Below are 56161 nucleotides of genomic sequence, written 5' to 3' on the forward strand. Positions count from 1 at the left end.
CCACGCCCTCACTGGTCGTGAGTGGGCCGTGCGCGCAGTCGCTCAGCCACTTCTCGCCCTGTCCGGCTTCCCCTCCCCGGAACTCGGGCAGTTCGGTGATCCGGCGGGCCGCGGCACGGTTGACGGCGATCCGGTCGGGGCCTCGTGTCAGCGTCTTGACGAGGAGGTACGAGCTGTCGGTCGTGTAGCGGAGCGCACCCCAGGGCGGGCCGCCTTTCCTCCCGGGCGCCGGGGCCTGCGCGAGGGCACTGGGGGGCTGCACCCCATAGTCGCCGTAGCCGAGGAGCGGGGTGTAGGCCCTGCCCGTCGCGCGCACCTCGTGCCACATGCTCCACTCCGCCCGTGATGCCTCGCACGGCCCCTCCTCCAGCATGTCGGCGGTGACCCGCGGAAAACCGCCTCCGAGCAGGGCGGCGCTCCGCCAGACCGCCAAGGGCACCAGCGCGTCGAGGGCGCGCAGCGCCTCCTTGCCCGCGTCGGGCCGGTCGTCGAGGACCGCGCCCATGTCGAGCAGCAGATCCAGGGGCACTTCCGGACCGGTGCGGTCCAGCAGGTCCCGGACATCCCCACCGAGACGACCGTCCCACTCCGCGGTGACGCGCACCCGCACGCCCAAGCCGCGCAGGCAACGGCGGGCCGTCTCCACGGCCGCCGCCTGCTGCTCCACGGTCCTCTCCGGCCCAGTGACCGGCCTCAGCCGTCCCAACTCGCAGTACACCGCCAGCGCTTCGGAGAGGGCGGCGGTCTGGGCGTTCTCACCGAAGGGAGCGTCGATCCATCCGCCGTAACGGCTCACGGCGCTCACCGGATCGACGTACGTGCCGACCATCGTGCCCAACGACTCCGGGGCCACCCCGGGCAACGGCGGCAGGTTCCACAGCGGTCTGATCGAGGCCCGGACATCCGGCCACAGCAGCCGGAAGGCCCCGGCCGCGTGCGGCTTCGTCGGCAGAACGGGAACATAGAGCGGTCCGGACATCGTGGCTCCCCCTCGGCACCGTCCGTGCGCATCCCTTCCCGCCAGGGTCCGTTCGTCTCGGAGCAGTTGAAAAGAGGGCGATTTCGGCCCACGTGGCCGATGTGGGCAGTATCTGGTCGTTATCGAGCTTGAAGGGTCGTCGGCCATGACCAGCGGGGGTACCGGGACTTCCGCCCGCATCAACAGGTACGAGCGTGAAGCAACCGAAAGCCCATTCGCGCGGATCAGCGTCCCATCACCGGCCATCGCCGCAGGTCATGGCGCTGGCCGGTCCCTCCCGGGTCATCTGAACCGCGCCCCAGACTCCCTTGTCATATACGGCCGTCCTGCGGGCCGTCCTTCCTGTGCCGGTTGCCGCGCCCGTCGGTGGGCGTGGCGGGCGGTCGTGTGGTGCACCGGTCACTCGGAAGGGAGAACGATGAGAGTGCGCAGCGTGATCAGGGGGCTGGCGGTCGTGGGGGCGGTGGGGGCCGCTGTGGTCGCCGGGCCCGGGGCCGGGGTGTCCGCCGCTCAGGGCGGCGGGCAGGGGGCAGTTGCTCGGGCGGCCGCCTTCGCGGAGGTCCGGGTGTGGGCTTCGGGCGTCAACGTCCGTAACGGGGAGTCGGGTTCGGCGCAGTTCCGGATCTGCCAGAACCTCCCGTCCCGCGCGAACTGCCCGGTCGTGGCGACGGTGTCCGAGACCACCGTGCCCGCCTACTGCCAGAAGCAGGGTGAGGAGATCGTCGACTCCGGCTACCGCAGCCGGTGGTGGACGTACGTGGAGTCGCCCAGCGGTCCCTGGGGCTGGGTCAACAACGTGTACCTGGTGGGCGACGAGCATCTGGCCCACGTCAGCGACTGCACGTTCTGAGCAGCGGGACGAACGCGACCGTGAGCCACCGCGCGCGGCGGTGGCTCACGGTCGTCGCGTCCGGCTCACCAGGAGCAGTCGGGCACGCCGGCGATCTTCTCGCCGCCCTGGATGTAGATGTTGTTGACCCAGCCGACCCTGCCGTCGGCCAGTTCGACCAGGGTCCACCAGCGGTTGCTGTAGCCGCTGTCGCGGATGGTCTCGCCCTCGCGCTGGCAGTGGGCCTGTGCCGTGGTGCGCGAGACGGTGGCGACGACGGTCGGGCAGGTCCCCCGCGACGGGTAGAAGACGCAGTCCGCGTCGGCCCCGTCATGGCGGACGTTGACGCCGGTGGCCCAGATGTAGACGGAGGTCAGGGCCGCTCGGGCGGGGGCGGTTCGCGGCGCCGCGGGGGCCGCGGAGGCCGCGGTCGGCGACGCGATCAGGACGGTGGCGGCCAGGGCGGCGGCCGTGGCCGCCACCCTGGTCAGGCTTCTCGTGTTCATGGGCCTCCGTGGTCCGGGGTGCGCGACGGGTGTGGGGAGCGTGGTCTGCCGGAACGGCTAGATGTACTCGCAGTCGATGGTGGGGTCGGAGGGGCTGTCGACCGGGGCGCCGGGCACCGGGGAGTTGTTGGAGCCGCCGCTGACGTAGACCGCCGAGATCCAGCCCAGCGTCCGGCCCGGCGTGATGACCTGCACCCAGTAGGTGTTGGTGTACGGGCCGTCCGTCACGCGGCCGGCCGTGCCGTTGTCGATCTGGCAGTACGCCTGGACCCTGACCCTGGTGAGCACCTCGTCGGTCGCGAGGGAGCAGGAGGTGCTCTGGCACGAGCGCACCCGTACGTCGCTGGCCCACACGTACACGGACCCGGTGGGCGGGTGCGCGGCGGCCGGCTGCGCGCCGACGACGAGGAGCGACGCGACGACCGCCAGCAGGCCGGCGAGCGTCCGAAGCGCCCTGCCGGCGAGGCCTCCCCTGCGGCGGTCGCGTGCCCGGCCGCCGTCCTCCGCGCGGCCCTCGTGTCCGCGTCGTGCGTGCTCGCTCGTCGCCGGTGACGTGTGCGTCATCGTCATCGTGGGTTCCTTCCCCGAAGTGGCAGCGGCGGCGGGCGCCGCCCTGTCCGTGTGAGGACGGGCGGTGGGCGGAGCCCGTATGACTGCCGCCGCGCGCCGCCGGCGGGGGCTCAACCGGCCGGGGCGTCCTCGGTCGCCTCGCGGCTGCCGAGTTCGAGGAAGACGCGCCGGGCTTCCTCCCTCAGTTCCTGTGCCGGCCCGGTGTCTCCCCGGCCTCGCGCGGCGGAGGCGAGGTCGCGCAGGGTGCGGGCGCGCCACAGGGGGAGGTCCAGCTTCTCCCAGAGCCCGAGGGCCCGGCGCAGGTCATCGGTCGCGGACGACCAGTCGGACGCCGCGAGGTGCCATTCGCCGAGCGTCCGCAGGACGAGGGCCTCACCGAACATGTCCTGGCGCTCACGGGTGAGGTCCAGGCACCGGTCCAGGCGTTCGCGGGACTCGGCCATCCGGCCCTGCCGGAACTCGACCTTGGCGAGGGACTGGCTCGCGTACATCACCCCGTAGGCGTCGCCCGTCTCCTCGAAGAGGGCGAGCGACCTGCGCAGCAGTTGCTCCGCCGCGCGCAGCTCGCCCCGCGCCCGGTGCCACAGGCCCTGTGCGCGCAGGGTGAGTGCTTCCCCGTGCCGGTCGCGGGCCGCCGTGTACAGCTGGTGGGAGCGGGACAGGGCGTCCCACGACTCCTCGTAGCGCCCCTGGTCGCGGTGCACGCAGCCCATGCCGTACAGCACATGGGCCGTGAAGGCGTCGTCCTCCGGTTCCCGGTTCTGTGCGAGGGCCGCCGTCAGCAGGGTCAACGCCTCGTCGAAACGGGCCTGTTCGCGGCGGGCCGCGCCCATGCCGGCCAGTGTCTGCGCGCGCCCGCGGGGTACGTCCCTGTCCTCGAAGAGCCGCAGCGCCGCGGCGAACAGGGCGTACGCGTCGTCGAAGCGGTCCTGTTCCAGGCGGAGTTGCCCGAGGCCCTGCAACAGCCAGGCCTCGCCCTCGACGTCGCCGCCGCGGCGTGCCGCGACCAGGGCGACGTCGTGGGAGCGGGACCAGGCGTCGAAGCCGTTGTAGAGCGCGGCGGAGGCCGCCATGAGGGCGGTGGCCAGTTCCCGCGCCGCGTCGAGCATGCCGTGCTCCGCGCAGTGCGTCACCGCCGCGAGCAGACATCGTTGTTCGGCGGCGAACCAGGCGGTGGGCTCGGCGGCCGGGTGGGAGCCCTGGTCCTGCCGGCCGGGTGCGAAGGGTGACGCCGAGCGGGAGGCCAGGTTCAGCGTCTCGTACAGCGCGTCGTGTGCGGCTCCGGTCGCGAGCGGGAAGAGGCGCGACGCCCCGCCGGGGCCGCGGGCCGCCGCGCTGCGGGCCATGTCCAGCCAGCGGTCCACGAGCCGGCGGACCGCCGCCTCCCGCTCGCCGCGGTCCTCGTCGGCCAGGCAGCGTTCCCGGGCGTGCTCGCGCGCGAGGTCGTGGATGCGGTAGCGGGTCCTGCCGGTCTCGTCGGTGCGGACTACCTCCACGAAGTAGCAGTCGACGAGCCGCTCCACCGCTTCCTCCGCCTCGTCGGCGGTGACGTCGAGGAGCGGGCCCGCGACCCAGGCCGCGAAGTCCGGCAGATCCATCAAGGCCAGCCTGCGCAGGGCGCGTTGCTCCTGCGCGCCGAGGTCCGCGTAGCCGAGTCCGAGGCTCGCGCGCACCTCCAGATCGCCGGCCTGGAGTTCGTCCAGCCGGCGGCGCTCGTCGCGCAGCCGTGCGGCGAGCCGGTCCGGCGTCCAGTGCGGGCGGGCGGCGAGGCGGGCGCCGGCGACGCGGACGGCGAGCGGGAGCCGTCCGCACAGGGCGACGATCTCGGCGGCCCGCGCGGGCTCCACGCCGGCCCGCGCCGGTCCCGCCACGCGGGCCAGCAGGTCGAGGGCCTCCGCTTCGGAGGGCACGTCGAGATCGAGGTGGGCGGCGCCCTCGATCGCGACCAGCCGGCGCCGGCTGGTGACCAGCACGGCTGAGCCGCCGCCCGGGGGCAGCAGAGGGCGCAGCAGCGCCTCGTTGACAGCGTTATCGAGGATCAGCAGCACCCGGCGTCGTGCGATGTGGGTGCGGTAGAGCCCGAGGAGGTCCTCCTCGTCCCGGGCGGGGGTGTCGGGGTCGACGCCGAGGGCGCGCAGCAGCCGGGCGAGGGCGTCGGCGGTCCGTACCGGCTCCAGGTCGGAGGCGCGCAGGTCCACGAAGAGCCGGCCGTCGGGGAAGAGCGCGGCGGTGCGGTGGCCCACATGCACGGCGAGCGCGGTCTTGCCGGTGCCCGAGCGGCCGGAGACGACGCCGATGGGCGGCGCGGTGCGCTCGGGGTCCCGGACCCGTTCCAGTACAGCGGTCGCCCAGGCGATCTGCTCGGAGCGTCCCGCGAAGTCGGCCACGTCCGGGGGGAGTTGGGAGGGCGCGGGGCGTCGGTCCGTGGTGTCGCGGGGTGGTTCGGCGTCCTCGTGGGGCGGTTCGGCGCCGTCGCGCGGGTGCGGGAACGGAGGGGCGTCGCCTGGGGCGTGCGGCGGGCCGACGCTCTGGGCCCGCACGGGGGCCGTGCGGGTGGCGGGCGTGGCGGGCCGTCGGGCCGGGGCGCCGAGCACGTCGGTGTCGGCACGGAGCAACGCCTGATGCAGGGCGCGCAGTTCCTGCCCCGGATCGATGCCGAGTTCGGTGCGCAGGAGGCGGCGGCCCTCGTCGTAGGAGCGCAGCGCGTCGGCCACCCGGCCGGCGCGGAACAGCGCGGTCATCAACTGGCCGCGGGGCCGCTCACGCAGGGGGTTGGCCGCGACATGGGCGACGAGTTCGGCGACGAGGTCGGTGCGGCGGTTCAGGTCCAGTTCGGCGGCGAAGCGGAACTCCTGTGCCTCCAGCCGCAGTTCACGCAGGCGCATGGCCTCGACGCGGGCGAAGGACTGGTTCAGGCCTTCGAGGGCGTCCTGGCCGCGCCACAGCCGCAGGCCCTCCTCCAGGGTGTCGACGGCGTCCTCGGGCCGGCCGTCGAGCGCCGCCCGGCGTCCGGCGGCGCAGGCCTGTTCGAAGCGCCGGGCGTCGACGGCGGCGGGCGGCAGGTCGGCGACGTATCCCGGCGACCGGGTGCCGATCACGCCGTCGCCCTCGGTGCCGGCGAGGGCGCGGCGCAGGCCTGAGACATGGGTGGCGACGAGCGCCCGTGCGGTGGCGGGCGGCTCCTCCTCCCACACCAGGTCCACCAGGCGCCCGGCGGAGAGAACTTCACCCGGATGAATGACGAGAGCGGCCAGTATGGCCGTCGGTTTACCGCCGTTGAGCGGAATCCGCTTTCCTTCGCTCCATACCTCGACAGGGCCCAGAAGGCGAACGTCCACCGTGATCCCCCGATTTCGCGTTCCCGCACTCGGGGACAAGATACCGGCGGCCGACGGCGGGCATGCCTCATGCCGGACCGCCCTTTTTCACACGGCGGACCGGCGTGAACGTCACTTGGCCGGAATTCGACGGGCGCCCGGTGGGATTACCTCCTCATCCGAAGTGGCGACTGTCCGATGTCGAACGGGAGACGCTGCCGGCGGGGCGCCCGTATGAGGGACCGGCCGCATTACGCGCATACCGTCACGGCGGATTCCCAAGCCGTCCGCAGGGGTTCTACAGGATTTCTGCAGGGATTCTGAAGACGGCGTACAGGTGCGCTGCAGGTGTTCTGCAGGGGCCCTTCAGACGCTGTGTGCGTGACAGAACTCATCCTGCTCTCGGACCGGCGCGTGGCCGAGACCCCCGTCGTCGAGAACGGCGAACGACTGGTCGACGCCCGCGACTCGGCCGTACTGCGCGTCGACGCCCGCAAGGCCGACGCCGACGGTTCGTACGCGCACGTCCGGGCCGACGTCCTGCGCCGGCTGCTGCTCGCCCAGGGCGCCCTGCCCGCGGGCGTGCGCCTGCTGCTGGTCGAGGGGTTCCGCCCGCCGGCGTTGCAGCGCAGCTACTTCGACGCCTACTCGGACACACTGCGCCGCGCCCGCCCCGACGCCTCGCCGGTCCGCATCCGTGAGCTGGCCAGCGCCTACATCTCGCCCCCGGAGGTCGCGCCGCACGTCAGCGGCGGCGCGGTGGATCTGACCCTGTGCACCGAGGACGGCGAGGAACTCCCCCTCGGCACCGAGGTCAACGCCACCCCTGAGGAGAGCGAGGGCGGCTGCCGCACCGCCGCGACCAACATCGACGCCGAGGCACGGGCCAACCGGCTGCTGCTGCACCGGGCGATGACGACGGCGGGCTTCGTCAACTACCCGACCGAGTGGTGGCACTGGTCGTACGGCGACCGGTACTGGGCGCTGCTGACCGCCGCGCCCGCCGCCGAGTACGGGCCCGCCGACCGGTAGCGAACGTCACGCACACGACCGCAACGCCTCACCGCAGCTCGCACCACCGCACCGCATCGTGAGACAGACCCGGGGGAACACCGTGCAGACCATCTCCGTCCCGCCGCCGACGACGACCACGACCGACACGCTCACCGCCAGAGCCGCGGCCGCCTCACCTCCCGCGGTGGAGGCGGGCCGCGCCGACCACATGACCGCGGCCGAGTTCGACGAGGCGTTCACGGCGGTGATGCCGAGACTGCGGCGCCGGCTGCTGGCGCTGACGGGCGACCCGCACGACGCCGACGACCTGCTCCAGGAGACGTACGTCCGGCTCTCCCACCGGGCCCGCGCCCGCACCCTGGCGCGTCAGCAGCAGCCGTACGCCTACACCTGTGCGGCGGCGCTGAACCTGCTGCGCGACTCCTGGCGGCATCCCGCACGCCGTGAACACTGCACCGACCGGCTGCCCGAACGGGGCTGGGACGGCGGCTTCGCGACGAGGGAGGCGGAGTCGGCGGCCGCGTCCCTGCTGAGCGGGCTGTCCCCCAAGGAGGCGGCCGCGGTGATCCTCGTCGACATCGAGGGGCTGACCCACGACATGGCGGGCGAGCGGCTCGGCGCGCACCGCGGCACCGTCCAGCGCAACCGCATGCGCGGGCTCGCCAAAATGCGCGCCGCGCTCGACGCATACGAAACCGGCGCCACAACCGTCCCCATGACGAAAGCCATGAAAGCCACGAAGCCCATGAAAGCTCCGAGAGGCGCGAAAGCCACGTCGGCGGCATGCGCCTGAGGCGGACCGACCAGCCGTCTCACCCGTCCGCGGGCCTCACCATCCACCCACCTCGTCCGTTGACCCGGTGATCCGGTCGTCTTGCCGATCACCCGCCACAGCGCCACCTGAACCAGGGGGAACCCCACCATGCGCCGTGCACACCGCGCTCAGCGAACCCACCGAACCCACCGCGTCCACCGCACCGTCGCCTCCGCCGGCGGGCTGCTCCTCGCCACCGCACTGGCCTGCACCGGCACGGCGTACGCCGCCCCGGCCGGCGTGCCCGCGGCGTCCACCGCCTCCGCGGCCGCCGCCGACTGCCGTGCGCTGACCGGCGCGCCGGCCCAGGCGCAGGCGATCGTCAACGCCGCGTGCTCCCAGATCGGGGTGCCGTACTCCTGGGGCGGCGGCTCCATCCACGGGCCGACGTACGGCCAGGACTACCCGGGCGGCGGCCCCGGCGCCCACGACAGCCAGGTGAGGGGCTTCGACTGCTCGCACCTCGTGCAGTACGCCGCATGGCAGGGCGCCGGGATCAGCCTGCCCGAGGGGTCCTGGAACCAGGCCCAGTGGAGCGGCGCCACGGCACGGTTCTCGCGGGCCGACGGCCTCGCCCCGCTGCAGCCGGGCGACCTGCTGCTGTGGGGAACGAACCCGGCGAACCTCAACAGCGTGCACCACATCGCCGTCTACCTCGGCAACGGCAAGATGGTCGAGGCACGGGAGTCCGGCACGCTGGTGATGGTCAGCGACGTGCGGATGAACGCCCAGTACGCGGGCGCCCTGCGCATCGTGGGGGCCGGCGAGCAACCGCCGGCGAACACGAAGCGGTTCATGACCTGGGGCACCGACGTGAGCCTGCGCCCGGACCCCGGCACCGCCAGGCCCCCGGTCGGCACGCTGCCCCGGCCCACCGCGGTCGACGTCCTGTGCCAGACGCACGGGGAGCTGGTCAGGGCCGAGGGATACGTCAACGACGCCTGGTCCTACCTGCCGAAGTACAACGCCTGGATCTCGAACATCTACATCGACGACCCCGCGGCCTGGCTGCCCGGCGTCCCGAACTGCTGAACCCGGCCCGCCCGGTGGCCCGTCGCCGGCCGATCACCCACGTCCCGATCACCCACGTACGGAGAAGAACCGCCATGCGCGTACTCACTCGCACCAACCGCACCAAGGCCGTAGGCCTGTTCGCCGCCGCGCTCGCCGCGGCCGGGCTGGTCCCGCTCACGGCGGGCGCGGCCGACGCCGCCCCGCCCGCCAGGCCCGCCGAGGCCGGCTCCTGTCCGGCCGCCGGCACCGTGACCCAGTGGTGGCACTCCGGCCACGACGGCGTCGACATCGCCAACAACCGCGGCACGCCCATCCATTCGACCGGTTCCGGCACGGTCATCGCCTCCGGTCCCGCGAGCGGCTACGGCCAGTGGATCCGCATTCGGCACGACGACGGCACCGTCACCGAGTACGGCCACATGTACGAGCGCCTGGTCTCCGTGAACCAGCGTGTGAGCAGCGGTCAGTTGATCGCCCGGATGGGATCCGAGGGCGACTCCTCCGGCAACCACCTGCACTTCGAGGCGCACGCGTCCACGTCCAGCACCCGCGGCATGGACCCGGTGCCGTACCTGGCGGCGCGGGGTGTGAACCTGCCGTGCACCCCGGGTGGCGGCGGGGGTCAGCCGGGGACCAACTTCACCACCTGGGGCACCTCCGTGCGGGTGCGGCAGGACGCGCGGCTGAACGCGGCGGTCGTGCGCACCCTGACCGGGCCGACGCCGGTGTACGTGGAGTGCCAGAAGCACGGCGACCTGGTCAACGCCGAGGGGTACAGCAACGACGCCTGGTCCTACATCCCGGCGCTCGGCGGCTACATCACCAACATCTACATCGACGACCCGGCCGCCTGGCTGCCCGGTGTGAGGGAGTGCTGACCGCACCCCCCGGGCACCGCACCGCGTGCCCGTGAACTGCGCGGGGGGCGTCGCGACGGTCCGTCGGGCCGGCGCGGCGCCCCCGCGCGTGGTCGCTCGTTCAGCGCTGGACCAGCGTGACGTCCTGCTGCTGGGTCGCGTGGAACTCGGGCAGGGGCAGCAGGCCCTGGGGGCGCAGTTCCAGGACCGTCGCCTCGACCCGGGCGGTGCCGGCCTTGAGGGAGCCCGGCATGGGCTTGCCGGTGTTCACCCAGCGGTGCTCGAGGCCGTCGCACACGGCGCGGCTGCCGCCGATGCCGTAGCGCACGGTCGAGGAGTCCTGGCCGATGGAGGAGGCGACGAACACCGGGCCGGTGCTGTTCACGCAGCGGTAGGTGCCGGAGAGGGTGACGGTGCCGTCCGCCGCGATGCCGCCGGCCGGGTCGACGGTGACGGCCTCCGCGGCCGGGGCCGGGGCCGGGTCGGCGGCGGACGCGGCCGGGACGGCCAGCAGGAGCAGGGCGGCGCCGACGGCCGCGGTGAGGGCGGGACGCAACGACATGGATGACCTCCGGGGGTGGGGAACCTCAGACGGTTTCCACTGGTACCGGGCGGCCGCCCTCCCGCCGGTGACCGTCACCCCTTCGGTGGCGAGTCCGCACCGGGCGTCGGCATACGGTCGTGGAGTCGTCCCGGTGCTGTCACATTCGGCGGCGGCGTCTGGCGGCGGCCGTCCGGCAGGCGCATCGTCGGAGCACGGGGCCCGCCGAACGGCCGGTCCCCCGACGTGGAGGTGCGCCATGTGTTCCCACCAGTCTCCGAGCGTCCCGGCCGGCGTCCGCCCCGCGCACGTCGTCGCCGCCCACCCCGAGCAGGGCTGGAGCCTGCTGTGCGACGGCACGATCGTCTTCGACGACTCCGGTGAACTGCTCCCCGACGGCCGCATCGTGGCCCCGCACCGCGCGACGGCCGACCGACTGACCGTCGCCGCCTGATTCAGGGCCGTTCGTCGAGGACCGCGAACCCGTCGATTTCGACGAGGGCGTCCTCGTCCCACAGCCGCACGATCCCGACGACCGCCATCGCCGGGTAGTGCCGACCCGCCAACCTCCGCCAGACTCGGCCGAGTTCGGCGGCCCGGGAGCGGTAGTCGGCCACGTCGGTGACGTGGACCGTGACCCGCGCCAGGTCCGAGGGGGCGCCGCCCGCCGCGGCGAGCGCGGCCAGCAGATTGGCGAGGGCCCGCTCGAACTGCTCCGTCAGCGTCCCGCCGACCACCTTCCCGGCCTGGTCCAGCGCGGTCTGGCCGGCCAGGAACACCACGCGGGAGCCGGTGGCGACGACGGCGTGGGAGAAGCCCGCGGGCGGGGACAGCTCGGGCGGGTTGACGCGCTCGACGCTCACCGGCTCTCCCCCGCCCGGACGATCGCGCCCTCGCCCGAGCCCGCCCCGGCGCCCCGGCCTTCACGCAGCTCCCTGTACAACTCCCGCGCGATGATGCCTCGTTGCACTTCGCTCGCCCCCTCGTAGATGCGTGGCGCCCGTACCTCGCGGTACAGGTGCTCCAGCAGGTGCCCTCGGCGCAGCGCCCGCGCTCCGTGCAACTGGACGGCTGTGTCGACGACGTACTGCGCCGTCTCGGTGGCGAGCAGCTTGGCCATGGCGGCGCGACGCGGGACGTCCGGGGCGCCGGCGTCGTACGCGGCCGCCGCCGCGTGGACCATGAGGCGGGCGGCCTCGGTGCGCAGGGCCATCTCGGCGACCTGGTGGGACACGGTCTGAAGGTCACTCAGTGTGCCGCCGAAAGCGGTGCGTCGGGCGGTGTGCGCGAGGGTGGCGTCCAGGGCGGCCTGTGCCATGCCCACGGCGAAGGCGCCGACGCTGGGGCGGAAGAGGTCGAGGGTGGACATGGCCACGCGGAAGCCGTGCCCGGGTTCGCCGAGCACGTCGGCCGCCGTGACCGGGACGGCGTCGAAGCGCAGCGTGCCGATCGGGTGCGGGGAGAGCATGTCGAGGGCGGAGCCGGTCAGGCCGGGGCGGTCGGCGGGGAGCAGGAACGCGGTGACGCCGCGCGCGCCCGCGGCCTCAGCGGTGCGGGCGAAGACGGTGTAGACGTCGGCCTCGGGGGCGTTGGAGATCCAGCACTTCTCGCCGGTCAGGCGCCAGCCGTCCGGGCCGTCGGGCTCGGCCGCCAGGGCGAGGGCCGCCGCGTCGGAACCGGCGCCGGGCTCGCTCAGCGCGAAGGCGGCGACCGCGCTGCCGTCGGCGACGCGGGGCAGCCAGCGCTCCCGTTGGGCGGCGGCGCCATGGGCGTGCACGGGGTGTGCGCCGAGGCCCTGGAGGGCGAGGGCGGTCTCCGCCTCGGTGCAGGCGTGCGCGAGGGACTCGCGCATCAGGCAGAGGTCGACGGCTCCGGAGGTGAACAGACGGGAGAGCAGGCCCAGTCGGCCGAGTTCGGCGAGAAGCGGGCGGTTGACGCGGCCCGGCTCGCCCTTGTCCGCGAGCGGGCGCAGTCGGTCGGCGGCCAGTGCGCGCAGTTCGGCGCACCAGGCGGTCTGTTCCGGTTCGAGTGAGAATGCGGACATCGTCGGCCCTTCTCTGCGACGGCTCCCTCGGACTCTCCGCGCGCCTGCCCCGCGCGCCCGCCCCGGCCCCTTTCCTTCGCGCGCCTCAACGGTATCGCGAACCGTTGACTGTCGTCACGGACACGATACGCTCGGTGGGCGAGCCCACCACGACGCCCACCACGGCGCTCCAGGCGCCCATCACGGCGCTTCCCGGCGCCCACCACGGCGCTCCCGGGCGCCCACCCAAGGCAAGGGGGCGACCCGCCATGAACGTCCCGCGACCCGCCGGGCATCGCTCGGCCCACGTCGACACCTTCGCGCGCGACCACCTCCCGCCGCCCGAGCAGTGGCCCGACCTGCGCTTCGACCTGCCGGAGCTGCGCTACCCCGAACGGCTGAACTGCGCCGCCGAGCTCCTCGCCGGCCCCGACGCCGGCCGTCCCGCGTTCCGCACCCCCGCCGGGCCGGTGTGGACGTACGGCGAGCTGCGCGCCCGCGTAGACCGGCTGGCGCATGTCCTCACCGGCGCCCTCGGGGTCGTCCCCGGCAACCGGGTGCTGCTGCGCGGGCCCACCACGCCGTGGCTGGCGGCGTGCTGGCTGGCGGTGCTGAAGGCGGGCGCGATCGCGGTCACCGTGCTGGCCCGGCAGCGCCCGCACGAGCTGCGCACGATGTGCGAGATGGCCCGGGTGCGGCACGCCCTGTGCGACGTCCGGGCGGTCGAGGACCTCGCCAAGGCGGAGATCCCCCGGCTGCGGATCACCACGTACGGCGGTGACGCCCCCGACGACCTGCTGCGCCGGCCGGCGCCGGACGTGCCGTACGGGGCCGTGGACACCGCAGCCGACGACGTGGCGCTGATCGCCTTCACCTCCGGCACCACCGGTCGCCCGAAGGGCTGTATGCACCTCCACCGGGATGTGCTCGCGGCAGCCGACACCTTTTCCAGGCATGTGCTCAGACCCCAGGCCGACGATGTGTTCGCCGGCAGCCCTCCGCTCGGTTTCACCTTCGGCCTCGGCGGGCTGCTCGTCTTCCCGCTGCGGGCCGGCGCGAGCACCCTGCTGCTCGAACAGGCGGGCCCGAAGCAGCTGTTGGGGGCGATCGCAGCCCACCGGGTGTCCGTCCTGTTCACCGCGCCGACCGCGTACCGCGCGATGCTGGCGGAACTCGACGGAGGCGACGCACCCGCCGTGCGGGGCGCCTCCCCTGCGCACGACCTGTCCTCGCTGCGGCGCTGCGTCTCGGCCGGGGAGAACCTGCCCGCCGCCACCTGGCGGGCCTGGCACGAGCGGACCGGGCTGCGGCTGATCAACGGCATCGGCGCCACCGAGCTGCTGCACATCTTCACTCCGCCGCCGACGAGCACATCCGGCCCGGCACCACGGGCGTGCCCGTCCCCGGCTGGCAGGCGCGCGTGCAGGACGAGCGGGGCGTCCCCGTCCCCGACGGGCGGCCCGGGCTCCTCGCCGTGCGCGGCCCGGTCGGCTGCCGCTATCTGGCCGACGCCCGGCAGCGGGAGTACGTGCGGGACGGGTGGAACGTCACCGGCGACACCTACGTCCGGGAGAGCGACGGCTACTTCCGTTACGTCGCCCGTGCGGACGACATGATCGTCTCCGCCGGGTACAACATCGCGGGCCCGGAGGTCGAGGAGGCGCTGATGCGGCACCCGGACGTCGTCGAGGCGGCCGTGATCGGGCGGCCGGACGAGGCGAGGGGGCACGTCGTCGTGGCGTTCGCGGTCCTGCGGGCCGGCGCGCGGTCGGACACCGAGGCGCTGCGGGCCTTCGTCAAGACGGAGCTGGCGCCGTACAAGTGCCCCCGCGAGATCGTTCTGCTGGACTCGCTGCCGCGCACCGCGACCGGCAAGCTCCAGCGGTTCCTCCTGCGCACAGGCTCGGAGACCGGCACCGACGCCACCGCGGACACCCACGATGACCAGCGGTGATACCGACGACCTAAGATGATCAACGTGTCCGACCAGCCTGCCCCCCGGTCTCTCATCGTCACGCTCTACGGCGCGTACGGCCGCTTCGCGGCGGGTCCCGTGCCCGTCGCCGAGCTGATCCGGCTGCTCGCCGCGGTCGGCGTGGACTCGCCCTCCGTGCGCTCGTCGGTGTCCAGACTGAAGCGCCGCGGGCTGCTGGTGCCGGCCCGTACGGCGCGGGGCGCGGCCGGGTACGAACTGTCCCCGGAAGCCCGGCAGATGCTCGACGACGGCGACCGGCGGATCTACGCCGCCGCGCCGCCCGAGGACGAGGGCTGGGTGCTGGCGGTGTTCTCCGTGCCGGAGTCGGAACGGCAGAAGCGGCACGTCCTGCGCTCCCGGCTGGCGGGGCTGGGCTTCGGCACGGCCGCGCCCGGCGTGTGGATCGCCCCCGCCCGGCTCTACGAGGAGACCCGGCACACGCTGGAGCGGCTGCGCCTGGAGGTCTACGTCGACTTCTTCCGCGGCGAGCACCTGGGTTTCACGCCGACCGTCGACGCCGTCGCCCGCTGGTGGGACCTGACCGCCCTCGCCGAGCGGCACGAGGCGTTCCTCGACCGGCACGCCGGTGTGCTGCGCGCCTGGGAGCAGCGTGCGGACACCCCGCCGGAGGAGGCCTACCACGACTATCTCCTCGCCCTGGACTCCTGGCGCCATCTCCCCTACGCCGACCCCGGCCTGCCCGCCCACCTGCTCCCCTCGAACTGGCCGGGCACGCGTTCGGCGGCGGTCTTCCGGGGCCTGCACGAGCGACTGCGGGACGCGGGGGCGGAGTTCGCCGCGGCGGGGCCGCCCGGGTGACGGGCGGGCGGCCCCTCGCGTGCTTCAACTCCGCAGTGTGAGGCGGGGCTTCGGCGCGTCGGTACGGCCGGTGCGCGGCGGGCGACTGCCCGCGCGGTACGGCGCCGGCCACAGGACGCCGGGGCCGTCGTAGCCCTGCTCGGCGGCGGCGTGCAGCGTCCAGTGCGGGTCGTAGAGGTGGGGGCGGCCCAGGGCGCAGAGGTCGGCTCGGCCCGCGAGGATCAGCGAGTTGACGTCGTCCCAGGAGGAGATCGCGCCGACCGCGATCACCGGCAGGCCCACCGTGCTGCGGATACGCTCCGCGAAGGGCGTCTGGTACGACCGGCCGAACTCCGGTTCCTCCTCGGCGACGACCTGGCCGGTCGACACGTCGATCGCGTCGGCGCCGTGCGCGGCGAAGGCACGGGCGATCTCGACGGCGTCCTCCGCCGTGGTGCCGCCCTCGGCCCAGTCGGTGGCGGAGATCCGGACCGTCATCGGCTTCTCCTGCGGCCATACGGCCCGTACGGCGTCGAAGACCTCCAACGGGAAGCGGAGCCGCCGGGCGAGCGAGCCGCCGTAGGCGTCGGTGCGGCGGTTGGTGAGCGGGGAGAGGAAGCCGGACAGCAAGTAGCCGTGCGCGCAGTGCAGTTCGAGCAGGTCGAAGCCGGCGCGGGCGGCCCGTCCGGCCGCCGAGGTGAACTGCTCGCGCAGATCGGTGAGTTGCGCTCGGCTCAGCTCGCGGGGCAGTTGGCTTCCCGGCTTGTACGGCAGCGCGGAGGCGGCCACCAGCGGCCAGTTGCCGTCGGGCAGCGGCTCGTCCATGCCCTCCCACATCAGCCGGGTCGAGCCCTTGCGGCCACAGTGGCCCAGCTGGACGCCGATCGCGGCGCCCGGCGCCCGGGTGTGGACGAAGTCGGTGATCCGCCGCCACGCCTCCGTCTGCCTGCCGGTGTAGAGGCCGGTGCAGCCGGGGGTGATCCGGCCCTGCTCGCTGACGCACACCATCTCCGTCATCACCAGCGCGGCCCCGCCGAGGGCGCGGGCGCCGAGGTGGACGAGGTGGAAGTCGCCGGGGAGGCCGTCGGCCGCCGAGTACATGTCCATCGGGGAGACGACGACCCGGTTGCGCAAGGTCAGGCCGCGCAGCCGGAACGGGGTGAACATCGGGGGCGTGCCGGGCGGGCAGCCGAACTCCCGCTCGACGCCGTCGGTGAAGCGGGGGTCACGCAGGCGGAGGTTTTCGTGGGTGACGCGGCGGCTGCGGGTGAGCAGGTTGAAGGCGAACCGGCGGGGCGGCTGGTCGACATGACGGGCGAGGTCCTCGAACCAGTCCAGGCTGGCGCGGGCGGCGCGCTGGGTGGAGGCGACGACGGGGCGGCGCTCGGTCTCGTAGGCCGCCAACGCCTCCGGCAGGGAGGGCTGTTCCTCCAGACACGCCGCGAGTGCGAGGGCGTCCTCCACGGCGAGCTTGGTGCCGGAGCCGATGGAGAAGTGGGCGGTGTGGGCGGCGTCGCCCAGCAGGACCGTATTGCCGTGCGACCAGCGCTCGTTGACGACCGTGCGGAAGGTCGACCACGTCGAGTGGTTGGACCTGAGCGGCCGGCCGCCCAGTGCGTCCGCGAAGATCTTCGCGCAGCGTGCCACGGACTCCTCCTCCGCCAGCTCCCCGAAGCCGGCCGACCGCCACACCTCCTCGCGCATCTCGACGATCACGGTGGAGGCGTCGGACGCGTAGGGGTAGCCGTGCAGTTGCATCACGCCGTGCTCGGTCTCGGCGATCTCGAAGCGGAAGGCGTCGAAGGCGAAGTCCGCGGCGAGCCAGATGTAGCGGCAGCGGTGGTTCACGATGGTCGGGCGGAAGAGGTGGGCGTGGGTGTCGCGGGTGGTGCTGTGGACTCCGTCGGCGGCGATGACGAGGTCGTGCGTCTCGGCGAGGCGCTCCGCCGGTGGGGCGGGGGTGTTGAAGCGGAGGTCCACTCCGAGGGTGTGGCAGCGGGCGTGCAGGATCTGGAGGAGCTTTTTTCGGCCGAGGGCCGCGAAGCCGTGGCCTCCGGCGGTTTGGCGGGTGCCCCGGTGGACGATGTGGATGTCGTCCCAGCGGGTGAACTCCCGTTCCAGGGCTGCGTGGACGACCGGGTCCGCGTTCTCTATGCCGCCGAGGGTCTCGTCGGAGAGGACGACGCCGAAGCCGAAGGTGTCGTCGGGGGCGTTGCGCTCCCAGAGGGTCACCTCGCGGTGGGCGTTCAGGTTCTTCAGCAGGGCTGCGGCGTAGAGGCCGGCGGGGCCGCCTCCGATGACTGCTATGCGGTGGGGGTGGGTGGGGGTGGGGTTGTGGGGTGGGTGCGGGTGCGTCCACGTGGGCGGGTGCGGGTGCGTCGGGGCTTGTCGCGCAGTTCGCCGCGCCCCTGAGGTGGGGGTCCTCACGTCGGGATTCTGAGGTACCGGCTGGGCACCTGAGGTCGGCGGGTGCGGGTTTGTCGGGGCTTGTCGCGCAGTTTCCCGCGCCCCTGAGGTGGGTTGCCTCGCGTCGGGATTCGCTCGCATCAGCGGCCCTGCCATTTCGGGGGGCGTTTGGCTGTGAAGGCCGCGTGGAATTCCGCGTAGTCCTCGCCGTTCATCAGGAGCGCCTGGGTGGCGGCGTCCAGTTCGATCGCTGCCGCCAGCGGCATGTCGAGTTCGGCGGTCAGGAGGGCCTTCGTCTGGGCGTATGCCAGGGCGGGGCCGCCGGCCAGGCGGTGGGCGAGGCGCTGGGCGGCCTGGTCGGCGCCGCCGTCCTCGGCGAGTTCGCTGATCAGGCCGATCCGCTCGGCCTCGGGCGCCCGCACGGGTTCGCCGAGCATGAGCAGCCGGGTGGCGTGACCGAGGCCGACGACCCGGGGCAGCAGATAGGCGGCGCCCATGTCGCCGCCGGAGAGCCCGACGCGGGTGAAGAGGAACGCGAAGCGGGCGGTGGGGTCGGCGACCCGGAAGTCCGCGGCGAGGGCGAGGACCGCGCCGGCGCCCGCGGCCACCCCGTGCACCGCCGCGATCACCGGGAACGGACACTCCCGTACGGCCCGTACGACCTGCCCGGTCATCCGATTGAAATCGAGCAGCTGGGCGGTGTCCAGGGCGAGGGTCGCGCCGATGATCTCGTCGACGTCCCCGCCGGAACAGAAGCCCCGCCCCTCGCCCGCCAGGACCAACGCGCGCACGGCCCGCTCCCGGGACAGTTCGGCGAGCAGGTCGCGCAGGTCGGCGTAGGCGCCGAAGGTGAGGGCGTTGAGCTTCTCGGGGCGGGCGAGGGTGACGGTGGCGATGCCGTCGGCCCGGGTGACCCGGAGGTGGCGCCAGTCGGAGGTGCGGGCGGCGGAGCCGGTGAAGGGACTCATGAGGGCGGCCTCCTCGACGAGTGGTCTCCTCGAAATTATCACCCTTGTGTGACTGCCGTCAGGAGTGCGCGATAACGGGAGGGGGTATGCCACGGACGTGTCACTGCGTGACCGGGCCACGTCACATGCGTCACCGCTCGTCAATAGGGCGGTAACAAGGGGAGCAGGGGTGCGAGGGAAGGCGTTGTGCCGGGTAGGCCGCCGACGACGGGGTCGACGGCCCCGGGCGGCGACCCTCGTGCGACTGAGCCGGAGGCCGCCGTACCATTCCTGGAAGTTGAGAGCAGGACTGCCTGATGTCGAGCACGGGAACCTGCGCCATGAACGGAATCGCCTTGCACGAACGTCCTGCTTCGCCCGCCTCGTGGCGCATCGCGCTGCCGCACTCCGCCGCGGCCGTGCCGGTGGCCCGCGCTCTGATCCGCACGGCGCTGGCCGAGCTGGCGCACGGGGCGGACAGCGACACGGCGGAACTGCTGACCGCCGAGCTGGTGGCGAACGCCGTGGAGCACACCTCCGGGGACGCCCCGATAGAGCTGGTCGTGGAGTTGCAGCCGACCGGCTGCCAGGTGGAGGTGCACGACCCCGACCCCACCCCGCCGGGCGACCTGACCCGCCCGCCGGTCGTCGAGCCCGACCCGTGGCAGGAGCACGGGCGCGGGCTGCTGCTGATCCGCGCCCTCAGCTCGTCCTGCGGGCACCGGCCGACGGAGACCGGCAAGGCGGTGTGGTTCAGGCTGGCTGCCGTTCCCCGGCAGTGGCGTCCTCACCCCTCGTGACAGCCTCGGCCTCGTCGGCGGCCGCCAGCCGGGAGTTGCGGCGGCCGTACACCCCGTACAGCACGAGTCCGGCGGCGAGGAACACGGCGAACTGGAGCCAGGTCGCCCACCCGGTCTCGTACATCAGGTAGAGGCAGAAGGCGACGCCGAGCAGCGGAACGGCGGGGTAGAGCGGGACGCGGAAGGTGCGGGCCAGTGACGGCTCGCGGCGGCGCAGGGCGATCACCGCGATGTTGACGACGGCCATGATCGCGAGGGTGCCGATGGTGCACAGGTTCATCACGGCGTCCAGGGAGGCGAAGGCCGCCGGGAGGGCGAAGACGACCGCCACGATCAGGGTGCCCGCGACGGGCGTGGCGGTGCGGGGCGAGACCTTCTCGAAGACGCGCGGGACGAGTCCGTCGCGGGCCATCGACATCAGGATGCGGGTCTGCCCGTACATCACCGCGAGGACGACCGACGCGATCGCGACGACCGCGCCGAAGGCGACGATCCCACCGCCGACCGAGGAGCCGGTGACCTGGTTGACGACGTGGGACAGGGCGGCGGGGCGGCCCGCGACCTCGTCGCCGCCGACGGCGCCGATCGCGGCGAGCGCGACCGCGCAGTACAGCAGGGTGACCAGGCCCATGCAGACGAGGATCGCGACGGGCACGTCCCGGCGCGGGTTGCGGGCCTCCTCGCCGGCCGTGGTGATCGCGTCGAAGCCGATGTAGGAGAAGAAGGCGGCGGTGGTTCCGGCGCCGATGCCGCCGAGGCCGGCCGGGGTGAACGGGGTGAGGTTGCCGTCCTTGAAGGCGCTGAAGCCGATCGCGCAGAACGCGACGAGGATGGCGAGCTTGAGGACGGCCATGGCGGCGGTGGCCCGGGCGCTCTCGCGGATGCCGCGGACCAGCAGCACGGCGGCCATGGCGATGACGAGCACGGCCGGGAGGTTGACCACCCCGCCCTCGCCGGGCCCCGCGGACAACGCGGCGGGCAGGTGCAGACCGGTGAGGCTGTCGAGGAGTTCGTTGACGTACTGGCTCCAGCCGACGGCGACGGCGCTCACCGACACGCCGTACTCCAGGAGCAGGCACCAGCCGACGAGGAAGGCGGTGCGCTCGCCGAGGCTCGCGTAGGCGAAGGAGTAGGAGGAGCCGGAGACGGGGATCGCCCCGGCCAGCTCGGCGAACGCGAACGCGGTGAACACGCAGGTGATCGCGGCGAGGACGAAGGAGACGACGACGGCCGGGCCGGCCTGGGCGACCGAGTCGGAGAGTCCGACGAAGATGCCGGTGCCGACGATCGCGCCGAGGCCGAAGCAGACCAGCTGGAAGAGGCCCATGGTGCGGCGCAGGCCGTGGCCCTCGCGGTCGGCGCCTGACTCGGCCACCAGGCTGGCGGGGGACTTGATGCGGTGAGCGGGCATGCGGGTGGTGCTCGTTTCTGGTGGTGCGGGGCGACGGGGTGTCGTCGCGGGACGGTCACGGAAGGGGTGGTTCCGGACCGCCCGACAGCATAAGCGCAGGTCGGTCAGGCGAGTGTGGCGACGAGCACAGCCTTGATGGTGTGCAGCCGGTTCTCCGCCTCGTCGAAGACGACGGAGTGGGCCGACTCGAACACCTCGTCGGTCACTTCGAGGGAGTCCAGGCCGTACGTCTCGTGGATCTCGCGGCCCACCTTGGTCCCGAGGTCGTGGAAGGCCGGCAGGCAGTGCAGGAACTTCACGTCCGGGTCGCCGGTGGCGCGCAGGACGTCCATGGTCACGGCGTACGGGGCGAGGGCGGCGATGCGCTCCTCCCAGACCTCCTTGGGCTCGCCCATGGAGACCCACACGTCGGTGGCGACGAAGCCGGCGCCGCGCACGCCGTCGGCCACGGACTCGGTGAGGGTGATACGCGCCCCGCTGGTCTCGGCGAGCTCGCGGGCCCGGTCGACGACCTCCTGGGCGGGCCAGTAGCTCTTGGGGGCGACGATGCGCACGTCCATGCCGAGCAGGGCGCCGGTGACCAGGTAGGAGTTGCCCATGTTGAAGCGGGCGTCGCCGAGGTAGGCGAAGGCGATCTCGTGCAGCGGCCGGTCGGAGTGCTCCGTCATGGTGAGCACGTCGGCGAGCATCTGGGTGGGGTGCCAGTCGTCGGTGAGTCCGTTGTAGACGGGCACGCCGGCGTACGCGGCGAGCTCCTCCACCTTCTGCTGGCTGTCGCCGCGGTACTCGATCGCGTCGTACATCCGGCCCAGCACGCGCGCGGTGTCCTTGACGGACTCCTTGTGCCCGATCTGGGAGCCGGAGGGGTCGAGGTACGTGGTGGAGGCGCCCTGGTCGGCGGCGGCGACCTCGAACGCGCAGCGGGTGCGGGTGGAGGTCTTCTCGAAGATCAGCGCGATGTTCCTGCCCTGGAGCCGCCTGTCCTCGGTCCCGGCCTTCTTCGCCGCCTTCAGCTCGGCGGCCAGCTCGATCAGGCCGCGGAACTCCTCGGCCGTGAAGTCGAGCTCCTTGAGGAAGTGGCGGCCGGCGAGGGCGCTCAGGGACGTCGCCATGGGGGCGCTCCATAGGTACGAGAACAGGACTCTGGAACTCTATACGATGAATGGAATTTCTATACAGCCCCCGGGTCCCGTTCCGTTCGACCCCGCACCCTCTTCTACACAGCCCCGCGTTCGACCGGGCAGCTCATGCAGCGCGGCCCGCCCCTCCCCCGGCCCAGCTCGCTGCCCGGGATCTCTATCACCTCGATGCCCTGCTTGCGCAGGTGCGTGTTGGTGGTGGCGTTGCGCTCGTAGGCGATGACGACACCGGGCTCGACGGCGAGGACGTTGCAGCCGTCGTCCCACTGCTCCCGCTCGGCGGCGTGCACGTCCTGGGTCGCGGTGAGCACCCGGATCTCGCTCAGCCCGAGGGCGGCGGCGATCGCACGGTGCATGTGCTCCGGCGGATGGTCGGTGACCTTGAGCTCCTTCTCGCCGACGCCCGGCTCGATGGTGTACGAGCGGAGCATGCCGAGGCCCGCGTACTGGGTGAAGGTGTCGCCGTCGACCATGGTCATCACGGTGTCGAGGTGCATGAGGGCGCGGCGCTTGGGCAGGTCGAGGGCCACGATGGTCTGCGCCGAGCCGGCGTCGAAGAGTTTGTGGGCGAGCATCTCGACGGCCTGGGGTGTGGTGCGTTCGCTCATGCCGATCAGGACCGCGCCGTTGCCGATGACGAGGACGTCCCCGCCCTCGATGGTGGAGGGATAGTCGGCCTGCCCCTCCGACCAGAGGTGGAAGGTCTCGGCGCGGAAGAGCGGGTGGTGCCGGTAGATCGCCTCGAAGTGCACGGTCTCTCGCTGCCGGGCCGGCCAGCGCATCGCGTTGATGGAGACGCCGTCGTAGATCCAGGCGGAGGTGTCGCGGGTGAAGAGGTGGTTGGGCAGGGGGCGCAGGAGGAAGTCGTCGAGTTCCATGACGTGGAAGCGCACGGACGTCGGCTCCGCGTGCTCCTCCAGGAACTCCCGTTTGGTCATGCCGCCGACGAGGGCCTCGGCGAGTTCGGGGGCGGGCAGGGTCTCGAAGGCGGCGCGGAGGTGGTCGGTGGCGAGCACTCCGTACTCCTTCTCGTCGAAGACCCGGTCCAGGACGAGCCTTCTGGCCGCCGGGATGTCCAGGGCCTCGGTGAGCAGGTCGCCGAAGAGGTGGACGGCGACGCCTCTGTCCCGCAGGACGTCCGCGAAGCCGTCGTGCTCGGCGCGCGCCCGGCGCACCCACAGCACGTCGTCGAAGAGGAGGGCGTCCTTGTTGCTGGGGGTGAGCCTTTTGAGCTCGAGATCCGGCCGGTGCAGGATGACGCGGCGCAGTGGCCCGGCTTCGGAGTCGACATGGAATCCCATGCCTCCATCCTGGCCGCCGGGGACCGCCTTCACCCGCTTGTGGACCGATTCCGGCCGAGCTTGTTCTCGTCTGCTTGACGACAAGCGGACCGACCGGTTATCGTCGCACTGACGAAAAATCGGGTCGCGTGAGTTCGAACGAGGGGGACTTCCATGGCCGACATCACCCGGCGCCTGGGCTGGCGCCATCTGCGGGGCGCGCCCACGGCGCACATCCGTCACCACCGCTCCGGCAAGCTGGCGCACGACGGGCCCGGACTCAGCTTCTGGTTCCGCCCGCTGAGCGCCGCGCTCTCCGAAGTGCCGGTCGACGACCGCGAGTTGGCCATGACCTTCCGGGCCCGTACGGCCGACTTCCAGGACGTGGCGGTGCAGGCGACGGTCACCTACCGCGTCAGCGACCCGGCCGTGGCGGCCGCCCGTCTCGACTTCTCCATCGACCCGGACACGGGCGTCTGGCGGGGCGCGCCCCTGGAGCAGCTCGGCACACTGCTCACCGAGACGGCGCAGCAGCACGCGCTGGACGTCCTGGCGCGTACGCCGCTGTCGGCGGCGCTGGTGGACGGGGTGAGCTCGGTGCGCGAGCGGGTCGCGGCCGGGCTGGCGGCGGAGCCGCGGCTGCCCGCCACCGGCATCGAGATCGTGGCCGTGCGTGTCGTCGCGCTGCGCCCGGAGCCGGAGGTGGAGCGGGCGCTGCGCACGCCGGCCCGGGAACAGATCCAGCAGGAGGCCGACCGGGCGACGTACGAGCGGCGGGCGGTCGCGGTCGAGCGGGAGCGCACGATCGCCGAGAACGAACTCGCCAGCAAAATCGAACTGGCGCGTCGCGAGGAGCAGTTGGTGGAGCAGCGCGGCACCAACGCCCGACGGGAGGCGGAGGAGAGCGCGGCAGCGGACAAGGTGCGGGCCGAGGCGGAGGCGACGCGCACGGTGCGGCTCGCGGAGGCGGAGGCGGCGCGGGCGGTGAAACTGTCCGAGGCGGAGGCGACGCGGTCGGTCAAGCTCGCCGAGGCGGAGGCCGAGCGGGCGGTGAAGCTGTCGGAGGCGGAGGCGGCCAAGCAGCTCCGGCTCGCCGACGCCGAGGCGCAGAGCACGCAGCGCCTGTCCCAGGCGGAAGCGGCCCGCACGGTTGCCCTCGCCGACGCGGAGGCGGCCCGTTCCGTACGGCTCGCCCGCGCGGAGGCGGAGGCGGCGCGCGAGGTGGGCGAGGCGCGGGCGCAGGCCCAGGCGGCCTGGCTGCGGGTGCACGCGGACGCCGGGATCGACGGCGTGGACACCCTGCACGCCCACGCGGCCACACGTCTCGCGGAGAACCTGCCGCAGATCGACAGCGTGACCATCTCGCCGGACGTGCTGACCGGCCTGCTGGCCAGGCTCGGCGGCGGGGACCGGGCGTGAGCCTCGCCCCGCGTGCCGTCCTGGTCCACCGGAGAACGGAGTACGAGGAGCTGGTGGCCCGGCACGGCACCCACGGCCAGGCCGCCTTCTTCCTCGCCTCGCGGGGCCGGGACATCGAGGAGGTCGCCGAACGCCACCGGCGCACCCGCCGGGCGCTGGCCGAGGTGACGGCGGCGGTTCCCCTGACCTGGCGTCAGATGCTGCTGGAGCGGGCCGATCTGGACCGTTTCCTCTTCGCGCCCGAGGACGTGGTCGTGGTCGTCGGCCAGGACGGTCTGGTGGCGAACGTCGCCAAGTACCTCGCTGGGCAGCCGGTGTTGGGCATCGACACCGACCCCGGACGCAACCCGGGCGTCCTGGTCCGGCACCGCCCGCAGGACGCCGGCACCCTACTGGCGTCGGTTCACGCGGCCGGCACGGGGGTGTCGGAGCTGACCATGGTCGAGGCGGTCGCCGACGACACCCAGCGGCTGGTGGCCCTCAACGAGATCTATCTCGGCGCGGCCGGTCACCAGACCGCCCGCTACCGCCTGGGCCTCGACGACGACGGGGGTGTCGTCGAGGCCCAGGCCTCCTCCGGGGTGCTGGTCGGCACCGGCACCGGGGCGACCGGCTGGATCCGCTCGGTCTGGCAGGAACGGGGCGGCGACGGCCCGGCCCTGCCGCAGCCCTCGGAGCAGCGCCTGCTGTGGTTCGTCCGCGAGGCCTGGCCCTCCCCGGCGACGGGAACGTCCCTGGTCGCGGGCGAGTTGTCGGCCGAGCGGCGACTGACCCTCACCGTCGAGTCGGAACGGCTGATCGCCTTCGGCGACGGCATGGAGACCGACGCGCTGGAACTGACCTGGGGACAGCGCGTACGGGTGGGGGTGTGCGAGGAGAGGCTGCGCCTGGTGGGGTGACGCCGCCCGGGGGTGCCCTGTGGGGGCGTCTCCGCCGCGGGGCGGAGCGTGGGACGCCCCGGAGGTGCCTCGGGACGGCGATTCCGCATCGGTGGCGGAGCCGGGAACGCCCGGGAGAGGTGCCTCCGGGTGGCGTCTCTGCTTCGGATCAGATCCCGGAACGCCCGGGAGACGCACCTCCGGGCGGCGTCTCCCCCGGAGGGTGTCCCCGGGCGGCAATCCCGCCTCGGCTCGAAGTCGGGAACGCCCCGGAGAAGCGCCTCCGGGCACCGTCCCCGCGTCGGGACGGAGGCCAGTAGCTCCCGGGAGGTGCCCCCGGCTCGGCTCGGAGCCGGGGACGCCTTGGCGGGTGCGGTGCCGATGGGGGGCACCGCCGCCCTCGGGTCGAAGCCGTGAACCCCCGGGAGGTGCCCCCGGCGGCACCCCCGCCCAGGGGCCGAAACCGTGAACCCCCGAAGGGGGTCCCAGGGTGACGCCTCCGCCTCGTGTCAGAGTCGGGGGTCGACCGGTTCCGACTCCAGGGCCAGGACTCCGAAGACCGCCTCGTGGACGCGCCACAGGGGTTCGCCCTCCCCCAGTCGGTCCAGCGCCTCCAGGCCGAGGGCGTACTCCCGGATCGCGAGGGAGCGCTTGTGGTTGAGGAAGCGCCGGCGCAGCCGGTCGAGGTTGTCGGGCCGGGTGTACTCCGGGCCGTAGATGATCCGCAGGTACTCCCGGCCCCGGCACTTGACGCCCGGCTGGACGAGACGCCCCTCTCCGTCGCGGACCACCGCGCCGACCGGCTTGACGACCATGCCCTCGCCGCCCCGGCCGGTCATCTCCAGCCACCAGTCGACGCCGGCCCGCACCGACTCGGGGTCGGCCGTGTCGACGTACAGACGTCGGGTGGTCTGGAGCAGTCCCGTCGCGTCGTGCTCCACCAGCCGGTCCAGCAGGGCCAGTTGCTGGTCGTGGGGTATGCCGGCGAGGCTGCGTCCCTGGACCGCGAGGATCTGGAACGGCGCCAGACGGACGCCGTCCAGGCCGTCCGTGGTCCAGCAGTAACGCCGGTAGGCCTGGGTGAACGCGGCGGCGTCAGCGGCGCGTTCACGCTGCCGGGCCAGCAGGTCCGACACGTCGACGCCGCGCGCTGCGGCGCCCTCCAGGGCGTTCAGTGCGGCCGGGAGGACCGCTCCGGACGCGGCGCCGACCGCCGCGTACTGCGAGCGCAGCAGACCGGACGCCTTCAGCGACCACGGCATCAACTCGGCGTCCAGCAGCAGCCAGTCCGTGTCCAGCTCGGTCCACAGGCCCGCCTCCCCGACGGCCGCGCGCAGCCGACCGAGGATCTCCTCGGTCATCGACGCGTCGTCGAAGAACGGACGGCCGGTGCGCGTGTAGAGGGAGCCCGTCACGCCGTCCACACCGAACCGCCGGCGCGCCGCCTCCGCGTCCCTGCACACCAGGGCGACGGCTCGCGAGCCCATGTGCTTCTCCTCGCACACGACCCGCGCGACGCCGTCCCGCGCGTACTGCGCGAAGGCCTCCGCCGGGTGCTCGAGGTAGCCGTCCACGTCGCTGGTCGGCGTGGGCGCCATGGTCGGCGGGAGGTACGGCAGCAGCCGGGGGTCGACGGCGAACCGGCTCATGACCTCGAGCGCGGCGGCCGCGTTCTCCTCCCGGATCGAGATCCGGCCCTGGTGGCGGGTCTCGACGACCCGCCGGCCGTGCACGTCCGCGAGGTCCAGCGGCCGCCCGTCCCGTCCGCCGGGCGCCTCTGCCCGCAGCGGCTTCACCGGCTCGTACCAGACCCGCTCCGCCGGTACGTCGACCAGCTCCCGCTCGGGCCAGCGCAGCGCCGTCAGCTTGCCGCCGAACACGGCGCCCGTGTCCAGGCAGATGGTGTTGTTGAGCCAGGTCGCCTCCGGGACGGGCGTGTGACCGTAGACGACGGCCGCCCGGCCCCGGTAGTCCTCCGCCCACGGGTAGCGCACCGGCAGCCCGAACTCGTCGGTCTCACCGGTGGTTTCGCCGTACAGCGCGTGCGAGCGGACCCGGCCGGAGGTGCGGCCGTGGTACTTCTCCGGCAGACCGGCGTGGCAGACGACCAGCCTGCCGCCGTCCAGCACGTAGTGGCTGACCAGTCCGTCGAGGAACTCCCGCACCTCGGCGATGAACTCCTCGCTCTCGCCCTCCATCTGCGCGATCGTCTCGGCGAGCCCGTGTGTGTGCTGCACCTTGCGCCCGCGCAGGTGACGGCCGTACTTGTTCTCGTGGTTGCCGGGCACGCACAGCGCGTTGCCCGACTTCACCATCGACATCACGCGGCGCAGCACCCCCGGGCTGTCCGGGCCGCGGTCGACGAGGTCACCGACGAAGACGGCGGTGCGCCCCTCGGGATGGACGCCGTCGACGTAGCCCAACTTGCCCAGCAGCGAATCCAGTTCGGCTGCGCAGCCGTGGATGTCGCCGACGATGTCGAAGGGACCGGTGAGGTGCGTCAGGTCGTTGAAGCGCTTCTCGGTGACGACGGTGGCGTGCTCGACCTCCTCGACGCCGCGCAGCACGTGCACCTTGCGGAAGCCCTCGCGCTCCAAGTGCCTAAGAGAGCGCCGCAGTTCACGGGTGTGCCGCTGGACGACCCGCCGGGGCAGGTCGGCGCGGTCGGCACGGCCCGCGTTGCGCTCCGCGCACACCGACTCCGGCACGTCCAGGACGATCGCGATGGGCAGGACGTCGTACTGCTTGGCCAGCTCGATCAGCTGCCGTCGGGACTCCTGCTGCACGCTGGTCGCGTCGACGACCGTGCGCCGGCCCGCCGCGAGCCGCTTGCCGGCGATGTAGTGCAGGACGTCGAAGGCGTCCCGCGTGGCGCTCTGGTCGTTCTCGTCGTCGGAGACCAGCCCGCGGCAGAAGTCGGACGAGATGACCTCGGTCGGCTTGAAGTGCCGCCGCGCGAAGGTGGACTTTCCCGAGCCGGACGCGCCGACCAGCACGACGAGGGAGAGGTCGGTGACGGGCAGGACACGGCCCTGCTTCACGGGAACCGCGACGTCGGTGTCGGTCATGCCGCCTTCGCCTCCTTCTCGCTGCCGGCGCTCAGGGTGAACACGGCCATCTGGGTTGGGGGTCCGACCTCGGGGTCGTCGGGTCCGACCGGCACGAACTCGGTCTCGTAGCCGTGCCGTTCGGCCACGGAGCGCGCCCAGGCGCGGAACTCCTCGCGGGTCCACTCGAAACGGTGGTCGCCGTGCCGGACGTGCCCTGCCGGGAGGGACTCCCAGCGGACGTTGTACTCGACGTTCGGGGTGGTCACCAGGACCGTGCGCGGGCGGGCCGCGCCGAACACCGCGTACTCCAGGGCGGGCAGCCTGGGCAGGTCGAGGTGCTCGATCACCTCGCTGAGCACGGCCGCGTCGTAGCCCTTGAGCCGGTTGTCGGTGTAGGCCAGGGAGCCCTGCATCAGCTTGACGCGGGATGCCTGCCGCTCGCCCATGCGGTCCAGCTTCAGCCGGCGCGAGGCGATGGTCAGCGCGCGCATCGACACGTCGACGCCGACGATCTCGGTGAACTTCGGGTCCTTGAGCAGTGCCTGCACCAACTGCCCCTGCCCGCAGCCGAGGTCGAGCACCCGGGCGGCGCCGGACGCGCCGAGCGCGGCGAGGATCGCCTCCCGGCGCTGCACGGCGAGCGGCGTCGGCTTCTCCTCCGCCTCGGTCTCCGCCGCGACCGCGTTGTCGATGTCCTCGACCTCGCTGTCGTCGGCCTCGGCGAGCCGCACCAGCTCAAGCCGCTCCATCGCCTGGCGGGTCAGCGACCAACGGCGCGAGAGGTAGCGGCTGGTGATCAGCTTCTGCTCGGGGTGCTCGGGAAGCCAGCCCTCACCTGCCCGCAGCAGCTTGTCGACCTCGTCGGAGGCGACCCAGTAGTGCTTGGCGTCGTCGAGGACCGGCAGCAGCACGTACAGGTGCCGCAGGGATTCGGCGAGGGTCAGCGTCTGCGACTCCAGGACGAGGCGGACGTACCGCGAGTCGCCCCACTCGGGGAACTCGACGTCCAGGGCGACCGGTTCGACGTCCACCGCCCAGCCGAGCGGCTCGAACAGGCGCCGTACGAGCACGGGGCCGCCGCGCGCGGGCAGCACCGGCACCTCGATCCGCAAGGGTCTCGGCTGCGAGGGCAGTTCGGGCTTGGCGTTGCACACGCCCCGCATGGCGCTGGAGAACACCGCGCTCAGCGCGACCGCGAGCAGTGAAGAGGCCGCGTACGGACGGTCGTTGACGTACTGCGCGAGCGCGGCGTCGGGGGCGCCACCGCGTCCCTTGCCCTTGCCGCGCCTGACCAGCGCCACGGCGTCCACCTCCAGCAACAGCGCCGCCGTGCAGCGCCGGTCGTCCGCCTCGGGGTAGAGGACGGACGCCCGGCCGTAGGAGGTGGAGAACGCCTGCGAGTTGTCGGGATGCTTGTGCAGCAGGAAGCCGAGATCGGTGGCGGGGCGTTCGGGGGTGCCGGTGGTGCTGATCGTCAGGAACACGTGAGTCGCCTCGAAAGGGTTCGGAAAGGAGCGAAAGCGCTGGTAGTGCGCTTGTGCGCGGCACCAACGTATCGAGAAAGGGCACGACGGCACCCCGTATTTTCCGGGGCCGCTAGCCGGGCCGCTGCCAGGGCGTGACGCCGAGCTTGCCGGTCGTCCCGAGGTCGAGGCGGGGCGTCACCGTCACGGGTGTGCCGCCGGCCTTGGCGCGGACCCGGACGTACGGGACGTTCACGGGGGTGCCGAGCCCGGTGGTGTTGCGCCACACCAGGCGAGCGAACGCTGTCTCGCCGGACTTCAGGGTGACCGGCCGGGGCGCCTCGTCGTCTCCGAGGCCCGTGGTGATCTCCTTGCTGCCCTTGAGGATCTTCACGCCGTCCACCGGTTCGCGGTCGTCGTCCAGCAGCTCCAGCAGCGGGTAGCCCTCGACGGTGTACTCGCCCTTCCCGCAGTACTCCACATGCAGTCCGACGACACGCAGGCCCATGGCGGCGTCGCCCTCGTCGGCCCACAGGCGGGTCCCGGAGGCGGGACAGTCGCCGGTCCCGCCGGGCGCCTCGGCCGCGGGGACCTTGGTGACACCGGTGACCTTCACCCGGGTCACGAGGGACGCCCCGGGCGCGAGGTCGCCGAGCTCCACCTGCGAGCGCACGGTCTTGCCGGGGGCGACCGCGCTCACGGTCTCCCGCCTGGTCTCCACCACCTCGCCCGTGCTGGTCGTGAAGGCGAAGGCGATGGTGTACGTGAGCGCCTCGGGGCCCTCGTTGGTGACCGTGTAGACGGCGTAGCCGCGGGAGTCTGTGGGGCGGTCGAGCCGGTCGGGCGTGACCCGGAAGTCGCTCGGGTCGGAGGGCGAAGGGGATGGCGGAGCGGGTTCCGCGGGAGAAGAGGAGTGCGACGGGAGCGACAGCGCGACGATCCGCACACCGTCGACGGCGGGCTCGGTGACCTGGGTCAGGGACGGCTGTGAGGCCGCGCGGGGGCCGCTGTTCCGGTCGCCGGCGCGTTCCGATCCGCACGCCGGGAGCAACAGGACGGCGGCGAGGGCCGGGACGAGGAGGGGGGCGGGTCTGCGCATCCGGCCACCTCATCAGGGCGGCGCGTCGGCGACTGTGGTGGAAGCCATAGTTCCGGTCACAGGAGTGTCACAGGCGGGGGGTGGGGTGGGGGTGCGCGGCGTTCGGGGTGCCGGAGGGAGGGGTTCCGGACGGAGGGGGTTCCCCGTGTTCCGGACGGAGGGGGTTCCCCGTGTTCCGGACGGCGTTTCGACACCCCGAACGCGGGGCCTGCGGGCGATGCCCGGAGGCGTTACGGCAGCTGCGCCTGCACCTCGGCGGAGATCAGCTCCAGGTGGTCCAGATCGTGCACGTCGAGGATCTGGAGGTACATCCGCCGCGAGCCGGTTTCCATGTAGCGGCCGATCTTGTCGACGACCTCGGCCGGGCTGCCGGCCAGACCGTTGGCCTTCAGCTCGTCCACCTCGCGACCGATCGCGGCAGCGCGGCGGGCGACCTCCGCGTCGTCCTTGCCGACGCAGGCCACGAGGACGTTGGAGTAGGTGATCGCGTCCGCCGGGCGGCCCGCGGCCTCGGCGGCGGCCCGGACGCGGCCGAACTGCCGCTCGGTGTCCTCGACCGAGCCGAACGGCATGTTGAACTCGTCGGCGTACTCGGCGGCCAGTCGCGGCGTACGGCTCGCGCCGTGGCCGCCGACCAGCACGGGGATCTTCGACTGGGCGGGCTTGGGCAACGCGGGCGAGTCCTTGAGCTGGTAGTACTCGCCCTGGAAGTCGAAGGTCCGGCCGGCCTCCGTGCCCCACAGGCCGGTGACGATCGCCAGCTGCTCCTCCAGGCGGGCGAACTTCTCCTTGGGGAACGGGATGCCGTACGCCGCATGCTCCTCCTCGAACCAGCCGGCGCCCAGGCCCAGTTCGACCCGGCCGCCGGACATCTGGTCCACCTGTGCGACCTGGATGGCGAGGACGCCGGGGAGACGGAAGGTGGCGGCGGTCATCAGCGTGCCGAGGCGGATGCGGCTGGTCTCCCGGGCGAGGCCGGCGAGGGTGATCCAGGCGTCGGTGGGGCCGGGGAGGCCGTCCACGTCGCCCATTTTCAGATAGTGGTCGCTGCGGAAGAAAGCGTCGAAGCCGAGATCCTCGGTGGCCTTCGCCGCGGCGAGGAGGGTGTCGTAGGTAGCGCCCTGCTGGGGCTCGGTGAAGATACGCAGATCCATGGTCTCCATCCTGCACCCGACGCCTCCGGAGCCACGGGGCGACCCGTCGGCCCCACCACGCTCGGCGCCCCCGGCGGGCCCGCGGGCAGCGGAGGTGCGGGGCGGCAAGGCGCGCGGGCCGGGCCGAGGGCCCCGCGCCCATCGTCCTGCGGGCCCCGCTCCACCGCCGGCTGGCCCCGCTGCCACCGCTCCACCGGGCCCCGACCCCACCGCCCCTCCGGGCCACGGCCCCGCCGCCCCTCCGAACCCCGTGGCCACAGCCACCGGGCCACAGCCCCGCCGCCCTCTTGGCCCCGCAGCCACGCCCCTTCGAACCCCCACCCGCCGCCACTCGGAGCCGCAGCCGCCGTTCCCCTCTCCCCGCCCGCCGCTCCACCGGGCCCCGACCCCGCGCCCCTCCGAACCCCGTGACTGCCGCTCCACCGGGCCACGGCCCCGCGCCCTCACCGCTCCCGCAGCGCCCCTTCACGTGCCGCCAGTTTGCGGAGCATCTCCCGGACCCGGTCCCGGGACTCGTCCGCCGCGTCGATGGCCTCCATGCACTGCCAGTACGTGCCCTCGTCGGCCGCCGCGCTGGCCAGACCGACGAGAGCGATGCCGACGTCGGTCAGCAGCACGCCCAGGCAGAGCAGCGCCTCGCGGGCGTCGTCCAGTTCCGTGAGCTGGGCGGCCCGCAGGTCGCCGGGATCGAGGTCCGGGGCGTCCAGCACTCCGCAGCCCCGGCCCGCCAGCTCGGTCAACCCCAGTGCCTCTCCGCGCAGTTCGGGCGGTCCCGAGACCGCGAGCCGACTGCCGATCGCCTGGGCCAGCGCCTGCGCCTGCCATACCTCCTCGAGTGTCCGAGACCCGTCGTCGCCGCCTGAGAGAGCACGTCTGCTCATCAGGATGAGCCGCACCGCGTCCATGGGCCGCCCCCGTCTGTCCGGACGCGCCTCTCGCACGTCCGCCCGAACTCCGTCGTCCACTACCCAGAGTGAAGGCGTGTGGGGCGAAAAGCCAGAGGAAGGCGGAAATCTGCGGACAACAAATCGGTTTCGACTCGTCGAACAACTCCGGAGAGTGACACCGGGGTGTCTCGTCACCCGGCGACACGGTGAACCGGCGCTCGATCAGAACGCGTTGACCCGCCACCGGCTCACGGCGCAGGAAACCGCCGCTCGTTGCGGTCGATCTTCGCGTCGAGCGCCGCAAGCGGGTCGATGCCGAGCACCTCGCACAGTTGCAGCAGATACGCGAGCACATCGGCGACCTCGTCGGTCACCCGGTGCGCGGTGTCCGGCTCCTCCATCACGCGGGCCGACTCCTCCGGGGTCAACCACTGGAAGATCTCGACCAGTTCGGACGCCTCGACGCTCAGCGCGGAGACGAGGTTCTTGGGGGTGTGGTACGGCTGCCAGTTCCGCGCGGCCGCGAACTCGGCCAGCCTGCGCTGCAGCGTCGCCACGTCGAGGTGTTCTGTCACGACTCCAGGTCTACCACCGTGACGACGAGGGACGGGCAGACCCCTGCCCGCCCTCCCGGCCGCCCCCCGGGGGGCGCGGGGCGGCACGCTCACACGCCCGGAACCCCGGCCTCACCCATGAGCCCGCTCACCTCCGTGCCCGGCGGGGTCAGCAGGAACACGTTCCGGTCGACCCGGTGCATCCCGCTGGCCAGGCCGAAGACGACGCCGGTGGAGAAGTCCAGGACGCGCTTGGCGACCTCCGTCTCGGCACCGGTGAGGTCGAGCAGCACCGGGATGCCCGCCATCAGCGTCTCAGCGACGTCCCGGGCGTCCGCGAAGACGTTGACCCGCAGCACGACGAACCGCCGCCGGGTCTCCGTCGCCGCCTCGGGCAGCGAGCGGTGGTTCACCGCCGACGGCCAGGCGTCCCGGCCGCGCAACGGAACGACCTGAGCGAGCCCCTCCCACTGTTCATCGGTGACGTCGTACCGGTTCACCGGGACCCCCAGAACTGACTCGCACTCATTGCCTGCACCAGCCAATTCTTACGCCAAGTCACCCGTCCGGCCCAACAGCGACACGGACCGCGACCGCGCGGCCCTGTTCAGGCGGGTTGTAAGTCCCGTACGCCGGGGCGCTCCTGGCGTCGGCCGGCGGGGTTTCAGGACGCGGTGTAGCCGAGCTGACGTCGCATGTACGGGGTCATGAGGGTCTTCGCCTTGGCCAGGACGGACGTACGGCCGCCGAGGACAGCGGTCTCGCCGCCCGGCACCGGCAGCATCGTCAGCCCGTCGGCCGGCCCGAACGGCACGATCACCGGGGTGCGGTGGACGGGCCGGTAGAGGCGGGGCTCCCTGCGATGGCGGCCGGCGCTGTTCAGGTAGGTGCGGATGTTCCAGGCGGCGAGGTCGGCCTGGGCGAGCGCGGCCGGGGTGATCTTGAGCTCGGTCGCGTCGTTGACGTCGCCGACGGCGAACACGTCGAGCCGCCCCTCGACCCGCAGCGACCGGTCGACCTTGATGTGCCCGGAGGGGTTGAGCCAGTCACCGTGTCCGGCCAGCCGAAGCCACAGGGTGTTGGGGGTGGTGCCGGTGGCCCAGAACGACAGGTCGGCCTCGATGACACCGCCGCGGGCGTCCCGGTAGGCGCCGAATTCGTGGCCCGGGGACATGAAGGAGTCGAGCCGCACCTCCACACCGTGGTCCTCCAACCAGGCCTGCGTCTTGCGCGAGGCCTTCTCGCACCCGGCGTTGCCGAGCAGCGCCGGCCCGGAGTGGGCGAGCGTGACACGCGCGTCGGGCCGGGCGAGACGGATCTCCGCGCTGAGCTCGACGCCGGAGGGGCCACCGCCGACGACGAGGACGTGCTCGGCGGCGGCGATGCTCTGCTGGTGCGCGGCGAACGCCTTGACCGCCTCCTCCGTTGTGGTGCCGAGGAAGCGGGCCGGCTCCGGGTAGTCGGCCCCGGTGGCGATCACCACCACGTCGTAAGGGAGCCGCTCGCCGGTGGCCAGCACCACCTGCCGTTCGACGGTGTCGACACGGACCGCCTTGCCGAGCACCACACGGCCGTTGCGCAGCAGCCGGTCGTACGGGATGAACGGCGTCACCGTCCACTCGGGGCGCACGCCGGCACGCAGGGAGGCGATGCGGTGGAAGAAGATCTCCTTGCGGTCCACCAGGGTGACCCGCGCCGTCGCGTCCAGCCGCTTCGCCAACCGAACGCCCGCGTAACCGCCGCCGATCACCACTACGTCGCCGTCGCGCACATGACTCTCCTGTGCCTCGTGGGGGGATGCGAGTGCCGGGAGGCGTGGGTTTCCCCCGGCACTCGACCGCGACGAGCATAGCGCTTGAAGTTTAAAGTTCGGGGGTCGGTGCGTGTGCGTTCTGTGAAGTGATGGCCGGAAACAGCGGCCCGGACCGCACACCTGCCGGCCCTCCGGCCACACACGCACCCACCACCGGCCGCCCCGACTCCGGACGCGTGCCCCCCACCGTACGCGTACCGACGTGCCGTCCGGCTCCCACGGCTGAGGTGTGCCGGCGTCCAGACCAGGTCGGCTGCATGGTCGGCACGATCATCCACTCGACGGACCGGGAGACACGCGAGAAGCTACGCTCGCTCGTCCGCCCCGGGACAGGGGTGCGGGAGGCCGCGCTCACGTAGAGCCGGCGTCCTCGCCCGTTCGTCGTCCTCCCCCACCGGGACCGTGCAGCCCGCCCGCCCACCACCCCAGGGAGACCGGACCCATGCCACCCAGGACGCTCACCCTGCTCCTGGCCACCGCCCTGCTCACCGCGGGCCTGACCGGTTGCTCCGCCCTCTCCCCGTTCAACACCTGCGAGGACACCGCGTCACGGTTGCGGGACCTGCGCTCCCAACCCGTCCTCGACTTCACCCCCGACGGCGCGACCGCCCCGAAGGGGCTCGACCAGGTCGACGCGCGCTGCGTCGACGACACCGGCGACGCCTGGCTGTACGCCGCGCGCGTCTACGCGTTCCCCGGCCCCCGGCAGAAGGTCGTCGACTTCTACCGCACCACCGCCGAGGCGGACGGCTGGCACCTGCCGTCCGCCCCTGCGGACCTGGGCGCCCCGGAAACGGTGGCGGGACTGTGCTTCACCAAGGGCGGCGACGGCGACGCCCTCATGCTGACCCTGCGGTTCACCACGGCCGAGCATCTGAAGATCGAGTACGACTACGACGCCGGCCCGGAGTTCGACTCGGGCTCAGGGTTCGAGATAGAGGTCGGCTCCGAGACGGACGGGGCGAAGACCGGCTGCTGGGACTGACGCCCCGGCGGCTGTCGGAACCGGCGGACCGGCGGGAGCGTGGGCCACACTGGATGGCGTGGTGGAAACGGATCGGCAGCTCGCCAGGCGGCTGGAGCAGGTCATCATGGACCTGCTGGAGCGACGTGCGGCCACTGCTTCGATCTGTCCGTCCGACGCCGCACGCGAGGCCTACGAAGGCGACGACGAAGGCTGGCGAGCCCTGATGGAACCGACCCGCCGAGCGGCCTGGCGCCTGGTGGCGGCCGGCAAGGCCGAGATCACCCGGTCCGGCCGCCCCGTCACGGAATCAGAGGCCCACGGCCCTCTCCGCATCCGCCGCACACGGTGACACGAACGAGGGCCGACCGGGTCAGGGGCAGGCATCTGTGTCAGCCCCTTCCCGGCGAATCTCGTCGGCGCTGACGCTCGCGCGGTGGTGCACGCAGGAGCACGCGCACCACCGCCAGCCGCGTCACGAGCGCGCCCTTTACGCGTTCGGGTCCCAGTCCGCGAGCTGGTCCATCGGCTCGGTGTCGCCGGTGGTCTCCAGGCGGTCCAGCGGGACGCGCGCGTAGAAGTAGAGGACCATGTCGCTCGCCGCGCCTCGCATCGCCATGTCGCCCGGCTCCGCGTCGGAGGCGAGGTCGTCGCAGCGGACGCCGTCGGCGTCGAGGGTCAGGCGCCAGGAGCGGCCCTCGGCCGTGTGCAGGTCGATGGTCGCCGGCTTGAACGGCCAGGGGACGGTCGTCGCCGAGACGGTCGTCAGGAACTCGTCGACGCCCTCGACCGCGACGTCCGTCGGCAGCGGCTGTGCGGCGCCCTGGGTGAGCTGGACGTCGTGGGTGTGGACCGCGATCTCCTGGACCTGGTGCCGGGCCACGGCTCCGCTGGTCTCCGGGGCCTGCGAGCGGCCCCACCAGGTCCAGCAGCCGCGGTCCGGGCCGGCCTCGCGCAGCGCGTCGAGCATGAGCCGGGTCGACTCGGCGAGCCAGGCGTCCAGGGCTTCGCGGTCACGGGGCGCGGTCGGGGCGCCCTTCGGGTCCGTCCTCGCCGGGGGCTCAGCGCCCGGGCCCGCCGCGACGATGGCGGCCTGGCGGCGGCGGCCGTCCCCGAGGTGCTGCGCCAGTTCGCGCAGCGTCCAGTCCGGGCAGGCCGGGACCTGGACGTCGAGGTCGGGGGCGGATGCGATCGCGGCCCGGAACGCGTCCGAGCGGTCCTCGATCAGCCGCAGGACCTCGGGAAACTCCAAAATGTTGGGCACGTCGGGTTGTGTATCACGGCCCCCCGGCCGCCGGACAGCGAATTCGTCGAACGAACGCATCAACGGCCGGGCGCAGCACCGACGCTGAAACGTGAGCACAAGACGGACGGCCGACGAGAAGCGTGACATAGCCTGGCGCACCCGGACCGCGCCATGGGGTACGTGACGAAAGGGTGTTTCAACTTGAGGTCCCACGACTTCATCGCCATTGCGCGAATGATCCTGCAAACCGAAGCGCACGCACGAGAACGCGGGGCCGACGAAGCGTCCGATCACGTGGGTGCATATACGTCCGCTCAGGCCTCGGCTCTGGCGACACTGCTGGCGGCAACTGCCGCCGCCGAGAAGGAGAATGCCGCCTTGGAGGCGGAATTGCACGCCATCACAGAACTCACATCCACCGGCTGTGTCGACCTCGACCACCTTTCACCTCTGCATGAGATCGTCCTCAGCGACCTCCCTTCCCAACTCCGCGACCATGTCAGTGATCTGCGGGAAAGATGAAGGCGAGAGACGGACGGACAGCGCTGCGAGATCCCCGGCGTCTGTCACTCCGACATCCACCACGTCCGTGGGGACTGGGGCCCGGTGCACTATCCGGTAGCCCCCGGGCACGAGATCACCGGAGTCGTCACCCAGGTGGGCTCCGGGGTCGGCAAGCACGCCGTGGGGGACCGCGTCGGCGTCGGCTGCATGGTCGGCTCGTGCCGGACCTGTGACCCGTGCCGCAACGGTGAGGAGCAGTACTGCCTCAACGGCACCACGCTCACCTACGGTTCCCTGGACCGGGACGGGACCTGGACTCAGGGCGGATACACCACCCACATCGTCGTCGACGAGCACTTCGTCGTCCGCGTACCCGAAGGCGTCGCCCTGGACCAGGCCGCCCCGCTGCTGTGCGCGGGCATCACGACACCTACTCGCCGCTGCACCGCTGGGGCGTCGGCCCCGGCAAGAAGGTGGCCATCGTCGGTCTGGGCGGGCCCGGGCACATGGGCGTCAAGTTCGCCCGTGCGATGGGCGCGGAAGTCACCGTCCTGTCGCAGTCGTTGAAGAAGATCGACGACGGTCTGCGCCTGGGCGCAGACCACTACCACGCCATCGGCGACCCCGCCACCTTCGAGGAACTGGCGGGCGCCTTCGACCTCATCGTCAACACGGTCAGCGCCCGACTCGACGTCGACGCCTACCTTTCCCTGCTGGGTGTGGGCGGCACCATGGTCAACGTAGGCCCGCCGGAGCCCCTGTCCCTGAACGTGTTCTCGCTGCTCGCACGCGGACGGTCGTACGCCGGCTCGTCGATCGGCGGAATCCGGGAAACGCAGGAGATGCTGGACTTCTGCGGTGAGCACGGCATCGGCGCGGGGATCGAGACCATCGGGGTGGAGCAGATCAACGAGGCGTACGAGCGCGTCCTGGCCTCAGACGTGCGCTACCGCTTCGTGATCGACGTCGCGACCCTGGCCTGACCCGCACCGCATTCGCGGCACGGCCGCGGGAACGGAAATCTACGGCGGGCCGCAGTCTCCCGACATGGAGAGGGGGTACGGCCTCTCGGAAGAGATCATCGGCCGGTGGCTGGCCCAGGCGGTGGCCGACGCGACCGGATCGTGCTGGCGACCAAGCTCTACCAGCCGATGGGAACCGGCCCGAACGACAAGTACCTGTCGGCCAGGGCTGCCGAGGACAGTCTCCGACGGCTGCGGACCGATCACCTCGACCTGTACCAGATGCACCACGTCGACCGTTCGACGCCGTGGGACGAGATCTGGCAGGCCATGGAGCAACTCGTCCGCGAGGGCAAGGTCACCTACGTCGGCAGCCGCGACTTCGCCGGCTCTGCGAGCGCGGCGACAGGACGACCGCCCGCCCGGGTACCCCGTCGCTGCAACCGACGTCCGACGCTGCGGCGGCTGCCTCTGCTGCACCCCGCCATCGCACCGCCCGCCTCGTGCAGGGGCTCGCGGGCGCGGTGGGAATCGTCATCGCGCAGGCCGCCGGCCGAGGCGTCTGTGAAGGCTGTGCCCTGATCCCTTACAACGGGCGCGCCAGTTCGTTCATTTTGCGGATCTGCTTGTCGAATACCCCGGCGGGAGCGAGACGGCGCAGTATGCGTGCGCGTCCGGCCAGGGGGCCGGCGGTGTAGCGCGGCTTCGGCTTCTGGGCGGTCGCTGCCGTGACGATCGCCTGGGCGACGACGGCGGGGGCGTCGCCGTTCCTGACGGCCCGCGCCATGACGCGGTCGACGGTCTGCCGCTGCTGCGCGTACGCGTCCAGTGGGGTGTCGGGCTTCGCGCTGTTGGTCTCGAACCCGGTCCTGGTGTAGGCGGGTTGGACGATGAGCGCCCGGACGCCATGGTCGCGGATCTCGTGGTCCAGGGACTCGGTGTAGCCCTCGATCGCGTGCTTGGAGGCGGCGTAGGCGGCCATGTAGGGCTGGGGCAGGAACCCGAGCACGGACGAGATGTTGACGATGCGTCCGCGTCGCTGAGCGCGCATGTGCGGCAGGACCTCGTTCACCATGCGCATGACCCCGAACACGTTGGTGTCGAAGACGGACTGGGCCTGCTCGACGGAAGTCTCCTCCGCCGCCCCCATCGAGCCGACGCCGGCGTTGTTGACCAGGACGTCGATCCGCCCGAACCGCTCGCTCACCTCCTGGACCGCTGCGGCGACCGAGGCGTCGTGGGCGACGTCGAGCCCGACGAACGTCACGCCGTCGAGCGGGGTGACGCGCGAGGTGTCACGGCTGGTGCCGACCACCTCGAATCCGGCTGCGACCAGGGCGAGCGCGGCTTCCTTCCCGATGCCGGAGGACGCACCCGTCACGAGTGCCACCGGCCGATCCGTCGTCGTCATGGACTCCCTCACTCCCTTGAAACCGATCGGTTTCCATTACGGTAAACCGATCGGTTTCAGCGCGCAAGCTCGATCAGGGCGTCACGCAGCCCGCACCTCTTCCGGCCCTTCGAGAGGGCGGCCGCCGGAGTGAGGAGGGGCGAGCGGGCTCGGCAGGCGAAGGCGGACGCCTATGTGCAGCCGATCTCGACGCGCCCCGAAACGCTCCTGATGCGGATGCGGGGATACGCCGCCGAGGCGCGGGGCGACGACCGGATCGGCAAGGCCGTCCGGGCCGGCTGGATGAGGGTCTGGGAAGCCGTGCACCCGTCACTGGGCGCCGACGCTGACGAGACCGCAGACTTATTGCTTCGAACGGGGACGCGTCAGCGCACGCCTGCCGCGTCGAGCAGGGTGGTCACCGTGGGGGCGACGAGCCCGGCCAGGCTGTCGGCCTGGATTCCCGCGCGGGCGTTGGCGCCGTCGAAGACCAGGCTGAGCTGCCGGGCCAGCAGATCGGGATCGCTCGCCCCGCCCAGTTCTGCCTCGGCGCGGAAGAAGGCGGTCAGGTCCGCCTTGACCTGACGGGCGACCCGGCTCGCGGGGTGACTCTGGTCCTTGAGTTCGATCTGCACGGCCAGGTACGGGCAGCCGTGGAACTCGGGCGCGCTCGCCTGCGATTCCACCCGCCCGAAGACGTGCAGGATCCGCTCGCGGGGTGAACGGCCATCGTCCGCCGTCGGCAGGAGCGTCGCCACGTAGGCGGAAGTACGCTGCTCAAGGCTCGCCGCCAGCAGCTCGTCCTTGCTCTCGAACAGCTGGTACATGGAGCGCTTCGACACCCCCGCCGCCTTGCACAACGCCTCGACGCCGATGCTGACGCCGTCCCGGTAGGTGAGCGTGGCCGCCGCCCCCAGCAACCGCTCCCTGGGGCTCAGCTTCACTTCGGTGGTCATACCGCGAGGTTAACCCGAAGCGGACGAGATGAAGACCGATCGGTTTTCAGGACTCCGGACAGAGGCTCGGCGAGGGCCTGGCAGAAGGGCGGTCGCCGAGCCATGACGGTGTGCACGCCCGTCGTCCCCGGCAGGGCGACACTCGCCGGGGACACTCCGAGTGATGGCCCCGTCCTGGGTGACCTGCCACTACGCCGGGACCGCGGTCTTGCCGGGCGTCGTCTCCACCGGGATGCGGTGCAGCCCCTTGCGGTCGTACCACCCCAGGACGCCGAAGCCGAACAGCACGGCCGCCACGAGTCCGGCCGTCATCATCACCCAGCCCCGCGTCAGACCCGCGTCGCCCTGGGCGTCGTAGTAGAGGATCGACCTGATGCCGCCGGTGATCTGCCGCAGCGGCTCGAACTCCGCGAGGAAGCGGTAGAAGCCGGGCAGTGCCTCGACGGGGGTGGTGGCACCGGCCGTGGGCACCGCCATCCCGATGAAGACCAGCGTGACCACCAGCATGCCGGGCGTGCCGAAGACGGCGAGGAGAGTGAGGGCGCCGATCCCGGTGACGGCGACGGCGCACACCGAGTACAGCCACAGCAGGGGCAGGTGGGAGGCGTCCATGCCCATGATGCCGACCGCGCCGGCCATGACCAGGGTGCCCGTCAGCAGGGACAGGGCCGCCATGAGGGTGCCGCCGATGGCGAGGGTCTGGACCCGGGTCGCCCGGATCAGCGGGCGGTGCAAGCGCCGCGGACCCATGTCGTTGTGGGTGTAGCCGAGGGCATGGTCGACCTGGCCGCTGATGACGTTGGCGGAGAGCATGCCGACGACCACGAGGGTGAGTGCGTAGTAGAACGCCGTCAGGCCCAGGCCGCTGTGGGAGTCGAGGGGGTGACCGTCCTCGACCGTGACGGAGGCCGGATCGGCGAGCAGGACGCGTGCCGCTGAGGGCAGCCGCGCCTGCGCGGTCCCGATCCGGGCGGTCAGCTCCTTGCCCAGCTGGAGCGAGGCGTTCTCGGCTGCCCGGGTGGTCGCCGCCCGGGCCAGGCCGGAGCCGATGCTGCCGGCGGACTGGTTGGTCAGCACCGTCAGCGTCGGGCGGGCCGGGGTTGCGGTGGACGCGGTGGCGGTGAGTGCGGTGACGGAGGCGGTGAAGTCGGCGGGCACGACGAGCGCGCCGAACAGCTTGCCCTTGCCCAGCTCCTCCTTCATCCCCTTCTCGTCCATCACCTTCCAGTCGATCTTGCCGTCACTCGCGGTCGACTTCTTGATCGACTCGGTGATCTGCGCCCCGAGATCGACCTGCCTGCCGGCGACAGCGGCTCCCTCGTCGGCGTCGACCAGACCGACGGGCAGCTTCGTCAGGTGGTCGGCCGGATCGACGTTGGCGCCGACGTAGAACACGGCGAACAGCAGCGCGAGTACCGCCGTGATGAGGCCGTTCGCGATCCACAGAGGCTTGGCGCGCAGGACGCGGAAGGGGGGAATGCCCGTCATGACGTACGTGTCTCCCGGTCGGAGGACGTGGAGCGTTTCGCCGGGGGCTGCCAGCCGCCGGTGACTTCCTTGGCGGGTTTGTGAGGGAAGCGGCGCAGGGCGTACTCCTGTGCGTGGGAGCCCGGCAGGACGTACAGGGTTTCCTTCTTGTCCTGGAGCGGTCGCAGCACGGTGTCCATGAAGTTCTTGCGGTCGTCCAGGTACGGGCCCAGGACGTCCTCGCCGGCGGGACAGACGGCAAGGCAGTAGCCGGACTTGTAGCCGGGCGGCGAGGACAGGCTCTGCCACATGGAGGCGCTCTCGGAGTCGGTGACCCGGGAGCGGTAGTCGGCCGCGTCCCCGCTGTCGGCCACGGTCTGCGCCCAGTCGGTGAACCCGCTCATGAACTCGCGGTAGTTGTGCGTGGTGCAGGCCAGTGCGTCGAAGGCGCCGTCCTTGGCGATGGCGCCGACAGGGCAGGCGGCGACGCACAACTTGCAGTCGATGCAGGGGTTGTAGTCCAGCGCCTGTCCGTACGCGCTGACCTCCGCGTCCACCAGGACGGTGACCAGCAGGACGAAGCTGCCGAACTTCGGGTGGATGACGTTGCGGTGCAGGCCCATCACACCGAGCCCGGCGGCCACCGCGACCGTCTTGTGCGCCACCACCCAGATCCGCTCACTGGGGAAGCGGTCCATTTCCTGGGGGAAGCCGACGGACGGATTGAGCGCGCGGTAGCCGGCGTCCTGGAGGGCCTGAGTGACCGTGCGGGCGGCGTGGTTGGCCTGCTCGTCGGTCTGATGGAACTCCTGGTTGGCCACGCTGCGGGCCGGAGAGCGGCAGTTGTCGCGGTTCATCCGGACCGCCATCGCAATCATGGTGCGGGTACCGGGCAGCGCGGACTGTGCGTACTCGCGCTCGCCAACGAGGTCCGGGTGGTCCAGACTGACCGCGGCCGCGTCGTCCGCGCCGGCCGCCAGACACAACTCGCGCAGCCAGTCCGCGTCGATCACCGCCGGCGGGTTCACCGCGTCACCTGCTCTGCGCCGGGCGAGCACGGCCTGTACCGAGGGGTGGGCGGCCAGCTTCGCCGGAAGCCTGGGGGCCGGGGTCGCGTGTTGCCCCTCGGCGTCGCGCGCGGCAGTCATCCGTACTCCTGGGGATTCGGGCTCGTGGCTCGCCTTCACGGCGGGAAACCGAACAGTTTCACCACCGTAAACCGATCGGTTTCCCGACGCAAGCGCAAGCAGCGAGGCCCCCTTCAGCCTGTCGATCACGTTTCCTCGCGGATGTTGACGTCGATCGCCAGGCGAAAAGAGCCCCGCCTCGCGAGTCCGTCCGGGCCGGCCGGCTGCCCTGTTGGGCCTCGGCACGGAAGAAGGCGGTCAAGTACCCCCGCTGGAGACAGCCGCAGGCAAGAGGGCCTTTCCCGGGCACCGGTACGACCTGCCCGAGCCGGAGCGTCATATGAGCGTCACGGCCGTGCCCCTCTGACGCCGTCATTCATCCGGCCTCGGCCACTTCGGCCGCCCTTCGCGATCGAAGTCCTCCCGAGCCGACCCCCGAGGCGGACGGTCTGCCTACCGCCCTCGATCAACCGGCTTCGGTCAACGCTGCGTGCGCTGCGGCGAGGATCTCCCCGGAGAGCGGGGAGCCCCTGGTGGCCCGGGACAGGACCAGCGCACCGAACAGCGTGCAGAGCCGGACGATGCCGTCCTGGTCGTCACCGGCCAGGAACTCGGCGAAGTCGGCCACTCCCTCGGCGTAGACGCGACGGGCCTCGCGCCCCCCGCCGTCGCGCGCGATGTCGGTGGCCAGCGCGGCGACCGGACAGCCGTCCGCCGCGTCATCACGGTGCTCGACAGAGAGGTAGGCGTCGATCAGCGCCTGCTGGGCGGCGGCGCGCTGCCCGTCGTACCGCTCGAGCCCGGCGCTGTAGCGCTGGGCGAGCTCGGCGAAGGCGTGGGCGGTGGCCTCGTCGACGAGCGCCTCCTTGGAGGCGAACTGCTTGTAGAAGGCGCCGTGAGTCAGACCGGCCGCCTTCATCAGGTCGGCGACGCTGACCTGCGTGCCCTGCTCCCGGAACAGCCGGGAAGCGGTGTCCACCACCCGCCTGCGATTTTCCTCCGCCTGCGCCTGCGATACGCGGCCCATGACCACCTCCCATTTGGATGTCGACTGGCATCTATCATAGTCCCGTGCTTAGATTATATCCGTAATCTAAACAGGCGGGTCGACGGCACCCGCGGGTACCTGGAGCGAGCATGGAACTGAAGAACGCAGTCGCGGTCGTCACCGGCGCCAACCGGGGGCTCGGGCGGCACCTGACCGCCCAGCTCGTAGAGCGCGGCGCGAAGGTGTACGGCGCGGCCCGACGCCCCGGGACGGTCGACGTGCCGGGCGTCATACCGCTGCGGCTGGACGTCACGGACGAGGCGTCGATACGGGAGGCCGCGCGCGTGGCGTCCGACGCGACACTGCTGATCAACAACGCGGGCGTCTCCACCGGCGCGTCGCTGATCGGCGGCGACGTGACCGAGGTGCGCCGGGAGATGGAGACCAACTTCTTCGGCCCGCTCACCACGACCCGATCCTTCGCCCCCGTCATCGAGGGCAACGGCGGCGGCGCCGTACTCAACGTCCTGTCCGCCCTGTCCTGGTTCCACCCGGCCGGCCTCGGCTCCTACGCCGCGTCCAAGGCCGCCGCTTGGGCACTGAGCGACGCGACCCGTGAGGAGCTGGCGCCCCGCGGCATCGCCGTCTCGGCGCTGCACGTCGGCTACATGGACACCGACATGGCCGCCGGCGTACCCGCCGATCAGAAGGTCGCCGCCGCCGACGTCGCGGCCCAGGCCCTGCAGGGCATCGAGGCGGGCCTGCCCGAGATCCTCGCCGACGAGGCCAGCCGGTACGTCAAGCAGAGCCTGTCCGCGACACCCCAGCCGAACGCGGGCTGACGCTCACCCCTCCACCCCGACGCGACCACTTCCACCTCCCTTTCGTCCAAGGACATCTCATGAGGTACACGACCTTCGGCCACCGGACCGGACTGCGCGTCTCCGAGTACGCGCTCGGCACCGCGAACTTCGGCACCGGCTGGGGCGCGGGCGCCGAGCCGGACGAGGCCCGCCGGATCTTCGATGCGTTCGCCGAGGCCGGCGGCACCTTTCTCGACAGCGCGGACGCCTACCAGTTCGGCGAGTCGGAGGAACTGACCGGGAAGCTGATCTCCGCCGACCGCGACCATTTCGTCCTGGCCACGAAGTTCGCCCTCGGCGCCGCCGCGCAGCCGGACATCTCCAAGACCGGCAACAGCCGCAAGAACATGGTCGCCTCGGTCGAGGCCAGTCTGAAGCGCCTGAACACCGACTACATCGACCTGCTGTGGGTGCACTTCCCCGACGAGCTCACGCCGATGGAGGAGCTCCTGCGCGGGCTCGACGACCTGGTGAGCGCCGGCAAGATCCACCACGCCGCGCTGTCCAACTTCCCCGCCTGGCGCGTGTCGCGCGCGGTAACCCTCGCGGACCTGAGGAACTGGGCCCCGATCGTGGGCATCCAGCACGAGTACAGCCTCGTCGAGCGCACCGCCGACCGTGAGCTCCTGCCCATGGCCGAGAGCCTGGGCCTGGGAGCCGCCCTGTGGTCCCCGCTCGGCGGCGGACTGCTCACCGGCAAATACCGCCGCTCCCCCGAGGGTCGCCTGAGCGACCTGGGGATGGTCATCCACACCGAGAGCACCGGTCAGAAGACCGCCGTCGTCGACACCGTCCTGGCGATCGCCGAGGAGAGCGGCGTGACGCCCGCCCAGGTGGCGGTGGGCTGGGTGCGCGAGCGCGCCGCGCGGTCCGTGGCCACGCTCGTCCCGATCATCGGCCCGCGCAGCCTCTCCCAGCTCGACAGCTACCTCGGCGCACTCGACGTCCAGCTGACCGACGAGCAGTACACCCGCCTCGCCGAGGTCAGCGCGGTGCCGCTCGGCGCACCCCACGAGGGAACCGCCGCCTCACTGGACCGCCTCCAGGGAGGCGCCGCCGACCGCGTCACGGCCCCGGTCGTGCCGTTCGCCTGACGGGTGAACGCGGCCGAGGACCCAGCACGCCCGAGCCGCGACCAGAGAAACGACCCGAACCATCTCGTACCGGTCGACGGCCGGACGAGCGGAGACCCCGCCCTCTCGGGGACGGAACACAGAACGGAGACGACGATGAGGGCCTTCACGGTCGAGAAGTACGGCGATCAAGCCGGGATGCGCGCCGCCGAGCTCGCAGACCCGCAGGTGGGCGCCGACGACGTGCTGGTCAAGATCCACGCGGCGGGCGTCAACCCGCTGGACCTCAGGATCCGCAACGGAGACTTCAAGGCGTTCATGCCCTACCGTCTCCCGCTCGTTCTGGGCAACGACCTCGCCGGGACGGTGGTCCGCGTCGGCCCGTCCGTCACCCGGTTCGCGGTGGGCGACGAGGTCTACGCCCGGCCCGACAAGGACCGCATCGGTACCTTCGCCGAGCTCATCGCCGTCCACCAGGACGACCTGGCGCCCAAGCCGGCCACCCTCACCATGGCCGAGGCCGCCTCCCTCCCCCTGGTCGCCCTGACCGCATGGCAGGCACTGGTCGAGCGGGCACGCGTGCAGCCGGGCCAGAAGGTCCTCGTCCATGCGGGCGCCGGCGGCCTCGGTTCCATCGCCGTGCAGCTGGCCAAGGCGCTGGGCGCGCACGTGGCCACCACCGTGAGCACCGCCAAGGTCGACTCGGCCAAGGACCTCGGCGCGGACGTCGTCGTCGACTACCGCACCCAGGACTTCGAGGACGTCCTCGACGGCTACGACGTCGTCCTCGACAGCCTCGGCGGCGAGAACCTCGCCAAGTCCCTGCGCGTTCTCAAGCCCGGCGGCATGGCCATCAGCGTCACGGGCCCGCCCGACCCTGCCTTCGCCCGCGAACTGGGCGCGAACCCGATCCTCCGCCTGGCCATGACCGCGCTGAGCTTCAGGACCCGGCGCGGCGCCGAGCGCCACGGCGTGACGTACACGTTCCTGTTCATGAAGGCCAGTGGCGACCAACTGCGCGAACTGACCGCGCTCATCGACACCGGGAAGATCCGCCCCGTCGTCGACCGTGTCTTCCCGTTCGAAGAAACCCTCCAGGCCATGGAGTACGTCGAAAAGGGACGGCCGAAGGCGGGCAAAGTCGTCGTCACGATGACGTGAGAGCCGGCACGAGCCCAGCACCAGCAGCACCACCAGCAGCCTCCGACGACGAGAAGGCCCCGCGAACCCCTTCCGCACACCACCCCAGGACCCCGGCCATGAGCAACCCGTTCGGTTCCCCCGCCCCGATGTCGTACAAGAACAGGAGCGCACGAGCGACCGGGACAAAGCCATCTCGCTCTCGTCGTTCCGCGCGCAGTTGAAGGCGATCCATCGCTGGGGCCTCCAGGCGCCGGCCGATCTGTCCCTCATCCGTCAACCGGTCCTGGTGGCCAACGGCGAGAGCGACCGGATGGTCCCGAGTGTCAACACGATCGACCTGGCGGCCCGACTGCCCCGGGGTGAACTGGAACCCCTCTCCCCCGACGCCGGACACGGTGGGATCTTCCAGTACCACGACAGATTCGTCTCGCGGGCGCTCGATTTCCTGGAACCGTAGCCGGCCGCCGGGCAGGTCGATGCCCCTGTCCCGCGCTCAGCAAGACCGACACCGGGTGATCCGTCCTCGCGCATCCCGTTCACTGCTCGGCCCGTGCCCTCGAACGTCAGGAAACGGGGAACCAGGTCGCGAGGCGCTTGGCGATCGCCGGTACATCCACGTTGTCCTGCGCGACCTCCTCGACGAACGGGCCGGCCACGGAAACGGGCGGCGGGACGGTACTCGCGCTGACGCCGTTGAACCGCAGGAAGACACGCATGGCGAGCCAGGCGGTGCGCTTGTTGCCGTCGATCAGCGCATGGTTGCGGGCGACGGAGTGCAGCAGCGCCGCAGCCTTCTCGTGCAGCGTGGGATACAACTCCGCTCCGAACACGTGCGTCCGGGGTCGCTCGATCGCCGACACCAGAAGGCCCATGTCACGCACGCTGTGCTCGGTACCGTTGACCGTGCGGGCGATGGCCAGCATCTCGTCGATCTGGACGTAGCGAACGTCCATCACTTCAGGTAGTCCAGGATCTCCGCATCACTGTCCATGAGCTCGGCCAGGACGTCATCGACCTTCAGCTCGGCCCGGTCCTGGGCGTCACGAATGGCCTCAATGGCAAGTTCCTGCTTGCTGCGGCCCTCCCGACGAGCCCGCTCGGTGAGCTTCGCGTCAAGGTCGTCGGGGAGCCGAAGTGTCATCGCCATACAGAGATGATACCAGCCAGGTATCAAGCCAGCGTGCCGTCCTGAACCGTCAGCTCGACGTCGATGCGGGTGCCGACTGCCTCGGCGGCTTCGCCGCACCACGTCAGGGTCTCGTCCAGCGTGCCGAGATGGGCGGGAAGCGGGCGGAAGACGTCCCGAAATATGTCATCGCGGAGGAGCGCGGGATGGTGGCGCTGCCCGGGCGCGAGGCGGAGGTGCGTTCCGGGGTCGACCGGGCGCTGGAGTACGCGGCGGCGCTGGGCTGCCCGCGGGTACACCTGATGGCCGGGCCGGTCCGGCCGGACGCGCCACCGGTCGAGCGGGCCAAGCACCGTGACACCTTTCTGGCCAACCTCGCCTGGGCCGCGGAGCGGGCCGCCGCGGCCGGCGTCGACATCCTGATCGAGCCGATCAACGGCCGCGACATGCCCGGGTACTTCCTGGGCAACCAGGCCGAGGCGCACGCCGTGGTGCAGCAGGTGGGAGCCTCGCATCTGAAAGTGCAGTTCGACCTCTACCACTGCCAGATCGTCGAGGGTGACCTCACCGCGACCCTGCGCCGCGACCTGCCCACCGGCCGGGTCGGTCATCTGCAGATCGCGGGCGTGCCCGACCGGGAAGAGCCCGACCAGGGTGAGCTCAACGTCCGCCACCTGCTCGACGTGGTCGACGAGTTGGGCTTCGACGGGTGGATCGGCTGCGAGTACCGCCCCCGCGCCGGCACGAGCGAAGGCCTCCGCTGGCTCCACGACCACCGGAGCCGGCGAGGGGAAAACGCATGAGCACCTCATCACGGGTGGCTCGGGGTTCCTGGGCGGACAGGTCGCCGCTGCACTGATGAAGACGCGGTTCGTTCGCGTGGTGCCACGAGGGACGGGCCGATGCTCGCAGACCCGTCCGTGCCACCGGATGCGCCCGTGGCGACCGATCCGGCCGGTGACTCCTACCGGCCGGGGCGCGTGCTGCTCGCCTTCACGCTGGGCGCGTGTCGTCGACCACGTATCCGCGCCCCTTGTCCACCACGTTGCGCAGCGGTCGGCCTTCGAGGTGGCGGGCGAAGTTGTCGAGGAACACCTCGATGAGCGCCTCCCGCTCGCTGGTGGTCTCGCCCGCCGTGTGCGGGGAGATGATCACGCCGGGCATGTCCCACAGTGGTGATTCGGCAGGCAGCGGTTCCTGAGCGAACACGTCCAGGGCCGCGCCGGCGAGCCGTCCGGCGGCGAGGTGGTCGACCAGCGCCTCCTCGTCGACGAGTCCGCCCCGGCCTACGTTGATCAGCCGCGCCCCCGGTTTCATGGCGGCGAGCACGGGGGCGTCGACCATGCCCCGGGTGCCCTGGGTGAGGGGGGCGGCCAGGACGACGTAGTCCGCTTCTGTCAGGGCGGAGCGCAGGGTCGTCGCACCGTGAACAGTGCCGAAGTCGGGATCGTCCGTGCGGGACTTGCGGCCCGCACCGCTCACCCGCATCCCGACGGCGCGCAACAGCCGGGCGATGGCCCGGCCGATCGGCCCCGTCCCCCAGATCAGCACAGTGCGTCCGGTGATGCCGTCACTGGGGCGCGGACGCCACTCGCGGCGCCGCTGGTGCTCCCACGTGCCGGGGAAGTCCTTGGCGAGGGCGAGGATCAGGCCCAGGACGTACTCGGCGGTCGGCTGTTCGTACACCCCGCGGGCGTTGGTCAGGACAACGTGCGGATCGTCCACCAGGGCGGGGAACAGGAAGGAGTCCACGCCCGCGGAGGACGCGTGGACCCAGCGGGGCGCCTTCTGCGGATCATCGGGCCACGCCTCCCGGATGGCCGGGGTGATGGTCACCCAGGCCAGGAGGGCGTCGGCGCCGGGGAGGAGGTAGGGCAGTTCCTCCTCCGTGGCGTAGACGGTGTCCGCGAGGCTTTCGATGCGTGCGGTGGCGGGGGGCCGGTTGCCGCGGTAGAGGACGACGAGTCGCTCGCGCATGTCAGGCTCCGACGGGGACGGCCATGTACTTGTACTCCAGGAACTCGTCGATGCCGACGCGTCCGCCTTCGCGGCCCAGGCCGGACTGCTTGACGCCGCCGAAGGGCGCGGCGGGGTTGGAGACCAGTCCGGTGTTGATGCCGATCATGCCGCTTTCGAGACGTTCCGCGACACGCAGGGCGCGGTCGAGGTTCTGGGTGAACAGGTAGGCCGCCAGGCCGAATTCGGTGTCGTTGGCGGCGGCGACGGCCTCGTCCTCGGTCTCGAAGGCGCGGATCGCGGCGACGGGGCCGAAGATCTCGTTGTCGATGATCGCGGAGTCGGGTGCGATGCCGGTGAGGACGGTGGGCGGGTAGAAGCAGCCCGGTCCTTCGGGGAGTTCACCGCCGGTCAGAACGGTGGCACCGCGCTTGACGGCGTCCTGCACCAGATCGTGCGCCTTGCTGCGGCCGGCGACGTCGATGAGGGGGCCGACGTCGGCGCCGGGTTCGGTGCCGGGCCCGACGGTGAGGGCGGCCATGCGGGCTGCGAGGCGCGAGGCGAACTCCTCGGCGACGGAGGTGTGGACGAGGATGCGGTTGGCCGCACAGCAGGACTCGCCCATGTTGCGCATCTTGGCGACCATGGTGCCCTCGACGGCGGTGTCGAGGTCGGCGTCGTCGAAGACGATGAGGGGGGCGTTGCCACCCAGTTCCATGGAGGTGCGGATGACGGTGTCGGCGCACTGGGCCAGCAGGATCCGCCCGACCTGGGTGGAGCCGGTGAAGGAGAGCTTGCGGATCCTCCCGCCGCGAAGGAGGGGTTCGACGACGCCGGCGGCGTCGGAGGTGGTGACGATGTTCAGCACCCCGGCCGGCAGGCCCGCTTCGGTGAGGATCTCCGCCAGTGCGAGGCTGGTCAGGGGGGTCTGGGGGGCGGGTTTGAGGACGATGGTGCAGCCGGCGGCGACGGCGGGGCCGATCTTGCGGGTGCCCATCGCCAGGGGGAAGTTCCAGGGGGTGATGAGGAGGCAGGGGCCGACGGGCTGACGGGTGACCAGCAGACGGTTCCTGCCGTCGGGTGCGGTCATCATGCCGCCGTCGACACGGACGGCTTCTTCGGAGAACCAGCGGAAGAACTCCGCGCCGTACGCCACTTCGGCACGCGCCTCGGCCAGGGGCTTGCCCATCTCCAGGGTCATCAGCAGCGCGAGGTCCTCGGTGCGCGCGATGATGATGTCGTAGGCGCGGCGCAGGATCTCACTGCGCACGCGCGGCGGGGTGGCGGCCCAGGCGGCCTGCGCGGCGACCGCCGCATCGGCGGCACGGCGGCCGTCGGCGGGTGAGGCGTCGGCGACCTGGCACAGTTCCTCGCCGGTGGCCGGGTTGTCGACGGACAGGGTCCGGCCGGACTCCGCGTCCTGCCAATCGCCGCCGATGAACAGCTGCTTGGGAACATCACGGACGACAGTCATCGTGGGTATCTCCTTGTAGGTGTAGAGAGGCTGCCGACCGGTCAGCGGATGCGGTCAAGCGTCTTGTAGTAGGCGCCCGCGAAGGGCAGGAACCAGGCAGTGCCGTTGTAGAGGGGGATGCGCGGTGGGGCGATGCCGCGGACGGGGCTGACCTCGGGGTGGCCGTCCATCACCTCGGCCATGACCTGCCCCATGTGGGTGGCCATCTGCACGCCGTGGCCGGCGTATCCCATGGAGTAGTGGACGCCGTCCTCGGTCTGCCCGGCGTGCACGATGCGGTCCATGGCGAAGCCGACGGAGCCGCCCCACACGTACTCGATCCTGGTGCGGGAAAGCTGGGGGAAGATCCCGCACATCTCACGGAACAGAACGGCCCCGCTCTTCTTGTCCGAGGTGGGGTCGGACGGGGCGAAACGGGCGCGGCCGCCGAACAGCAGCCGGTTGTCCGGGGTGAGCCGGAAGTAGTGGCAGACCTTGTTGGAGTCGACGATGAGGCGGGCCTTGGGGATGATGTCCCGGGCGAGCCCCTCGCCGAGCGGCTCGGTGACGATGATGAAGCTGCCCACGCAGACCTGCTGTCGGCGCAGCCACGGGAAGTTCCTGTCGGTGTAGGCGTCGGTGGCCATCATGACCTGCCCGGCACGGATGACGCCGCGCTCGGTGCTGACCTCGAACCGGCCGGCGGCGGTACGCCGCACGCCGATGGCCGCGTTGCGCTCGTGGATCTCGACACCGGTGCGCTCGCACGCCTCGGCCATACCGCGCACGAAGCGGCCGACGTGCAGGGCCGCGCTGAACGGGTCGAGCAGGCCGCCGTGGTAGGCGTCGGATCCGATCTCGGAACGCAGCTCGGCCTTGCCGATCAGAGTGGTCTCGTGGCCGAAGTGCTTGGCCAGGAGGCGCTGTTGTGTCTTCTTGCTCTCGAAGTGGGCGGGGCGGGAGGCGACACCCAGGCGTCCGACGCGGCGGAACTGGCAGTCGATGGACTCCTCGTTCACGAGCCGCTCGACGGTGTCCACGGCCTCGCCGTAGGAGTTGTAGATCTCGCGGGCCCGTTCGAGTCCGTAGCGGCGGATGGCCTGGCCCACGCCGATGGTGAAGCCCAGGTTGGCCATGCCGCCGTTGCGGGCGGAGGCACCGGAGCCGATCTGGCCCTTTTCCACGAGGGTGACGCGGGCGCCCTTGCGGGCCGAGTGCAGGGCGGTGGACAGACCCGTCAGGCCGGCGCCGACGACCACCAGGTCGGTGTCCTCGGTCAGTGGCTTGCCGGATCGGTCGGGAAACGCCCCGGCGGTTTCTATCCAGTAGGGAATCGTCTTCATGTCGGGTCCTTAGCGGGGAGTTTCGAAGGGGGCGCGGCCGGGCGGCACCAGGGCCCGGTCGACGGCGATGTCAATCGCGAGGGCGAGTACGCCAGGGCGATGAGGACCGCGCTGTCGGCTGTGACGGTCGGGGTGACGTCAAGACGGCGAGCGTTGGAGACCAGGACCGGCAGGGCTCGGGTGTCGCGTTCACCGCAGTCGGTCAGCGTCTCCTCCAGCCTTGCTGCCGGAGCCGCTGCCACCTGTCGGTGCCGCCGGCTACAGCACCCTTTCGAGGAAGGCCTGGGTTCGTTTCTCACGGGGGTTGGCCAGCACTTCGCGGGCGTCGCCGCGCTCGACTGCGATGCCCTCGTCCATGAAGAGCACCTCGTCGGCGACCTCGCGGGCGAAGCCCATCTCGTGGGTGACGAGGAGCATGGTCATTCCGTTGCCGGCGAGGTCGCGCATGACGGCGAGTACTTCACCCACGCGCTCGGGGTCCAGCGCGCTGGTGGGTTCGTCGAACAGCATGATGGTGGGCTCCATCGCCAGCGCGCGGGCGATGGCCACGCGCTGCTGCTGACCGCCGGAGAGTTGAGCGGGGTACTTGTGGCCACATCCCTTGAGGCCGACCTTGGCCAGCAGCTCCTGTGCCTGCTCCCGGCAGGTGGCGCGGTCCTTCTTCTGCACCAGCACCGGTCCGGACATGACATTGCTTTCGGCGGTCATGTTCGGGAACAGGTTGAACTGCTGGAACACCATGCCTATACGGGCCCGCTGCTCGGCCAGCCGCTGCGGGCGGACGGCGTGGTACGCGTCGTCCTTCTCGACGTAGCCGAAGTCCTCTCCATTGACTCGCAGGACCCCGCGGTCGACGGTCTCCAGGCCGTTGACACACCGCAGCAGTGTCGATTTGCCCGATCCGCTCGGTCCGATGATGCAGGAGATCTCCCCGGCCGCGACGGTCAGGTCGATGTCACGCAGGACCTGGTGACGTCCGAAGCTCTTGCACAGCTTGCGTGCGACGATCGTTCCGTCGGCGTTCACAGCAGGGACTCCCTCGTGGTGGGAACTGGCTGGCCCGCCCCCGGCTCGGCCGACGTGGCGGCCGGGGTCAGCCGCGCCCGGGTCGAGCGGGAGAAACGGCGCTCGATCATGGACTGCGGCACGCTCAGCACCAGCGTCATGATCAGATACCAGAGGCTGGCCACGATCAGCAGCGGAATCGTCTGGTAGTTGCGTGCGTAGATCGACTGTGCGCTGTTCAGCAGGTCGGCGACGCCGAGCACGCTCACGAGCGAGGTCTCCTTGAGCATGCCGATCACCTGGTTGCCGGTGGCCGGGATGACCGCCGGCATGGTCTGCGGGATGATCACATGCCGGAGCTTGGTGAACCCCGACATGCCCAAGGACTCCGCCGCCTCGTGCTGTCCGCGACTGACCGAGGCGAACCCGCCGCGGATGATCTCGGACATGTAGGCGGCCTGGTTGAGCGTCAGCCCCACGACGGCCGCGGTCATCGGCGTCATGATCGCGTTCACGTTCACCGGCGTGGAGATGTCGGTGAACGGGATACCGATCGAGAGGTGCGGGTACAGCGCCGCGATGTTGAACCAGAAGACCAGCTGCACGAGCACCGGGGTGCCACGGAAGAAGGTGATGTAGAGCTGCGCCAGCCCGGAGACGGGCCGCTGGTGCGACATGCGCATCACCGCCAGCACCAGCCCGAGCAGCGTGCCCAGAGCCATGCTCGCCGCGGTCAGGAGGAGCGTGATCAGCAGGCCGTCGAGGATGGTCTGGGTGGTGAAGTAGCTGAACACCACCGGCCAGCGATAGTTCTCGTTCGTCACCGCGGTCCACACCAGACCGGCGACGATCGCGATCGCGACGGCCCAGGCGACGTAGTCGCGCGGCCGTTTCGGCGTGATCCGCTTCTTTTCTTCGGCCAGCAGTGGTGACACCGGTCGGCTCCTGGTCTTCGTACCGATCAGATCCGTGGACATGTCAGTCCTGCGGGACGGCCATGGCCGCTGTCTTGATCCCGAGGTCTTTGAGACCCCAGCGGCCCAGCGCCTCGGTGTACT

General features: G+C 71.8%; 53 protein-coding genes and 2 pseudogenes (2 of these 55 cut by a window edge). 21 read left to right on the top strand and 34 right to left on the bottom strand.

Translation table 11 applies throughout. The features are described from left to right. Positions 1 to 979 carry the 5' portion of a beta family protein gene (locus tag EV567_RS08880; RefSeq protein WP_130438103.1) on the bottom strand. It extends 77 nt beyond the left edge of the window, so 979 of the gene's 1056 nt are visible here — the first part of the coding sequence; its start codon is at positions 977 to 979; the stop codon falls past the left edge of the window. Positions 980 to 1397: 418 nt separating this feature from the next. On the opposite strand from EV567_RS08880, the gene EV567_RS27780 reads away from it, so the two are divergent. After that, positions 1398 to 1829 (top strand): hypothetical protein, encoded by a 432-nt coding sequence (locus EV567_RS27780; RefSeq protein WP_165430332.1) that lies wholly within the window; start codon positions 1398 to 1400, stop codon positions 1827 to 1829. Between the two features lie 65 nt (positions 1830 to 1894). Here the strand turns inward: EV567_RS27780 and EV567_RS08890 are convergent, their stop codons facing one another. The 3 genes from EV567_RS08890 to EV567_RS08900 form a co-directional block, all read right to left on the bottom strand. Then, the gene (locus EV567_RS08890) at positions 1895 to 2314 is read right to left on the bottom strand and encodes a peptidase M23 (protein ID WP_130438104.1); all 420 of its coding nucleotides are present in this window, start codon (positions 2312 to 2314) and stop codon (positions 1895 to 1897) included. A 57-nt stretch (positions 2315 to 2371) separates the two neighbouring features. Continuing rightward, entirely contained in the window at positions 2372 to 2884 is a 513-nt protein-coding gene (locus EV567_RS08895) for a hypothetical protein (protein WP_130438105.1), read from the bottom strand. A gap of 110 nt (positions 2885 to 2994) precedes the next feature. Next, entirely contained in the window at positions 2995 to 6222 is a 3228-nt protein-coding gene (locus EV567_RS08900; RefSeq protein WP_130438106.1) for a BTAD domain-containing putative transcriptional regulator, read from the bottom strand. A 360-nt stretch (positions 6223 to 6582) separates the two neighbouring features. On the opposite strand from EV567_RS08900, the gene EV567_RS08905 reads away from it, so the two are divergent. From EV567_RS08905 to EV567_RS08920, 4 genes are all read left to right on the top strand, one after another. Then, positions 6583 to 7233 carry a M15 family metallopeptidase gene (locus EV567_RS08905; RefSeq protein WP_130438107.1) on the top strand — a complete coding sequence of 217 codons (651 nt, stop codon included), beginning with the start codon at positions 6583 to 6585 and terminating at the stop codon, positions 7231 to 7233. A gap of 82 nt (positions 7234 to 7315) precedes the next feature. Next, entirely contained in the window at positions 7316 to 8008 is a 693-nt protein-coding gene (locus EV567_RS08910) for an RNA polymerase sigma factor (protein WP_242620724.1), read from the top strand. A 129-nt stretch (positions 8009 to 8137) separates the two neighbouring features. Next, on the top strand, positions 8138 to 9061 hold the full coding sequence (locus EV567_RS08915; RefSeq protein WP_130438108.1) for a C40 family peptidase: 924 nt from the start codon (positions 8138 to 8140) through the stop codon (positions 9059 to 9061). Positions 9062 to 9135: 74 nt separating this feature from the next. Then, positions 9136 to 9921, top strand: a complete 786-nt coding sequence (locus EV567_RS08920; protein WP_130438109.1) for a M23 family metallopeptidase — start codon at positions 9136 to 9138, stop codon at positions 9919 to 9921. A gap of 100 nt (positions 9922 to 10021) precedes the next feature. On the opposite strand, the gene EV567_RS08925 is transcribed toward EV567_RS08920, so the two are convergent. Beyond that, positions 10022 to 10462 (bottom strand): DUF6299 family protein, encoded by a 441-nt coding sequence (locus EV567_RS08925; protein ID WP_130438110.1) that lies wholly within the window; start codon positions 10460 to 10462, stop codon positions 10022 to 10024. A gap of 238 nt (positions 10463 to 10700) precedes the next feature. On the opposite strand from EV567_RS08925, the gene EV567_RS08930 reads away from it, so the two are divergent. Next, positions 10701 to 10895 carry a DUF5999 family protein gene (locus EV567_RS08930; protein ID WP_130438111.1) on the top strand — a complete coding sequence of 65 codons (195 nt, stop codon included), beginning with the start codon at positions 10701 to 10703 and terminating at the stop codon, positions 10893 to 10895. Position 10896: 1 nt separating this feature from the next. Here the strand turns inward: EV567_RS08930 and EV567_RS08935 are convergent, their stop codons facing one another. Together EV567_RS08935 and EV567_RS08940 are read right to left on the bottom strand one after the other, a co-directional pair. Beyond that, complete coding sequence (locus EV567_RS08935; RefSeq protein ID WP_130438112.1) at positions 10897 to 11304, bottom strand: RidA family protein; 408 nt, start codon at positions 11302 to 11304, stop codon at positions 10897 to 10899. Continuing rightward, entirely contained in the window at positions 11301 to 12485 is a 1185-nt protein-coding gene (locus tag EV567_RS08940; protein WP_130438113.1) for an acyl-CoA dehydrogenase family protein, read from the bottom strand. The genes EV567_RS08935 and EV567_RS08940 overlap by 4 nt, the downstream gene beginning before the upstream one ends. Before the next feature lie 248 nt (positions 12486 to 12733). Here EV567_RS08940 and EV567_RS08945 point away from each other — a divergent pair. Together EV567_RS08945 and EV567_RS08950 are read left to right on the top strand one after the other, a co-directional pair. Further along, positions 12734 to 14418 (top strand): annotated as a pseudogene (locus tag EV567_RS08945) (AMP-binding protein). A gap of 15 nt (positions 14419 to 14433) precedes the next feature. Continuing rightward, on the top strand, positions 14434 to 15258 hold the full coding sequence (locus tag EV567_RS08950; protein ID WP_130438114.1) for a PaaX family transcriptional regulator C-terminal domain-containing protein: 825 nt from the start codon (positions 14434 to 14436) through the stop codon (positions 15256 to 15258). A gap of 24 nt (positions 15259 to 15282) precedes the next feature. On the opposite strand, the gene EV567_RS08955 is transcribed toward EV567_RS08950, so the two are convergent. Both EV567_RS08955 and EV567_RS08960 read right to left on the bottom strand, forming a co-directional pair. Next, the gene (locus EV567_RS08955; protein ID WP_242620725.1) at positions 15283 to 17664 is read right to left on the bottom strand and encodes a bifunctional salicylyl-CoA 5-hydroxylase/oxidoreductase; all 2382 of its coding nucleotides are present in this window, start codon (positions 17662 to 17664) and stop codon (positions 15283 to 15285) included. 119 nt (positions 17665 to 17783) lie between these two features. Continuing rightward, positions 17784 to 18611 carry an enoyl-CoA hydratase family protein gene (locus EV567_RS08960; protein WP_130438116.1) on the bottom strand — a complete coding sequence of 276 codons (828 nt, stop codon included), beginning with the start codon at positions 18609 to 18611 and terminating at the stop codon, positions 17784 to 17786. A gap of 320 nt (positions 18612 to 18931) precedes the next feature. Here EV567_RS08960 and EV567_RS08965 point away from each other — a divergent pair, with 320 nt between their 5' ends. Next, positions 18932 to 19390: an ATP-binding protein gene (locus EV567_RS08965; protein WP_130438117.1), complete on the top strand. Its 459-nt coding sequence runs from the start codon at positions 18932 to 18934 to the stop codon at positions 19388 to 19390. On the opposite strand, the gene EV567_RS08970 is transcribed toward EV567_RS08965, so the two are convergent. The 3 genes from EV567_RS08970 to EV567_RS08980 form a co-directional block, all read right to left on the bottom strand. Continuing rightward, positions 19344 to 20801, bottom strand: coding sequence for an amino acid permease (locus EV567_RS08970; RefSeq protein ID WP_130438118.1), 1458 nt, complete (start codon positions 20799 to 20801; stop codon positions 19344 to 19346). The genes EV567_RS08965 and EV567_RS08970 overlap by 47 nt on opposite strands. Positions 20802 to 20905: 104 nt before the next feature. Beyond that, positions 20906 to 21913: an ornithine carbamoyltransferase gene (argF, locus tag EV567_RS08975; protein ID WP_130438119.1), complete on the bottom strand. Its 1008-nt coding sequence runs from the start codon at positions 21911 to 21913 to the stop codon at positions 20906 to 20908. Positions 21914 to 22017: 104 nt separating this feature from the next. Then, complete coding sequence (locus tag EV567_RS08980) at positions 22018 to 23241, bottom strand: arginine deiminase (RefSeq protein WP_130438120.1); 1224 nt, start codon at positions 23239 to 23241, stop codon at positions 22018 to 22020. Between the two features lie 153 nt (positions 23242 to 23394). On the opposite strand from EV567_RS08980, the gene EV567_RS08985 reads away from it, so the two are divergent. Together EV567_RS08985 and EV567_RS08990 are read left to right on the top strand one after the other, a co-directional pair. Beyond that, on the top strand, positions 23395 to 24639 hold the full coding sequence (locus EV567_RS08985; protein WP_130438121.1) for an SPFH domain-containing protein: 1245 nt from the start codon (positions 23395 to 23397) through the stop codon (positions 24637 to 24639). Then, positions 24636 to 25538, top strand: coding sequence for an NAD(+)/NADH kinase (locus tag EV567_RS08990; RefSeq protein WP_130438122.1), 903 nt, complete (start codon positions 24636 to 24638; stop codon positions 25536 to 25538). Before EV567_RS08985 ends, EV567_RS08990 begins: the two co-directional genes overlap by 4 nt. 488 nt (positions 25539 to 26026) lie before the next feature. Here the strand turns inward: EV567_RS08990 and EV567_RS08995 are convergent, their stop codons facing one another. The 8 genes from EV567_RS08995 to EV567_RS09030 all read right to left on the bottom strand — a co-directional run bounded on the left by EV567_RS08995 (position 26027) and on the right by EV567_RS09030 (position 35495). After that, positions 26027 to 28585, bottom strand: a complete 2559-nt coding sequence (locus tag EV567_RS08995) for a polynucleotide kinase-phosphatase (protein ID WP_130438123.1) — start codon at positions 28583 to 28585, stop codon at positions 26027 to 26029. Beyond that, entirely contained in the window at positions 28582 to 30051 is a 1470-nt protein-coding gene (locus tag EV567_RS09000) for a 3' terminal RNA ribose 2'-O-methyltransferase Hen1 (protein WP_130438124.1), read from the bottom strand. Before EV567_RS09000 ends, EV567_RS08995 begins: the two co-directional genes overlap by 4 nt. Before the next feature lie 112 nt (positions 30052 to 30163). After that, entirely contained in the window at positions 30164 to 31129 is a 966-nt protein-coding gene (locus tag EV567_RS09005; protein WP_130438125.1) for a DUF4232 domain-containing protein, read from the bottom strand. Positions 31130 to 31359: 230 nt separating this feature from the next. Continuing rightward, positions 31360 to 32283, bottom strand: coding sequence for an LLM class F420-dependent oxidoreductase (locus EV567_RS09010; RefSeq protein ID WP_130438126.1), 924 nt, complete (start codon positions 32281 to 32283; stop codon positions 31360 to 31362). A 443-nt stretch (positions 32284 to 32726) separates the two neighbouring features. Next, entirely contained in the window at positions 32727 to 33188 is a 462-nt protein-coding gene (locus tag EV567_RS09015) for a DUF6099 family protein (RefSeq protein WP_130438127.1), read from the bottom strand. Positions 33189 to 33418: 230 nt separating this feature from the next. Next, positions 33419 to 33745 (bottom strand): nucleotide pyrophosphohydrolase, encoded by a 327-nt coding sequence (locus EV567_RS09020; RefSeq protein WP_130438128.1) that lies wholly within the window; start codon positions 33743 to 33745, stop codon positions 33419 to 33421. An 89-nt stretch (positions 33746 to 33834) separates the two neighbouring features. Then, the gene (locus tag EV567_RS09025; RefSeq protein ID WP_207228713.1) at positions 33835 to 34224 is read right to left on the bottom strand and encodes a cell division protein SepF; all 390 of its coding nucleotides are present in this window, start codon (positions 34222 to 34224) and stop codon (positions 33835 to 33837) included. Between the two features lie 164 nt (positions 34225 to 34388). Further along, the gene (locus tag EV567_RS09030) at positions 34389 to 35495 is read right to left on the bottom strand and encodes an NAD(P)/FAD-dependent oxidoreductase (RefSeq protein WP_130438129.1); all 1107 of its coding nucleotides are present in this window, start codon (positions 35493 to 35495) and stop codon (positions 34389 to 34391) included. 484 nt (positions 35496 to 35979) lie between these two features. Here EV567_RS09030 and EV567_RS09035 point away from each other — a divergent pair, with 484 nt between their 5' ends. Beyond that, positions 35980 to 36522: a hypothetical protein gene (locus EV567_RS09035; protein ID WP_130438130.1), complete on the top strand. Its 543-nt coding sequence runs from the start codon at positions 35980 to 35982 to the stop codon at positions 36520 to 36522. A 106-nt stretch (positions 36523 to 36628) separates the two neighbouring features. Next, positions 36629 to 36853, top strand: a complete 225-nt coding sequence (locus EV567_RS09040; RefSeq protein ID WP_407071578.1) for a DUF3253 domain-containing protein — start codon at positions 36629 to 36631, stop codon at positions 36851 to 36853. A gap of 138 nt (positions 36854 to 36991) precedes the next feature. Here the strand turns inward: EV567_RS09040 and EV567_RS09045 are convergent, their stop codons facing one another. Continuing rightward, positions 36992 to 37765: a maleylpyruvate isomerase N-terminal domain-containing protein gene (locus EV567_RS09045; protein WP_130438132.1), complete on the bottom strand. Its 774-nt coding sequence runs from the start codon at positions 37763 to 37765 to the stop codon at positions 36992 to 36994. 216 nt (positions 37766 to 37981) lie between these two features. On the opposite strand from EV567_RS09045, the gene EV567_RS09050 reads away from it, so the two are divergent. The 3 genes and pseudogenes from EV567_RS09050 (at position 37982) to EV567_RS28585 (ending at position 39795) form a co-directional block, all read left to right on the top strand. Continuing rightward, positions 37982 to 38269: a hypothetical protein gene (locus EV567_RS09050; RefSeq protein WP_207228714.1), complete on the top strand. Its 288-nt coding sequence runs from the start codon at positions 37982 to 37984 to the stop codon at positions 38267 to 38269. Between the two features lie 36 nt (positions 38270 to 38305). After that, positions 38306 to 39234, top strand: a pseudogene (locus tag EV567_RS09055) (NAD(P)-dependent alcohol dehydrogenase); the annotation flags it as partial. Between the two features lie 105 nt (positions 39235 to 39339). Next, positions 39340 to 39795, top strand: a complete 456-nt coding sequence (locus EV567_RS28585; RefSeq protein WP_407071571.1) for an aldo/keto reductase — start codon at positions 39340 to 39342, stop codon at positions 39793 to 39795. 4 nt (positions 39796 to 39799) lie between these two features. On the opposite strand, the gene EV567_RS09065 is transcribed toward EV567_RS28585, so the two are convergent. From EV567_RS09065 to EV567_RS09090, 5 genes are all read right to left on the bottom strand, one after another. After that, positions 39800 to 40624, bottom strand: coding sequence for an oxidoreductase (locus EV567_RS09065; RefSeq protein WP_130438134.1), 825 nt, complete (start codon positions 40622 to 40624; stop codon positions 39800 to 39802). A gap of 365 nt (positions 40625 to 40989) precedes the next feature. Then, positions 40990 to 41559 carry a TetR/AcrR family transcriptional regulator gene (locus tag EV567_RS09075; protein ID WP_130438135.1) on the bottom strand — a complete coding sequence of 190 codons (570 nt, stop codon included), beginning with the start codon at positions 41557 to 41559 and terminating at the stop codon, positions 40990 to 40992. Positions 41560 to 41748: 189 nt separating this feature from the next. After that, positions 41749 to 43047: a DUF3533 domain-containing protein gene (locus EV567_RS09080; RefSeq protein ID WP_130438136.1), complete on the bottom strand. Its 1299-nt coding sequence runs from the start codon at positions 43045 to 43047 to the stop codon at positions 41749 to 41751. Then, on the bottom strand, positions 43044 to 44174 hold the full coding sequence (locus EV567_RS09085; RefSeq protein ID WP_130438137.1) for a 4Fe-4S binding protein: 1131 nt from the start codon (positions 44172 to 44174) through the stop codon (positions 43044 to 43046). Before EV567_RS09085 ends, EV567_RS09080 begins: the two co-directional genes overlap by 4 nt. A gap of 445 nt (positions 44175 to 44619) precedes the next feature. Continuing rightward, complete coding sequence (locus EV567_RS09090; protein ID WP_130438138.1) at positions 44620 to 45180, bottom strand: TetR/AcrR family transcriptional regulator; 561 nt, start codon at positions 45178 to 45180, stop codon at positions 44620 to 44622. A 110-nt stretch (positions 45181 to 45290) separates the two neighbouring features. On the opposite strand from EV567_RS09090, the gene EV567_RS09095 reads away from it, so the two are divergent. The 4 genes from EV567_RS09095 to EV567_RS09110 all read left to right on the top strand — a co-directional run bounded on the left by EV567_RS09095 (position 45291) and on the right by EV567_RS09110 (position 48677). Beyond that, on the top strand, positions 45291 to 45983 hold the full coding sequence (locus EV567_RS09095; protein ID WP_130438139.1) for an SDR family oxidoreductase: 693 nt from the start codon (positions 45291 to 45293) through the stop codon (positions 45981 to 45983). Positions 45984 to 46042: 59 nt separating this feature from the next. Next, complete coding sequence (locus tag EV567_RS09100; protein WP_130438140.1) at positions 46043 to 47098, top strand: aldo/keto reductase; 1056 nt, start codon at positions 46043 to 46045, stop codon at positions 47096 to 47098. 135 nt (positions 47099 to 47233) lie between these two features. Next, positions 47234 to 48238 carry an NADP-dependent oxidoreductase gene (locus tag EV567_RS09105; protein ID WP_130438141.1) on the top strand — a complete coding sequence of 335 codons (1005 nt, stop codon included), beginning with the start codon at positions 47234 to 47236 and terminating at the stop codon, positions 48236 to 48238. Positions 48239 to 48437: 199 nt separating this feature from the next. Continuing rightward, the gene (locus EV567_RS09110; protein WP_207228715.1) at positions 48438 to 48677 is read left to right on the top strand and encodes an alpha/beta fold hydrolase; all 240 of its coding nucleotides are present in this window, start codon (positions 48438 to 48440) and stop codon (positions 48675 to 48677) included. Positions 48678 to 48783: 106 nt separating this feature from the next. Here the strand turns inward: EV567_RS09110 and EV567_RS09115 are convergent, their stop codons facing one another. Beyond that, positions 48784 to 49176: a type II toxin-antitoxin system death-on-curing family toxin gene (locus EV567_RS09115; protein WP_130438142.1), complete on the bottom strand. Its 393-nt coding sequence runs from the start codon at positions 49174 to 49176 to the stop codon at positions 48784 to 48786. Next, the gene (locus EV567_RS09120) at positions 49173 to 49367 is read right to left on the bottom strand and encodes a ribbon-helix-helix protein, CopG family (RefSeq protein ID WP_007445201.1); all 195 of its coding nucleotides are present in this window, start codon (positions 49365 to 49367) and stop codon (positions 49173 to 49175) included. Before EV567_RS09120 ends, EV567_RS09115 begins: the two co-directional genes overlap by 4 nt. A 128-nt stretch (positions 49368 to 49495) precedes the next feature. Between EV567_RS09120 and EV567_RS09125 the strand changes: the two genes are divergently transcribed. Next, complete coding sequence (locus tag EV567_RS09125; protein ID WP_242620726.1) at positions 49496 to 50149, top strand: hydroxypyruvate isomerase family protein; 654 nt, start codon at positions 49496 to 49498, stop codon at positions 50147 to 50149. A 190-nt stretch (positions 50150 to 50339) separates the two neighbouring features. Here the strand turns inward: EV567_RS09125 and EV567_RS09130 are convergent, their stop codons facing one another. From EV567_RS09130 to EV567_RS09160, 6 genes are all read right to left on the bottom strand, one after another. After that, positions 50340 to 51323 (bottom strand): D-2-hydroxyacid dehydrogenase, encoded by a 984-nt coding sequence (locus EV567_RS09130; protein ID WP_130438143.1) that lies wholly within the window; start codon positions 51321 to 51323, stop codon positions 50340 to 50342. 1 nt (position 51324) lies between these two features. After that, positions 51325 to 52776 (bottom strand): NAD-dependent succinate-semialdehyde dehydrogenase, encoded by a 1452-nt coding sequence (locus tag EV567_RS09135; protein ID WP_130438144.1) that lies wholly within the window; start codon positions 52774 to 52776, stop codon positions 51325 to 51327. A 41-nt stretch (positions 52777 to 52817) separates the two neighbouring features. Continuing rightward, a complete protein-coding gene (locus tag EV567_RS09140; protein ID WP_130438145.1) occupies positions 52818 to 54098 on the bottom strand; it encodes an FAD-binding oxidoreductase in 1281 nt (426 codons plus the stop codon). A 258-nt stretch (positions 54099 to 54356) separates the two neighbouring features. Continuing rightward, positions 54357 to 55124 (bottom strand): amino acid ABC transporter ATP-binding protein, encoded by a 768-nt coding sequence (locus EV567_RS09150; RefSeq protein WP_130438146.1) that lies wholly within the window; start codon positions 55122 to 55124, stop codon positions 54357 to 54359. Further along, complete coding sequence (locus tag EV567_RS09155; protein WP_130438147.1) at positions 55121 to 56038, bottom strand: amino acid ABC transporter permease; 918 nt, start codon at positions 56036 to 56038, stop codon at positions 55121 to 55123. Before EV567_RS09155 ends, EV567_RS09150 begins: the two co-directional genes overlap by 4 nt. Before the next feature lie 43 nt (positions 56039 to 56081). Continuing rightward, positions 56082 to 56161: the final stretch of an ABC transporter substrate-binding protein gene (locus EV567_RS09160; protein ID WP_242620727.1), read on the bottom strand. 844 nt of this gene lie beyond the right edge of the window; the window shows 80 of its 924 coding nt (coding positions 845–924); its start codon lies off the right edge, out of view — the gene reads right to left on this strand; its stop codon occupies positions 56082 to 56084.

The sequence above is a fragment of the Streptomyces sp. BK239 genome (assembly GCF_004217285.1).
Lineage (GTDB): Bacteria > Actinomycetota > Actinomycetes > Streptomycetales > Streptomycetaceae > Streptomyces.

What these genes read in the sequence shown, in the direction of transcription:
- EV567_RS27780 (WP_165430332.1), top strand. Translation starts at nt 1,398, where the DNA reads ATGAGAGTGCGCAGCGTGATCAGGGGGCTGGCGGTCGTGGGGGCGGTG.
- EV567_RS08890 (WP_130438104.1), bottom strand. Translation starts at nt 2,314, where the DNA reads ATGAACACGAGAAGCCTGACCAGGGTGGCGGCCACGGCCGCCGCCCTG.
- EV567_RS08895 (WP_130438105.1), bottom strand. Translation starts at nt 2,884, where the DNA reads ATGACGATGACGCACACGTCACCGGCGACGAGCGAGCACGCACGACGC.
- EV567_RS08915 (WP_130438108.1), top strand. Translation starts at nt 8,138, where the DNA reads ATGCGCCGTGCACACCGCGCTCAGCGAACCCACCGAACCCACCGCGTC.
- EV567_RS08920 (WP_130438109.1), top strand. Translation starts at nt 9,136, where the DNA reads ATGCGCGTACTCACTCGCACCAACCGCACCAAGGCCGTAGGCCTGTTC.
- EV567_RS08925 (WP_130438110.1), bottom strand. Translation starts at nt 10,462, where the DNA reads ATGTCGTTGCGTCCCGCCCTCACCGCGGCCGTCGGCGCCGCCCTGCTC.
- EV567_RS08930 (WP_130438111.1), top strand. Translation starts at nt 10,701, where the DNA reads ATGTGTTCCCACCAGTCTCCGAGCGTCCCGGCCGGCGTCCGCCCCGCG.
- EV567_RS08940 (WP_130438113.1), bottom strand. Translation starts at nt 12,485, where the DNA reads ATGTCCGCATTCTCACTCGAACCGGAACAGACCGCCTGGTGCGCCGAA.
- EV567_RS08950 (WP_130438114.1), top strand. Translation starts at nt 14,434, where the DNA reads ATGATCAACGTGTCCGACCAGCCTGCCCCCCGGTCTCTCATCGTCACG.
- EV567_RS08960 (WP_130438116.1), bottom strand. Translation starts at nt 18,611, where the DNA reads ATGAGTCCCTTCACCGGCTCCGCCGCCCGCACCTCCGACTGGCGCCAC.
- EV567_RS08965 (WP_130438117.1), top strand. Translation starts at nt 18,932, where the DNA reads ATGAACGGAATCGCCTTGCACGAACGTCCTGCTTCGCCCGCCTCGTGG.
- EV567_RS08970 (WP_130438118.1), bottom strand. Translation starts at nt 20,801, where the DNA reads ATGCCCGCTCACCGCATCAAGTCCCCCGCCAGCCTGGTGGCCGAGTCA.
- argF (WP_130438119.1), bottom strand. Translation starts at nt 21,913, where the DNA reads ATGGCGACGTCCCTGAGCGCCCTCGCCGGCCGCCACTTCCTCAAGGAG.
- EV567_RS08980 (WP_130438120.1), bottom strand. Translation starts at nt 23,241, where the DNA reads ATGGGATTCCATGTCGACTCCGAAGCCGGGCCACTGCGCCGCGTCATC.
- EV567_RS08985 (WP_130438121.1), top strand. Translation starts at nt 23,395, where the DNA reads ATGGCCGACATCACCCGGCGCCTGGGCTGGCGCCATCTGCGGGGCGCG.
- EV567_RS08995 (WP_130438123.1), bottom strand. Translation starts at nt 28,585, where the DNA reads ATGACCGACACCGACGTCGCGGTTCCCGTGAAGCAGGGCCGTGTCCTG.
- EV567_RS09005 (WP_130438125.1), bottom strand. Translation starts at nt 31,129, where the DNA reads ATGCGCAGACCCGCCCCCCTCCTCGTCCCGGCCCTCGCCGCCGTCCTG.
- EV567_RS09010 (WP_130438126.1), bottom strand. Translation starts at nt 32,283, where the DNA reads ATGGATCTGCGTATCTTCACCGAGCCCCAGCAGGGCGCTACCTACGAC.
- EV567_RS09015 (WP_130438127.1), bottom strand. Translation starts at nt 33,188, where the DNA reads ATGGACGCGGTGCGGCTCATCCTGATGAGCAGACGTGCTCTCTCAGGC.
- EV567_RS09035 (WP_130438130.1), top strand. Translation starts at nt 35,980, where the DNA reads ATGCCACCCAGGACGCTCACCCTGCTCCTGGCCACCGCCCTGCTCACC.
- EV567_RS09040 (WP_407071578.1), top strand. Translation starts at nt 36,629, where the DNA reads ATGGACCTGCTGGAGCGACGTGCGGCCACTGCTTCGATCTGTCCGTCC.
- EV567_RS09050 (WP_207228714.1), top strand. Translation starts at nt 37,982, where the DNA reads ATGATCCTGCAAACCGAAGCGCACGCACGAGAACGCGGGGCCGACGAA.
- EV567_RS09065 (WP_130438134.1), bottom strand. Translation starts at nt 40,624, where the DNA reads ATGACGACGACGGATCGGCCGGTGGCACTCGTGACGGGTGCGTCCTCC.
- EV567_RS09075 (WP_130438135.1), bottom strand. Translation starts at nt 41,559, where the DNA reads ATGACCACCGAAGTGAAGCTGAGCCCCAGGGAGCGGTTGCTGGGGGCG.
- EV567_RS09080 (WP_130438136.1), bottom strand. Translation starts at nt 43,047, where the DNA reads ATGACGGGCATTCCCCCCTTCCGCGTCCTGCGCGCCAAGCCTCTGTGG.
- EV567_RS09085 (WP_130438137.1), bottom strand. Translation starts at nt 44,174, where the DNA reads ATGACTGCCGCGCGCGACGCCGAGGGGCAACACGCGACCCCGGCCCCC.
- EV567_RS09090 (WP_130438138.1), bottom strand. Translation starts at nt 45,180, where the DNA reads ATGGGCCGCGTATCGCAGGCGCAGGCGGAGGAAAATCGCAGGCGGGTG.
- EV567_RS09095 (WP_130438139.1), top strand. Translation starts at nt 45,291, where the DNA reads ATGGAACTGAAGAACGCAGTCGCGGTCGTCACCGGCGCCAACCGGGGG.
- EV567_RS09100 (WP_130438140.1), top strand. Translation starts at nt 46,043, where the DNA reads ATGAGGTACACGACCTTCGGCCACCGGACCGGACTGCGCGTCTCCGAG.
- EV567_RS09105 (WP_130438141.1), top strand. Translation starts at nt 47,234, where the DNA reads ATGAGGGCCTTCACGGTCGAGAAGTACGGCGATCAAGCCGGGATGCGC.
- EV567_RS09120 (WP_007445201.1), bottom strand. Translation starts at nt 49,367, where the DNA reads ATGGCGATGACACTTCGGCTCCCCGACGACCTTGACGCGAAGCTCACC.
- EV567_RS09125 (WP_242620726.1), top strand. Translation starts at nt 49,496, where the DNA reads ATGGGCGGGAAGCGGGCGGAAGACGTCCCGAAATATGTCATCGCGGAG.
- EV567_RS09130 (WP_130438143.1), bottom strand. Translation starts at nt 51,323, where the DNA reads ATGCGCGAGCGACTCGTCGTCCTCTACCGCGGCAACCGGCCCCCCGCC.
- EV567_RS09135 (WP_130438144.1), bottom strand. Translation starts at nt 52,776, where the DNA reads ATGACTGTCGTCCGTGATGTTCCCAAGCAGCTGTTCATCGGCGGCGAT.
- EV567_RS09140 (WP_130438145.1), bottom strand. Translation starts at nt 54,098, where the DNA reads ATGAAGACGATTCCCTACTGGATAGAAACCGCCGGGGCGTTTCCCGAC.